The following is a 57,671-nucleotide window of genomic DNA, read 5'->3' on the forward strand; positions in this document are numbered from 1 at the left end:
GCCTATTGGGGATGATGTTTTTAAAGCATTATACGGGTTTGAGCGACGAGAAACTACTTGCTCGTTTTAATACGGATTGGGCGATGCAGCTTTTTTGCGGAATGCTGTTAACTGACAATGAATCAATTAAAGACAATTCATTCATTTCCAAAGTACGGTGCTACTTGGGACGTAATGTAGATATGATAGAGGTCCAAAAAGTCTTGATTAAAGCCTGGAAGAAGGAAATTCCTGATAAAAATGTGCTTTTGATGGATGCTACTTGTTATGAAGTTCATCTACGCTTTCCGACAGATGTCAAAATACTGTGGGAAAGCTGTGGGTGGATCTGGGAGAAGAAGATCTCTGAACTTTGTAAACTCAATAAGCTGCGCCTGCCTCGCTCAAAATACAAAGAGCAAAAAATCAAAACCACTACATATAGTAAAATCAGGAAAAAGACTCATCGAAAAACTAAGGCTAGAAAGAATGCTTTATTGAAGCTATTGGCGAAGGGTATTGAAATCTACCAGGACTTACTAAATCAAGTTCACGGCCGTGGACTAACGGAGATAGATTCAAAGACTTTCAAAACCATTAAACTGGTCTATCAGCAACAGAAACACCATTTTAATCACCCCAACGCAAAGATAAAGGATCGGATTGTTAGCATTTACAAGCCATATATTAGACCGATTGTTCGTGGTAAAGAAAATAAACCGGTCGAGTTTGGGCTAAAAGCTCACAAACTTCAAGTAGGTGGGATTAGCATTTTGGAGCATGTGAGCTACAAGGCTTTTAACGAGTGTAAAAGACTAAAAACTAGCATCTTAAAGCATAAGATCATATTTGGTCAATGTTCACATGTAGGGGCAGATGCCATTTACGCTACTAATGAAAATAGGAAATTCACCACCAAAGAAGCCATTATTACAAACTTCATTAGAAAAGGAAGGGGAAAGGATGATAAACCCACCAAACTAATCAAGACGGTTCTCAACAAAGAAAGGTCAACCCGTCTAGAACCGGGCGGCCGGAGCCGGGAGCTTCGGAAATGAAAAGGAGCACTATGGTCTCAAAAAAATCAAAGCTCGGAAATCCGAAACAGAGCTAGTCTGGCTGTATTTTGGGGTTTTGACAGCCAATTGCGTATTAATAGCAAAACGACGGCACGGCAAAAAACAGGAAGTTAAAATCGCCGCCTAAATCAATTATCTTAATACCTTTTACATTCTTTGAAAACACGAAGAGCAGGAAAGCTATCCCCTTTTTGCATACATTATACCACATAAATAAAAACAGCAAACACAAAACTGTATTATTCCAAGTTTGCGTCTGCTGTTTCAATAATTAGGTCGCCTAAATTCAGATCTTACTCTGATTAATTCTCACTTGAAAATGAATTTCCAAGGAAAGCCAGATTATTTTTCGAGGAAAGTTATTTCGGTGCGCTGCACCTTAGTAGATCGGTTTTACTTTTTCTTCCTACCGCGCGGCGGACCGCAATTATTTCTGTGCTACGCACCTTGAAGTCGGTGTCAATTTAAGGACGCATGGTGCAACGCACCTAAATAAATCATACGATACAATCCTTTTTCAAACCAATATAAAATACAAAACGACTGTCGTCAAAAAACTGACAATCCCTTGTAATCCTGTCAGAATGGTATGCGTTCGATAAGTATCTTTTGCCGAAATACCCGTGAATTGGGAAACCACCCAAAACCAGGCGTCATTTGTATGGGAAACAATCATCGCTCCACTTCCGGCTGCCATAACCAATAATGTAATCTGGATTGGCGTCACAAAACCCAGCGTGGCCAGTAATGGCGCAATAATACTGGTTGTCAGCACCATGGATGAGGTTGTGGATCCTTGTGCAGTTTTGAAAAAAGCAGCGATCAGAAAAGTAATGATCAGCAAAAACACGCCAGACATTTCATTTCTCGTCAGCCATTCACTGACCATTTCTTTGAGTGAAGTTTCCTTTAAAATAGCCCCAAAAGCACCCCCGGCACCCACTAAAACCAGAGTAGTACCGCAATGTTCGATACCGCTTTTAAAACAGGATATCATTTTCTCCGCTGACTTTTCAGGAAACAGTGAATAGCTAAAAAAAATCGCCAGTAAAAATGACACCAGCGGGCTGCCAAAAAAGCTTGTCCACCGCATGATATTATCCGGAAAATGTAAAATCCTGGCGAAGGATGCCAGCGTTATCAAAAGGATCGGAAGCAGTATGGGCATAAAGGCCTTCCAGGCCGGCGGAAGTGTCCGCTTGTGCATGGTATGCGTTTTCGCCGTTGGGTCTTCTATAATCGGAACATCTTTGGCATATCGCGCAGCAAACCAGGTCGACAGAAATAAACTTGGAATGGAAACGATCAAACCGATCAGAATAACAAGACCGACCGAATCTGCAATGCCCAGATTCCCCGCTGCGGAAAGCGGCCCGGGTGTAGGCGGAACCAACGTATGAGTAGCAAAAAGTCCGCCGGAAAGTGAAAGTGCCACCACTGCCAGAGGCTTATTGGTTCTCTCGGCCACAATCTGGTTCAGTTTGTGTAAAATGATATAACCGGAATCACAAAAAACAGGAATACCCACGATCGCGCCAATAACAGACATGGCAAATGCCGGCCGTTTTTCGCCGAACAGTTTCAGGATCACATCCGCCACTTTTATCGCCGCTCCCGACTGATCCAGAATTGCACCAATAACACAACCCAAAATGACCATCAAACCGATTTTGGACATTAACTCGCCAAAACCTTTTCCGATTGTTTCTGCCAGTTTATCAATTGGTAATCCGGCAAATATTCCAACACCCAAAGCCGCCAGCAAAAGGCCGGTTAGCGGGTGCATTTTTAAAACCGTTGAACTTAAAACAATGAAAACAATAGCCAGAAAAACAATCAGGATGATCATATAAATTCTTTTACAGAAACCGGAATGGTGCCAAAAATTATAACAGTTTTAAAACTGCCTCATCGCCCATCACCGCATTTGCAGGCCTTGGATGTTCAGCATTGAAGACGGCCAGATCTTTTTGTTCCAGCACTTTAGACGGCCCTTCGTCCACATTCCCCTGCGCATCCGAAACCTCCTTGATATCCAGATTCAGATGTTTTGCCATAAATGCATACATAGCTTTCCGCTTGCTCGGGCCGTAGTCATGTTTCTCATCCGGCAAATGCACATTTTCCACCAGACTTTGTTTTCCGTAAAGCGCATAAATTTTCTGTATAAACGGGAACTCCACTTTTGGCGTATTTTTCGTCCAGTCATCCCCATCGGAAGTTAAGAGCATAGGTCTTGGCGCGGTTAAGGCTGCAATTTCTACGTTATTGGTCTGATAATCCCCTTTTTTATGAATGGGCATACCGCTTTCACAAACGCATCCACCAAAAAAATGTGCGGAAACCATGACCGTTGGAGCCGTTACTTTTACGCGCTGATCCAAAGCCGCTACCAAAAAAGTCTGCGTTCCTCCACCTGACTCACCCGTTACCGCAATGCGCTGCGGATCAATACCTGGCAAAGAAAGCAGAAAATCGATTCCTCTGATCGCGTTGATTGTTTGAAGTTTTAACGCCTTTGAAAACTTATGTTCCGTTTGTTTTGAGTCACCTTGTCCGGCCATATCCAGAACAAAAACCACCGCTCCCATACGTGCCAGTGTGGCACAGCGCTTCTGGGTCTGTTCCCGGAAACGCCCGTGCGGGTTTTCTCCATGTCCATGCGGACACAATATTCCTGCGTAAGACTTTTGCTTTTTTATCGGGCGGTACAAATTCCCGGTCACGTAAATACCCGGTAAACTTTCAAAGGCCACGTTCTCGATCGTATAACCATCCATAACCCTTTTGCTGTGAATGATTGGCGCAGAATTCGGTCTGGCCGGCAATGTTTCCAGCTCCATACCTGCTCTGATTTGCGCCCTGATTTTCTGCGCGCGGGCTTCCCAGGCCGCTTTACTTGCCGGTACATGACTATCGAGAAAAGCCTTTCCTTCTGCTTCTGTGAAATATGCTCCCTGGCATAATTCCGGTTTTTGCGCGTAAGAATTTATTGCAAGCGTAATCGTAGATGCAAATAATATCGTTATTAAAGTTTTCATTTTCAGGATTTGTCTGATTGCCAATTAACCTGAAAAGGCAAGCCGACAGTTTGGACTACTGTTGGCTTGCCGCTAAATATCTATAAATCTAAAAATTCCGGATTTCAGGGAACAGCGATCCGCACAAACCCTTTCATTATCGAGGTATTCAGTTCTTTCACTTCGCCCTTGTATTCCCCATCTACCTGAAAATATACTTCCCTGTCCAGGCACTCTATTTTGGCGCTTTCAACCGATAATACTTCCATCACATCATGATTAAAATCGGCGTTTCCGGTTAGAAACTTCGCCGTTTCAATAAAATCGATCCTCTTGGCGATCACCAGTTCAAAAAGTCCGTCCGACATATCTCCGAAAGGATTGATACTGATGCCCGTACCGTATTTTTTTGCATTGGCAATAATCACAACCAGCGCCTCCGTTTCCAAAACAGTGCTTTCAGTGGTTATACGCACACGGAAATTCTGGTGTTCGTTAAGCGTTTTGAACATTTCCAGCGCATAACCCAGTTTTCCGCGCAAATCTCCGTTTTCATAGTTTTTTACCAGCAGTGCATTTAAACCAATATCACTGAGATGCAAACTTATTTCATCATTAATCCTGACCGCATCAATATGTATCGATTTTTCCCCGAAAGCTACTTCTATCGATTCGTCAATAGAAGACGGGAGCCCGAAATCGGCGGATAAACCATTGGCTGAGCCCGCCGGAATAATTCCGAAAATAATGTTGCTTCCCGTGATGGCTTCCGCTACCATGGAAATAGTGCCATCGCCTCCGGCAACCAGAACCCGGCTGGGGCACAGGTTTTTTACCAGTTTCCTTATCTCACCTAGATCATCAAAACCTGTTGTGGAAAATATACTTAATACATAATCATCCTCCTCAGCCTTTTCGGCCACTTTTACAAGAATTTCCTCTTTATCCCGGTTTCCGGATATAGGGTTTACAACTAACAAAACTTTTCGTTCTGAAAACATATTGTCTAATTTAGGCACTTCAAGTGCATAAGGTAAAGGTAAGAATATGAAACGATGCGACTTAAAACTATACAGGGGCTATGCAAATAAAAACGAATTAGTTGTTTTTGGACACATAGTTGAAAAATATCCTCTTGGAGACCACAAATATACCCGTAAAGGCTTTCGGTACGCACGGACAATTATTCAGCTGTTTTCAATAAAAACCATACCAAACTTAAGAGTTATTCTTCGGGTTGGTTCCGTGGTGGCCGAAACACATGCGGAAGAAGATGGATATTTCAGATTTCAAATCCCTTTTAATGAGCCGCTCGAAGGTGGCTGGCATCCTTACGAGGTCAGCGTAGATGATCAGACCGGAAAGCATAAATACCAGGTGACACGCCAGGAAGAATTTTTCCTGCCTTACGCAAGTTCCTACGGAATCATATCAGACATTGACGATACTTTTTTGATCTCTCACAGCCGACGGTCTTTCAAAAAGCTCTTTGTGCTGCTTGCCAAAAATGTGCAGGCCCGAAAACCTTTTGATGATGTGGTGAAACATTATCAGCTGCTTTCGCTCGCCAGCCGGACCAATCCGGTACATCCTGCCAACATTTTTTTCTATGTTTCAAGCAGTGAATGGAACCTGTACGATATGATTATCCGTTTCGCAGAGCTGAACGGATTACCCAAAGCGGTCTTGAAACTGAAAAAAATAAAGTCGGGCCTGGATGACTTTCTTATGACAGGTTCAGGTTCGCATGACCATAAACTTCGTAAAATCCAGAATATTGTCGAATTTTATCCCGAGTTACAATTTATCCTGCTGGGCGACGACTCTCAGAAGGATCCGGAAATCTATGAAGAAATTTGCGGAATGTTTGCAGCAAATATCAGAGCTGTTTACATTCGCCAAACCCGGACAAGGAGTAAATCCGCGACAACGCTGCTTTTAAAGAAAATTCAGGAACGAGGTATTGATACCTGCTACTTCTCACACAGTAACAAAGCCATTATCCATTCCCTAGAAACCGGTATTGTATTTCAACAACCAACTGAAAATAATTAAATTAAGTAAATGGACATTTCCTACATTCTGAACGAGCTTGGTGAAGACCGCAGTCAGTATTTTAACGCTGTTTCTCCACCCATCGTGCAGACTAGTAATTTTGCATTCAACACATTTGAAGAATTACGTAATGCTTTTGCCAACGAAGAATCTGCTTTTTTATACTCCCGTGGTAAAAATCCGACAGTAGATATCCTCAGTAAAAAACTGGCCGCGCTGGACGGCGCCGAAGATGCCCTGGTTTTCAACAGCGGTGCATCTGCCATTTATTGTTCGGTGATGGCCAATGTCAAATCCGGCGACCATATTATCTCCATCAAAAAACCATACAGCTGGGCAACGAGGCTTTTTGACAACGTGCTAATTCGTTTTGGCATCAAAACTACGTACATTGACGGTACAAAAATTGAAAACTTCGAGAACGCCCTGCGCCCCGAAACACGTATCATTTATTTGGAAACACCGAATACGCTGACGTACGAATTGCAGGATCTCAAGGCCGTTTCCGAGCTCGCAAAAAGCCGTGATATCATCACCATTGTCGATAACAGTTACTGCACGCCGATTTATCAGAAACCCCATGATTTTGGCATCGATCTCAGCATTCAATCCGGAACAAAATACCTTGGCGGACACAGCGACGTGCTTGCGGGCGTATTAACCGGAGAGCGGGAGATGCTGAAAAAAATATTCAATGAACAGTTATTAAATACAGGTTCGGGGATTTCTCCCTTTAACGCCTGGCTGATCCTGCGTGGTCTGAGAACATTGCCGATGCGGTTGGAACATATTTCCAAATCGACGGTAAAAGTGGTCGCATACCTGAAAAAACACCCAAAAATTGAGAAAGTAATATTTCCCTTCGATGAAGATTTCCCTCAGCTGGAATTGGCACGCAAACAAATGAAAGGCGCCTGCGGGTTGTTGACGGTTGTTTTAAAAACCGATTCTCTTGAACGGATCGAAAAATTTACCTATTCTTTAAAACATTTTCTGGTTGCAGTGTCGTGGGGCGGACATGAGTCGCTGATCCTGCCGCAAGCCGGCGGACTCGCACCGGAGGATTTTGATGTTTCTATCGAACGCCATCGTATGGCCCGTATTTATATCGGTCTCGAAGATCCTGATTATCTTATCACAGACCTCGAACAAGCCCTTGAAGTGTTGTAATAATCGTTATTCTTTACCGGAAAACCGTTATTACATGTAACTTACTGCAATTTTAAAGAAACGACCTGACCATACATGAAAACCATACTGATTGTCGAAGATGACAGGCGTATTGCGCAGAACATTTACCGTGGATTACATGCGGAAGATTTTGAAGCCGAAATCGCTTACGATGGCATTACGGGTAAAAATCTGGCATTAAGTAAAAAGTTTGATCTTGTTTTGCTGGATGTAAATCTTCCGGGCCTGAAAGGTTACGACGTTTGCCAGCAGATCCGGGTTTACAAGCCTTCCCTGCCGATCATCATGCTGACGGCCTATGGAGAGGTGGAAGATAAGGTGGAGGGATTGAATAAGGGCGCCAATGACTACATCGTGAAACCGTTTGATTTCCGAGAGTTAATGGCCCGGATCCATGCCGCTTTGCGCGTCTCGGAGCTCAACAATCCTGAAACTGAAAATAAAACGCTTCGTATTGCTGACCTGGAACTGAATGTGGGCACGAAGGAAGTAATCCGGGCGGGAAAATCCATTGAGCTTACTGCGAAGGAGTTTGCTTTGCTTGAATATTTCCTGCTTCACCGCGGGCGTGTGGTTTCAAAAATGGATCTGGCCGAACATGTGTGGCATCTGAATTTTGACCCTGGAACAAACGTCGTGGAGGTGTATATCAACTATTTACGAAAAAAAATAGACAAGGATTTTTCAACCAAATTAATCCACACCCGCCCCGGCCTCGGATACATTATGAAAGAAGAATAACGTTCTTCTTATTGAATTGAATTTTAAGAAATATCTTTTCCCGTGAAAATAAAAGACCGGATCGCTCTTCAGTTCACGCTGATGGTTGCTGTAATATTGCTGTTGTTCTCCATCGCAATTTACAGTGTATCAGCACGCTACCGTCAGGAGGAATTTTATGACCGGTTAAAAAGCAAAGCGCAGACGACCTGCCGCCTTCTGGTGAAGGTGAAGGGCATCGACAAAGACCTGCTCAGAACCATCGACATGAACACGCTCACGGAAATGTTTGATGAAAAAGTACTGATTTTCAACATGAAAGATGAGTTGGTTTATTCCAGTGTCGATGATAAACTGATCACCTATCACAAGGAGTTATTGGGGCAGGTCAGGCATAATAAGGAAATGGAATTTTTGCAGGACCAGAGTGAAACCATCGGCCTGCTTTACGAAGAAGGTGACGAACCTCTGGTGGTGCTGGCATCTGCTTTTGACAAATTTGGCAGAAGCAAATTGCAGAATCTCCTGCAAACGCTGGCCTGGGGATTTGTCGGCGGAATTGGTCTGACGGTCGCTTTGGGGGTATATTTCGCCAGTAATTCACTGAAACCGATCAGTGCTATCAACCATCAGGTTTCGCAGATCACCGCGCATAATCTCGAACAAAAACTGGATGAAGGAAACCGGAAAGACGAGATTGCCCAGCTCGCGATTAATTTCAATACCGTTCTTGACCGTTTGAACAAAGCTTTTGAGCAGCAAAAAAGTTTTGTCTCCCATGCTTCTCATGAACTCCGAACGCCGCTTGCAGCGCTAAAATCTGAGATACAGCTGGGGCAGCGTTTTGCCAAAAATAACCCTGATCTGGAAGAAGTTTTCGAAAACCTTTTTTCCGATACCGAGCGTTTGATCAGCATCACTAATAACCTGCTTTTCCTGGCCCGTTCCATTGAAAATATGGGCAATATGAAGTTCACGCCGGTACGCGTTGAAGACATTGCCTTTATGGCAAAAGAAGAAATCTTATCGTCATTTCCCAACTACACCATCTTCATCGATTATATCACCATCCCCGAAAATGAAAATGACACCATCATCGCGGGCAACGAAGAGTTACTGAAACGGGTATTACTAAACCTGATTGACAATGCCTGCAAATATTCGGAGAATCATACGGCGCGTGTTCTTTTCGAAACCAATGAAACCGATTGTGTGGTCAAAGTGATCGATGAAGGCATTGGTATCAGCCAGGAAGATCTCCCCTATCTTTTTGACCCGTTCTACCGATCGTCACACACGAGTGAAGTTCCCGGTTTCGGGATCGGGCTTTCCATTTGCCAGCGGATTGTTGATCTGCACCGTGGCAGCCTTTCTGTGCAAAGTGAGTTGGGTAAGGGAAGTGAGTTTCAGGTCAGATTAAGGCACATTTAGCATTCTAATTTTTTTCTAAGGTTATTCTAAGCCTCCTGTAATGCACGGTAACGAATATCGCATCTTTCTAACAATGCGTATATGCGAACCTACGTCACCGGCTTTTTACTGTTATTATCAGTTAGTTTACATGCCCAGGACACTCTGCGGCTTACCATCCGGCAAGCGGATAGTATTTTTTTACAACATAACCTGCAACTGTTAGCTGAGAAGTATCAGATCGACATTTCAAAATCACAGGAAATTCAGGACAAATTATGGGCTAATCCTACGCTCGGCGTAGAGATCAGTGCCTACAATCCATCACGCGGCGCTTTCGATGTGGGACGCCAGGGGCAAAAAGCCATCACCATTCAACAACTGATCACGCGCGCCGGCAAAAGGAATAAACGCGTTGCGCTGGACGTTGAATCGACCCGTAAGACCGAGTTCCAGTTTTACGACCTGATCAGAACGTTAAAGTTCGAATTGCGCGAAATTTTCTTCGAATCTTATTTCCTGAATCAGACGATCGCTTTATACGACACCCAGATCGCGACGCTTAATACAACCGTCACGGCTTTTGATAAGGAGTACAATCGTAAAAATATTTCGCTTAAAGAAGTTGTACGCTTAAAGGCGCTTCTTTTCCAGCTCACCAATGATCGCGCCGATATTCTTTTTGAATTAACGGAAAACCAGCGCGACCTGAAAACACTTCTGAATTCCGAAAATCCCGTTAAGTCTGTTGTTGACAGCACAGATATCAGCCGTTATCAACTCAAAAACTACAATCTGACCTTGTTGAGAGATCGTGCACTGCAAAGTCGTGCTGATTTGAAAGTCGCCCAGTCAGAGACCAAACAATCAGAATTAAACTATACCCTGCAAAAAGCGCTGGCTGTGCCGGATGTACAGATCGGAGGGATTTATGACCAGTCGAGTAATTACGTAAGCAATTATTTCGGTCTTAACCTCTCCATGGACCTGCCGATTTTTAACCGCAACCAGGGAAACATCAAAGCGGCCAAAAGTAGCATCAGCTATTACAAAACGGCTGAAACAGCAAAACAAGCAAGCATTAACAACGAAGTCGATGCCGCATTGCAGAAAGTTGTCGTTGCCGAGAAAGCGTACAAAAGCGTGGAAAATCATTTCACCGACCAGTTCGAGCTGTTAAGCAAAGGTTTCTATGAAAATTTTCAGAAACGGAATATCACACTTCTGGAATTCATCGATTTCATCGAGACCTATAACGAGAGCATCAAGGAGTTCAACCGGTTACAAGCCGACCGGATCAAGGTATATGAAGAGCTCAACTTTGTAGTTGGCGAGGAGCTTTTTAATTAATCAAAACGAAATTCAATTCTTACATACATCCGGATGAAAGCTGAAACAAAGCAATTCGATTTATCATTTTTTCGCAACGACGCAGGTGCTGGGAAAAACCTGTTATACCTGTGTTCACTGGCCATTGTGAGCCTGTGGCTGTCTTCCTGTACCAAAACAGAAGAAAAACAGGACGAAGCCAAGGCCTTTATGCTTTCGGATACCATGATGAACAGGATAACCCTGGATACGGTGAAAACCGAAACCGTTAAAAATGAACTGACACTGGTAGGAAAAGTGGTTCCTGATGAAAACCAGGTTATCAAAATTTTCCCGCTTGTGGGTGGAAATGTAGAGGATGTGGATGTGGAATTGGGGGATAATGTTCGGAAAGGGCAAAAACTGGCAACCATCCGTTCCGGCGAAGTGGCAGATTTTGAGCGTCAGTTAATCCAGGCTCAGTCTGATCTTTTGATTGCCCAGAAAAATCTTTCTTCGACCGAAGATCTTTACGAAAGTAAGCTGGTTCCGGAACGTGACGCGATCACGGCCAGACAAATGGTGGATAAAGCCAAAGCAGAAGTAAACCGGGTAAAGGAAATTTTCTCGATTTACGGTCTTGGAAAATCTACAAACTATACCGTTAAGTCGCCGATCAACGGTTTCATTATCGCCAAAAATGTCAACCGCGGGATGCAGCTTCGTTCAGATAATTCGGAAAGTTTATTTACTGTCGGGCAAATTGCCGATGTATGGGTAATGGCCAACGTCAACGAAAGCGATATCCCGAGAATTAAACTGGGTATGACTGCTAACGTACAGACCATCAGCTTCCCGGATGAAATATTTAAAGGAAAAGTTGATAAAATCTACAACGTCCTCGATCCTGAGTCCAAAGCGATGCAGATCCGTATCCAGTTGCAGAATGTGGGGATGAAGCTGAAACCGGAAATGCACGCGACGGTTAACCTCAATTTTGATGAAGGTGGCGAAATGCATGCCATCCCATCACAGTCAATCATTTTTGACCGGAGTAAAAACTGGGTGATGGTGTTTCACAGCCGCTCGCAAATTGAAACCCGCCCCGTTGAAGTGTACCGGACACTTGCCAACCGCGCCTACATCAAAAGCGGTTTGAAAGACGGAGAGAGAGTTATTTCAAAAAACCAGCTGCTTGTTTACGATGCGTTGAATGATTAATGATAGAATTCTGAATGAGCGAATGATAGAATAAACAACAAATTGCACAACGCCACATTCTATCATTCCGCCATTCTCTCACGCCATCATTCACTCATTCTACCATTCCAAACTCCACCATCAAAAGCACTTACCAATGAATAAATTTATCAGGGGAATTGTTGGTTTTTCCCTTAAAAACAGGTTCTTCATTTTCTTCATGACCGGGCTGCTTATCGTGGCCGGCGTGATGAGTTATAAGGAAACACCGCTGGAAGCATTCCCGGATGTTACCAATACCCAGATCATTATCGTAACCCAGTGGAACGGCCGGAGCGCCGAGGAAATCGAGCGGTTTGTGACCGTGCCCATAGAAGTGGCGATGAACTCGGTACAGCAAAAAACAAACGTCCGAAGCACAACCATGTTCGGGCTTAGTATCATTAAAATCATTTTTGATGATACAGTGGAAGACTTTTTTGCCCGGCAACAGGTCAATAACCTGCTTCGGAATATATCCCTGCCCGAGGGCGTGGAGCCAGACGTGCAGCCTCCTTATGGCCCAACCGGTGAAATCTTCCGTTTTACGCTGAAAAGTGCTGACCGTGACAGCCGCGAATTACTAACATTGCACAACTGGGTTATCGACAGGCAGCTGCGCAGTATTCCGGGTGTCGCTGATGTTGTCGCTTTTGGTGGCCGTCAGAAAATCTATGAGGTACAGGTTAACCCTACAAAACTTGTAAAGTACAATATCACACCACTGGAAGTTTACCAGGCCGTAACCAAAAGTAACGTCAACGTAGGTGGTGATGTCATTGAGAAAAACGGACAGGCTTATGTGGTCCGCGGAATTGGTCTACTGAATTCCATCCCCGACATTGAAAATATTATCGTAGAATATGTCAAGGATTATCCCGTTCTGGTTAAGGACGTGGCTGTGGTTAAAGAATCCGATATGCCACGTGTCGGACAGGTCGGTCTTGACGGCAATGACGATGTGATTGAGGGGATTGTCGTTCAGCGGAAAGGTGAAAATCCAAGTGAGGTATTGGCAAGAATCAAGGACAAAGTTGAAGAACTCAACACCAAAATCCTGCCGCCAGACGTAAAAATGGTCACATTTTATGACCGCGATAACCTGATCGAGTTTTGCGCACATACCGTAAAACACAACCTGATTGAAGGGATCGTCTTTGTTACCGTGATCGTTTTCCTTTTCATGGCCGACTGGCGTACCACCATCATCGTATCGATCATTATCCCGCTTGCCTTGTTGTTTGCCTTTATGTGTTTAAAGCTAAAAGGCATGTCAGCGAACCTTCTTTCCATGGGTGCGATTGACTTCGGGATTATTATTGACGGAGCCGTGGTGATGGTTGAAGGGATTTTCGTGGCGCTCGATCATCTCGCACATAAAAACGGGATGGACCGTTACAATAAACTATCCAAACTGGGTTTGATCAAGAAAACCGGTGGTGAGCTTGGAAAAGCCATTTTCTTTTCCAAGCTGATCATCATCACAGCATTGATCCCTATTTTCAGTTTCCAGAAAGTAGAAGGTAAAATGTTTACGCCGCTGGCTTACACATTGGGTTTTGCCTTATTGGGTGCTTTGCTTTACACGCTTACCCTGGTCCCGGTTTTATGTTCGTTCCTGCTAAATAAAAATGTTCGCGAAAAAAGTAATCCGATCGTGAGATTCTTTGACAGGATTGTCAGTGGTGGTTTTGAATGGTGTTATGCACGTAAAAAACTCAGCGTTATTTTTGCTTTCGCCTTTCTTTCCGTGAGCTTGTTTTCTGCCAAATTTTTAGGGACAGAATTCCTCCCTACATTAAACGAGGGCGCCTTATGGGTAGAAGCAAAACTACCGATGAGCAGCTCGCTGACAGAAACGATTAAAATGGTGCACACCCTGCGCGCAAAACTGAATGAATTTCCGGAGGTGAACGGGGTGTTATCCCAAACGGGACGTTCCAACGACGGAACCGATCCGTCAGGATTTTATTATGTTCAGATGCAGGTTAACCTAAAGCCAAAAGATGAATGGAAACGGAAAATCAGCCAGGACGATCTGATCGAAGAAATGGATGCCAAGCTGAAACAATTCCAGGGTATCAACTACAATTATTCCCAGCCGATTATCGATAACGTGGCCGAAGCGGTAGCAGGTATGAATGCCAGTAACGCGGTAAAAATATATGGTGACGATCTGGAAACACTGAACGCAAAAGCCAATCAGGTTTTGGAAGCGATTAAAGATGTTCCCGGAATTAAGGATGTTGGTATTTTGAGAAATATCGGACAACCGGAAATCAGCGTGATCCTGCACGACCACAAAATGGCGCAGTATGGCGTTAGCACGGCTGACGTACAGGCTGTAATTGAAATGGCTATTGGCGGGAAAACCGCCTCAATACTTTACGAAGGCGAACGGAAGTTTGATATACGTTTGCGTTATGAACAACAATACCGTCGCGACGTAACCGATATCCAGCAGCTCATGGTCCCTACGTTAACAGGTGGAAAAATACCGCTGAAAGAAATTTCGTCCATCCGGATGGTAACAGGCCCCGCCTTTGTGTACCGCGATAACAACAAACGTTTTATCGGTGTTAAGTTCTCGGTTCGTGAGCGTGACCTGGGAAGCACCATTGCTGATGCGCAAAACCGGGTAAAACCACTGTTGAAATCCCTTCCAAAAGGTTATTCTGTAAACTGGTCCGGTGAATTTGAAAACCAGGTTCGGGCCACTGCCCGTTTGGGACAAGTAGTGCCCATCAGTTTGATCGGGATTTTTATCTTGTTGTTCATCATGTTCAGCAATGCCAAGGACGCAGGACTGGTATTGGTGAATGTTCCCTTCGCATTGATCGGCGGAATTCTGGCCTTGCACGCGACCCATATGAATTTCGGAATTTCAGCCGGTGTAGGTTTTATCGCACTCTTCGGTTTATGCGTCCAAAATGGTGTAATCCTGATCTCAGTTTTTAATAAAAATCTTGCAGCCCATATGCCTCTTGACGACGCCATCCGCGAAGGTGTCAAGTCAAGGATCAGGCCGGTGGTCATGACCGCGCTCATGGCCGCCATTGGGCTGCTCCCGGCTGCAACATCAACCGGTATCGGATCCGAAACTCAAAAGCCGCTGGCGATTGTAGTAATCGGCGGACTGATTACGGCCACTGTATTAACATTACTGATCTTCCCGATCATCTACGGATTCTTTAACCGCAGGAAACGGATAGCCGCCTGACAAAACCAGAAATTCTCCTCTTCCCCGCTCCGGTTAATACGTAGCGGGGATTTTTGTTTAAATAGCTTCTTCGTTAAAATTTAGCTGATCGTCGATAAATTTAATCTCTCCATCGAATTTTTTCGTTATCCATTAAACATCCTTCGATTTCTCCTGTCATAGAATCACAAAAGCACGATAGGTGCAGGGATTTATAACTTTTAAACATCAGCAATCATGAAAAAGATAATTTTCGCAATATTGGTAGTTTTGGGCGTTTCAGCGGCACCAAAATCAGAGGCTCAGGTGAGCGTAAGTATCAATATCGGTAGCCAGCCAGCCTGGGGACCCACGGGATATAACCACGTAGATTTCTATTATCTGCCAGACATCAATGCATATTACGATGTAACAAGATCACAATATGTTTACCAAAACGGACCACGTTGGGTGTATGTTTCAGCACTGCCTGCACGTTACCGAAATTATGACGTTTACAATTCCTATAAAGTGGTGATCAACGAACCAAGACCGTTTATCCACAACAACGTTCATGTTTCGAAATATGCGCGGTACAAAGGAAACCATAGCCAGCAGATCATCCGCGACAGCCGCGACGACCGATATTCTCATAACAACGGAAACCGCCGTTATGAAAAACCTGGCAACAGCCCAAAATCCGGTTATGCAAAAAATAATAAAAAAGACAAAGACTGGAAACATGACAACAAGGGTCATGGCAAACACTAAATAAAAATCCCGGGGCAACATCCCGGGATTTTTTCATTCAGCCCAGCATTGCATGTATCGCAAAAGGCATAAAATTATTTGCAGCATGCAGCAATACCGCATAAAGGATTCCATATTTGAGCCGGATGTATCCAAACATAAAACCACCCGCAATTTGTGGCAACGTAAGCATGGGAGCCACAATAAAAGTCGCCGGATTAATCTCGAAATTTGTAACATGTATCAACCCGAAAGAGAGCACTGAAAGATAAAATATCAGCTTAAAATGCGAAGACCAAAATTTTGCAAGGTGATTGTCAAACACAGGCTTGCTTTGTAAAATGCTGTAAATGGTTGCGATAACAATTAATACCAAGGCAATACGCAGCGACAACGGGTTATCCTCTCCAAATATCCCCCTACCCTTTATCAGGATACCGGGGAAAATATAAAAACAAAAACCGGCGGTAACGGCAAAGTTCAGTTTTGAATAGCGGAGACAAACCCGGAACAACATTTCTTCAACAAACGGCGCTATCATGCAAATGACAACAAACTGATAAATCAATTTCTGATTTTCCAGAAGATGGCCCAGGATATTTACCGGACGCTCCATTTTAATCAAATTAAAAAAGGCGAATGATAAGCCAACACCCGTAATTCCAAGAAAAATAGTTAGGAAATAAATCCGCAAAAATCCAGCAAACCGTTCACGAAGACTGTACCGGTTTTTGATCAGTTTTCCTTTTACCAGAAGATATCCCAACTCAGCAATGATCAATTTCATTGTCGAACAACATTATAGCGTGTGCATTTCTGTTGTTTGACCAGACCAAGTGCTTTTGGTCACGAAAATGACAGGAAATAATTTCTGTAATGACTGACAATAAACTATTTACCGGAAAAACTCACGGTAAAAGTTGTTCCGGTACCCACTTCCGACTGTACGTCAATACGTCCATGGTGCATATGAAGAATATTAAGTGTAGTAGCGAGTCCTAAACCCATACCGTTTTTCTTCCCGGTAAAATAGGGTTCAAAAACTTTATCCATATTTTCCTCGCTGATTCCGGATCCGTTATCAGCGAAAATCACTTGCAGCGAATCCGATTGAAGCCGGGTTGTGATTCTGAGAATGCCCCTATCCTCTTCCATTGCCTCGATGGCATTGGTAATCAGGTTTAAAAATGCCATCTGGAGCGAAACCGAATCGAGAGGGATAACAAAATCTTCCTCAGCATAAGACTTCACAATTTGAATTCTTTTTAACTGCATCCGGTCAAGTGCGGTTGCAATAGCCTCATCCAGCACTCCGTGAATGGATGTTTCAAGCAGATTGACTTCGTTTGCACTGGACGGCTGCAATAACTGCGTGATCAGGTCATTGATACGGGTGCAGTTTCGCTTGATGATTTGTGTGTAAAATTTGAGGTCTTCATCTGCAAGCTCCATTTCGAGCTGTTCTGCCGATAAATTTACGTTGGTAAGCGGGTTGCGGACCTCATGGGCAAGCATGCGCACCAACCGGCTTGTAACAGCCAGTTTTTCTGAAAACAAACGCTCTCTTTCCGACTGTTTCCGGGCCGTGATATCATGCAAACGCCCCTGAACATAAGGATTATCCTCGTCCATTTCCATTGAAGCGGAAAAGACGCAATATTTTTTCTCTCCATCGGTGGTCACCAGTCTCACTTCAAAGTCCTGAATAGCTCTGTCCTGAATACCATTCCACACCAGGCCGAAAAGAGGATCATCCACCATTTCCAGGATATTTTTCCCTTTTAACTGTTTGGGTAAATAACCCGTTAAAGTGCAGGCAGATGTATTAAAATCGGTAATGATACCTTCCAGATCACTGATAAATAGAAAGTCGTTTGACTCCTCAAAAACCCTGCGATAACGCCTCTCGCTATGTCGTAATGCTTTTAAAACAGAAGTTCGTTCCAGTGCATAACGGATGGTGCGTTCTAGTTTTTCTGAATCCAGCTCATTTTTGATCAGATAGTCAACCGCTCCAAGCCGCAGCGCTTCTACGGCTATTTTGGTATCGCCTTTACCTGTAAGCAGGATCATCGGCTCCTCGCATTCCAGGGTACTGGCTTCCTCGATCAGGTCAATGCCGTTACGTTCGCCCAGCAGATAATCAAAAAAGTAAAGGTCAAATTTCTTATTCTGAATGGCGTGAATCGCTTCCCGATAGGTTGCGCACCAGGTAATATCAAATTTCCAGTTGATCAGATCGCCGAAATACTCCCTGGTCAGGAAATAGTCATCTTCATCATCATCAACCAAAAGCACGCTTATTACTTTGTTATTCATTATTATTCAGAATTGAAAATCCAAAACTCAGTTGAAAACGAGACTGGTAAAAAGATGATTATATATTAATTCTGGCTAACAGGAAGGATCATTTCGAAAGTAGCTCCTTCATCGGGTACGCCGAACGCTTCGATAATTCCCTGATGACCCTCTACCACTTTCTTACAAACGGAAAGCCCTATTCCTGCACCTTCGTATTCTGACCGGCCTCTGAGACGCTGGAAAATTGTGAAAATTTTGGCTGCATTTTCATTTGAAAATCCGATACCATTGTCTTTCACCGTAATTCTGATATAGCGCTTGTCGCCAATTAATTTCCTTCTCTGGACTTCAACAGCGGACACATCGGACAGTTTGAGAGAAATAACAGGGACTGTACCGGGACGCGTAAATTTCAACGAATTGGATATCAGGTTAATAAACAGCTGAGACATCTGTGTCGGATTTGCCTCGATAACCGGCAACTCGTCTACATCAACCACCGCTTTATTCTGCTGAATGGTAACTTCCAGATCGCTGAGTGTACTTTTCAGAACATCGTTGAGGTCCGTCGGTTCAAATACTTTGGATGAACTGGCAACCCTTGAAAATTCAAGCAGGTTATTGATCATTTTCTGCATCCGGCGCGTGGCACTCAGAATTCGGTTCAGATATTGCCCTTGTTCATCATTTAAAATATCCTTCGTTTTGGTTTCCAGACGTTCGCCGAAAGAAACAATTTTCCGTAATGGTTCCTGCAAATCATGCGATGCTATATACGCGAATTGTTCGAGCTCGGCATTGGAGGTATTAAGGTCACTCACTTTCTGTTCAAGCTCACGCTGGATTTCCCGCAGTGTTGACACGTTAAAGGCTGTCCCGATGGATATAACATGACCGGTTATTTCATCAATGGTGTTATGACCTCGTACATACAGATATTTTTCACGTCCTCCCTCAGCAATAATCCTGAATTCCAGAATGTAAGTATCCGTATACGACAACACATTTTTCAATTTCCCGGTGATCATTTCAAGGTCATCGGGATGAATATTTTTCTTAAATGTACTGCTGTCAAGTTTCGTTAAAGGCAGATCCTCCGGTTTATACCCCATCAAGCGGTACATTCCATCGGTCCATTCATAATCGGAATTATTAATATCCCAGATCCAGCTGCCAAACTCCATCGTTTCTTCCGCCTCCGTGGATAACTTCTGAAGGTGTGATAATCTGAATTCCGCCTGTTTTTCTGAGGTAATATCCGTAATGGTATAGAGACAATTGTTTTTATCGATGTCAGACTTTATAATTCTGCACCACAAACCGGTCTTATCAGACTGGTATTCTATGGTTCCAAGAGATTCTAACGTCTCGCAATTAAACTGTTCTCCATACACTGATAACCAAGAAAGTCCCGAAGGATCAGCTATTCCGGTAATTTTTTGCGCGGCGGCATTGGCATAAACGCAGGTCTTTCCACCAGCATCCGCACTGATGTCACCTGAACTGCAAATGATGAATCCGCTTGCCGATGCATTTAATACCTCTTCAAATGAAAAAAGACATAACTGATTTTCCAATCTCTTAAATATCAAATTGTTTCATTTTGTTGTATAAAGTTTTGCGATCGATATTCAATAAACGCGCTGCTTTGCTTTTATTAAAATTGACATCCCGCAAAACCTGCATAATCATATCATATTCGGCTTCATTGGCAACGGTCTTCAAACTGGGTTTGGAATCCTCACTGTCCATGGGTTCCTGCACAGCCACGGTTGCCGCAACAGGAATGGAAACTTCATCATCCAGATCTTTCAATTTGCTGTAATTAACGATCTCAAACGGAAGCGATTTCTCTTCAATCAGATCACCATCAGACAACAACGTGGCACGCTTGATAACGTTTTTGAGTTCGCGCAAATTTCCCGGCCATGAATAATTGACAAAATCCTTCATCACTTCGTCCGAAAACCCTTTCACATCCTTGTTCAGCTCTCCGTTGGTAGTTTCCAGGAAAGTATTCGCAAAAAGCAAAAGATCATCCTTTCTGTTTCGTAGCGCAGGAACCTCGATGGTAAACTCATTGAAACGGTAATAAAGATCTTCGCGGAACTTGCCATTTCTGGCCGAATCCAATAACCTTTCGTTACTCGCTACAATAATCCGGACGTCAAGCTCTATTTCTTTTGATCCACCAATCCTACGCATTTTACGTTCCTGCACCACACGCAGCAAAGCAACCTGTATTTCATATGATAGATTTGAGACCTCATCCAGGAACAAAGTACCGCCATTAGCCATTTCAAAATGACCAATTTTGGTTTGCAGCGCACCTGTAAACGAACCTTTTTCATGGCCAAAAAGCTCACTTCCCGCAAGTTCTTTCGAAATGGCGCCACAGTCCATGGCTACAAACGGCATGTCTTTTCTCCGCGACCGGTTATGAATTTCATGTGCGATCGCTTCTTTTCCGGAACCGCTTTCGCCATAAATAATTACGCTGAAATTAGTAGGTGCAACCAGGTCCACCTGACGGAAAAGATTATCCGCCACTTCACTTTGACCCATCACATAACCCGCCTTCATCTTATGCGACACTTTTCGGCCTGGCTTAGCAGTGGTAGTTTCAGCGACGCCCGAAACAAATTCAGTTTCGCCGGATTTATCAGATTCCGCGTCAGCCAAAGCTTTTTTGACCGTAACTAATATTTCATCCGGGAAAAGAGGTTTTGTAATGTAGTCATAGGCTCCAAGTTTCATCACATTCACTGCGACCTTAATATCGGAATAACCTGTAATGATCAAAACCGGCACGTGCGGACGTTTGGCTTTAATAGCATTCAGCAACTCAGTACCCGTGATATCACCCAGGCGAAAATCCGTCATCACCAGGTCTGGCTCGAAAGACTCTATCAATGCCAACCCTTCTTTTCCGGTCTGGGCCGTTTCTACTATGAATTCATTCTTCGACAAAAATCTTTTCAACAGGAAGCAAATATCCGCTTCATCATCAACCACTACTATTTTTTTCATGAGGAATAAAGTGCTTTCTTAATTAAATGGTAACCCGTAATCGTGCGGTCGGGATATTTAACTGCTCCCTGTATTTTGCAACAGTCCGGCGCGCCACAGAATACCCTTTTTCCGACAACAGATCTGTAATCTGCTGGTCATTGAAAGGATGCCGCTTATCTTCCGCTGCTGTTATTTCTCTTATGGCTTCCTGAATCTCACGGTTAGAAACTTCCGTGCCATCCTCATTCGTTACGCCTTCGGTAAACAGATCCTTTAATAAAACAATACCAAAAGGCGTCTGTACATATTTGTTGGTGGTCACACGTGACACCGTTGAGATGTCCATATCGATAATTTCCGCCACATCTTTTAGAATCATCGGGCGCAATTTCTTGATATCACCCGTTTGGAAATAATCATATTGAAGCTTCACAATGGCCCTCAACGTGCTCAGCATCGTATTTTCACGCTGTTTGATCGCATCGATAAACCATTTGGCAGAATTCATTTTATTCTTTAAAAACTGATTCGTTGCCTTATCAATTTTCTGCTCGGCCATTTGTGTAAACAGCTTATTCAGCCTCAAAGCAGGGCTGTTACCCCATGTCAGCTGAACCTCAATTTCGCTGTCGTCAATGTAACGCAGCATAAAATCAGGCTTAATGCTTTCATTAACCAGGCTATCGTTTCTGAGTCCGGAAGCTGGTTTCGGATTAAGGGTGGTGATCAAATGAATGGCCTTTTTCAGACATTCCTCATCGATACCCAACACCCGCATAATCTTGTCATAATTACGCGAACCTAACTCATCAAACGTATCGGATACTATCTTGTAAGCCCATCCCCAACATTCATCCTGATTTTCAATTCGTTGCAATTGTATAAGCAAACATTCTCTCAAATCTTTCGCCGCAATTCCCGGTGGGTCAAGCTGCTGAATGACACGAAGCATCAATTCCACTTCTTCCGTATCGATGAACATGGAGTTGGCAAAAGAGATATCATCGGCTATGACTTCACTTTCCCTTCTTAAAAATCCGTCTTCGTCCAGAGAATCGAGAATAAAATCAGCGACAAGCTGCTGCCTTTCATCAAGTCTTAAAAAGTGAACCTGCTGCTTTAGGTCGTCACGAAAAGACATCGTCTCCACCATCGGACGCGTATACAATTCATTGTCAGCAGATTGATTATTCGCATATGTTTTATAATCAGGAATATCGTCGTCTCTGAACTCGTCCCAGTCATAATAATCCTGAACCGACGGCGTATCATCTTCTCCTGTACCCACTGTATCGTCTGCATCCTGAAATTCCTCCGGCTGGTCCTCGGATGCAGTCTCCTCCTTACCCTCTTCTAACACAGGGTTTTCCTCCAACTCTTCTTTAATTCTTTGTTCAAGCTCCATCGTCGTCAAATGCAGCAAATTGAGCATCTGAATCTGAAGGGGAGAATATTTAAGGGTTTGTCGTTGCGTCTGCGTTTGTCTTTGCATATAGCAATTAATTGTAATATTAAAAGTTCTCTTTAATGATATCGTTTGAAACTGAAACCTGTATATTTCGGATAATACCGAAATGTAACATCAAAAGGGCCCCTCTCGTTGACTTATTACGTACATCATTTAAATTTACTATACTTTATCCTAACTTACTTACCCCTGCTCCCTCAAAATGTAAATATTGCGTACATATTTCCACATACTGAGTATATTAATTCGGAATGTAGATTTTTCACACAACAACTCATTTATGAAACTATCTACCTTTAATTTGTTAAACAGGACACTCAGCGAACAACAATTATCTCTGATAACAAGGTTTCTTTTAGGTACATCATTAATTCTAATCATTGCACTCTCATATAGTTACAACGAAATAAATCAGGAACTGATTAATTATTCTGAAAAGGTCAATCAGACTCAGCGTGTGATCAGCAGCCTTAACGAAGTATCCTCAGCGCTTTATGAAAGTACCTATCATGCGAATACCTATTTATTTCTAAAAGATACCGCATATATAAACAAAACTCTTGCCGCAGCTAAAACGATTCCCGCTCTCACGCAAAAAATCGATTCACTCGTGGTAGGAAACGAATCACAGCAAAAAAGACTCGAAGCACTGAAAGTACACGTAGGTGAATTTTCAACATACACCGAACGCCTTGCCAAATCGGCAACTCTGGTGAACCCGGCTATCGTATATGCACTTTACAAAAAGAAAAATCTGGAAGTTGATTCGATCACCAAATTGATTTCTGAAATGAACAACGTGGAAGGGCAGCTTATGCACATGCGTGTGAGAAGCCGTGATAATTACAGACTTCAGGTTTTCAGATATAACTGGATCATCATGCTCGTTGCGATTGTTTTTCTGTCGTCTGCGTTTGTACTTCTGGATCGTGAGCTGAAGAGAAATCAGTTTTACCGGATTGATCTTGAAAATAAGATTGAAAACCTGAATCGCTCCAACAGCGAGCTGGAACAATTCGCCTATGTTGCTTCACACGATTTACAGGAGCCGTTGCGCAAGATAAGGTCGTTTTCCGACCGGCTGGTATCGAAGTATCAGGAGGAGATTTCAGACGAAATTTTTCAGATGCTGAATAAAATTGACGGCTCTGCACAGCGTATGCAGCTTTTGATCAACGACCTGCTGTCTTTTTCAAGAATTGTTAAAACCGGCTCCGACGCGCGGCTTATCAATCTCAACACGTCTCTTGCTGACGCAAAATCGAATTTATCGGAAATGATCATGGAAAACAAAGCCGTTATTCACAGCGAGCTTTTACCCTCGGTCGAAGGTTATGGTTCACAGATGGTACAGCTATTTCAAAACCTGCTTTCCAACTCAATCAAATACCATAAGGAAGATCAGCGACCGATAATCCGCATTACGCACAGACTTGTAAACGGCGAAATTATTCCCGGTGTTAAACCGTCACATCAGGAGATACAGTTCCACCAGATCAAGATCAGTGATAACGGAATTGGTTTTAAAAAGGAGTTTTCCGAAAAGATCTTCATTATTTTCAAACGACTTCACGGAAGAAATGAGTTTGCCGGTACGGGTATCGGCCTCGCAATTTGTAAAAGAGTCGTTTCAAATCACAATGGTTATATTTTCGCGGAAAGCACCGAAGGAGAAGGCGCTAATTTTTACATATATTTGCCCTCAGAATCCTTGTTAAGCTGAAAGATCATTAGAACTTCCGGTACCATAAAATATAAATAACAGGGCGCGCATGACGACCCGGACTATATGAGTGACAAACCCATTTTAATGGCGGATGATGATGCCGATGACCGTTTTCTGGTCCAGGCTGCTTTTGAAGACAACAACCTTTCTCACTCAATTGTGTTTTTTGAAGATGGAGAACAATTGCTGAACTATCTGATTCCGGAAGAGGACAATTCAGCACCAAATCTCATCCTGCTTGACCTCAACATGCCTAAACGGGATGGAAGAGAAGTTTTGAAGATTATCAGAACCAATGATAAATGGAATGATATTCCCATTATTATTTTTAGTACATCCAATGCCCCGGACGACATTGTAACTGCTTACCAGCTGGGCGCGAACTGTTACATCATAAAACCTTCCAGTTATGAAGAGTTGAAAGATGTCATGTTAAGCGTTCATAAATTCTGGCTTTGATCTTCTCGGCCACAAGCTGCTCACTGTACTTTTTTACAGGGTTGCAATGTGTGCACTTTCATCATCGGCGTCATCCGTTGCCGCTTTAACCCATCTCAGCCCTTTCAGCAGTACTTCCCGGCCTTCTTCCACGCCATGTTTTAAAATCACTTTTTCAATGATGATGGGCGCGAGAAAGTTGAACGGTACGGGCAGTCTTTTAAGTACTGTTTTTGCTAAAACAGCACCTACGCCAAGTTCAATCCCCTTGCCAGCCACGCCACCGGGAGCTGAAGCCATCAACAGATCTTTGACATAGTCTGTGGCTGTGTGTAATGTGTGTCCTATCGATTCTTTATCCTGACTTTTCATAATCCAGAAGAATAACTCATTTGAAATTTTAAGATCCAGGTAACAAATCAGCGATCTGTTACCTGGTTTTCTCATTAATTATATTTGCTGACTTCGTCCGCAGCGTCATCTGCAAGCTCTTCGGCCTTATCATTGAAGTCATTTTTATATTTCTGCCCTTTTTCTTTCAGATCTTCTGCTGATTTTACAGCCTTGTCTTTGCTTCTTTCCAGCGCGTCTATCAACTCACTGGCAAGGCTGTTGGTTTTCTTTTTGATTTTCTTGCGCGTTTGTGTTCCTTCCTCAGGAGCGAAAAGCATTCCTATAACAGCACCTGCCGCAGCCGCGGTCACAATTCCCCAAAATACTTTACCGTTGATCATGACAATTAATTTTAAATGATTGTAAATTTTTAATTTGTTACAGATTTCCGTTAAAAACCTGTACCCAAAAGTTTTGAACGTTAAGAAATCGACTTTAAACAACTACAAAACAATGACTTATAAATAAAAACAATTTAACCGCACAACTGAATTTTTCAACGCCCCCGAAAAAACAAAATTATTACTACACAATTTTGGAACAGGATTCTACAAGATGGGGAACCATGAAGCGATGCTTGTTTTAAGACCTGTTTTAAATGCACCCTGAGAATGCCGAATGGCAAGGTTATTGTTTATTTTACCACATGACTTTGTCTAATGAATAATATATAAATCAGTTTCGTAGAATTAGTTTTATTTCTGATTTATTCAAATTTACCGACTATATATTTTTTAGCGTACCTGACCATGAAAATTGTAATAATAGAGGATGAAAAGGACCTTGGAATTTTGATGCGCAATTTTTTGGTTAAACAACTCAATGTAAAGACACCTGATACGGTCAGAATAGCAACGACGCTTACAGAGGGTATCGCGTTTATTAATCAATTAAATCCTGAGTGGGTTTTTATTGATAACAATTTACCGGATGGTAAAGGCATCAATGAAATTGAAAACATCAAAACTACCGGCCGGTTTCACAATACCAAGGTAGTCATGATGAGTGCCATGACAAATCTGCGTGAGGAAGCGCTTAGAAAAGGAGCGGATTATTTTTTAGACAAGCCCATAAGCTTTGTAGAAGTAAGAAACCTGTTTGGAAACTTATAACAATCAGGTTAAGACAGAAATTTTCCACATATTTCAACCAGAAATTCCCAAGGTGAGTATTCAAATCACACCCGTGTAGATATTTTTACTCAACATTTTCTAATATTTAGTAAACAACCGGGTACCTTTAGGTAAAAACCGGACATCGCGTACCACTTCTCCCCTTCTTACCCGGCATCCTCACTTTCTGTGATTTGTAACTTGGCGTTTTTACCTTCGGCGGGTCTTTCTTTTTTGGATAGGCAATAAACTTGAAGTCGTATTCCGGAATAAAATAATCTTCTCTGTACTCAGCCACCGGCAAAGGCATATAATGTCTGCCTTTAAAGGCCAGCGTGTCATACTCGTAATCGTACAGATAAATGGTCACAAAACCATCTCTGCTGTATTTGATCCCTATATCTGAATAAGGACCGTCATCACCGGCCGAAGCGACCAGTTTCATCATTTCCTGCTGCTTCCCTTTGACGAGAATATTCATATTGTACTGAAAAACCCGGTGCAAAGAGTCAATCTGAATTGCCACACCGAGATAGTATTTGGCATCCTTCATTTTTTCCTGTCCCGCATACATCACGGCTGTGTTGTTCAGCGCACTTTTATCCTGATAACTCTGATAACTCAGCGAAGCCTGATCATATTGCTGCCAGTAGCGGTACACATTTCCCTGGTTTACATTATAAAACTTGCGTGTCGGCGCCACTTCCATTGCTTTTTTAAAGTCTGAAAATGATCCTTCGTAGCGCACATTGGCATCGTCGATCTGCCGGCGCTGCTCATGCCTGTTTCCCAGGTAAGCCTGTACAATGCCGTGGTTATTATGCAAATAAGGCAACTGAGGATTTTCTTTTACCAGACTGTCAAAAAGCACCATGGATTTATCAAGCTGGTCATTTTCAAGCAGTACCACACCCCATCCGTTTTGAGCCTTTATATTTTGTTTGTTCAGTGCAATGGCTTTCTTAAACACATTATAGGCCTTTTTGAACATATCAAAATGCAGAAGCAAATTCCCGTAATTACTCCACATGCGGTCATAATTCTGCTCGTAGTTCAGTGCCTTACTTAAAAACTGCCCTGCCTCAGAATATCGCTTCTGATCGATCATGATGCTGCTCATACCAGCCAGTGCCTCATAACGGGTACCATCCAGCCGAATCGCCGTGGTAAAATCATCCTGCGCACCTTTTGAATTTTTCAGGTAATAGCGGGCAAATCCTCGGGTTACAAACAAATCCGCAAAGAACTTATTATCAGGATCCATGATGGATTCCGCTTTTTTAAAATCCTGCAACGACAGTTCAAATTTTTTCAAACCATATTGCGCCACGGCCCTCCCAAGATAAGCCGGCAGATAAGAAGTGTCCTTTTTTAACGCCCGATCAAAGGAATTGTAAGCAAACTGATATTCATGATTTGATAAATGAATGTTGCCAATCCCGGAAAGCAGCGACGGAGTTTCGCGTTTCATCGTAGACGCCAGCCGATAATATCGCTGAGCCTCGGCAATCTGATTCAGCCCATAATAGGAATGCCCCATACCCACGTACGCGTCCCCACGGAAGGTTTTATCCTCACTTTCAAGATACTTTTGAAAAACCGACAGCGCGTTGGCAAACTGGTTCAGCGAAAGCAAAGCGTTTGCATAACGTATCTGCGCTTTGGCGTGCCGGCGCGCTACTTTCTCAAAATCCTTTACCGCTTTCTTTTGATTCCCCGTGCGCATGTAAAGATCACCACGCTGCAAACGATAAGCCATGATGTCATCTTTCTGTTTGATGGCAGACGACAGCTCGTCAATAGCCTCGGGAAAAAGTCCGTTAAATTTATGGATCAGCCCAAGATTGTAACTGAATTTACCAGCAGAATTTTTCGGCTCGTTGCCTTGTGCAAAAGACAATCCTTCGGCAAACTTCTTTTGTTTTCCAAAAGAGACCAGCGAATTGACTGCGCTGTAAGAATGACTCGGCGCACTGGAAAAGTCGTTACGAGCCGAATCATATTTTTTGTTAAGCAAGTTAAACAGCCCACGATTATACCTGACCTGCGCGTCATCCTCGGAAAGTTCCAGGCTTTCCATGATGTGGAGTGCCTTATGATAACTTCCGGATAAAGCCAGAAGAATTGCCTCGTTGTTCAGACGCTGAACAGAATCCGAGGACATGTAGGACAGTTTGTGATATTTGAAATACTCCGCCTGAAGCTCGCGAAGCTGACGCTGATAATCAGGATTTTTCAGTAATGCAGGGTCATTTTCTTCAAATGACTGATTGAACGTGATCAGAAGGTCTTTTAGATTTTTTTGGCAAACACTAAAATCCTGCGCTGATGTTTGCAGGTGAAAACCCGTCAAAAACATCATCGTTAGCACTACCATCAACCTCCACCTGACAACTTCCTGTACCATGATTTATTAGACAGCGAGGTCACTAACCTACTATAAATCAACAACATTGTCAATAATTACTTATCTACCGTTTGATAATATTGGTTTAGTTTTATTTTTTCTTGCTATAAACAAATTGAAAATATTTATAACCGAAGAAGTTTTACATTGCGATACCAAACAGTACTACCCCAATCCTGCAAACCAATTCTACCCGCCAAAATCCCTTTAGAAATCGGGGCATCCTTTAAACCACTTTTTGAAATTCTCTGCTTCCAGTCTGTGCCCGAGAGATCATGTTCCTGCACCATAAAACCATTTTGATACACAGTAAGTTTGTTCTTTTTCACTATGAAATGAATCTGGTTCCATTCTCCTTCCGGATTTCCTTCTCTTAACCGCGCATTGGCCACACCGAAGAAATCACTTGCCCGGTGCGTATTTTCTTTTGCGCCTTCGTAAATCTTATCATCGATCACCTGGAGTTCCAGGCCGGTGTCATGCATATTTTTATACTGCGGCGCTTCTTTCACAAAAAAGAAAATACCGCTATTGGCAAATTTACTGACTTTCCACTCCGCCTTAAATTCAAAATCACCATTCACTAGCTCATCTATAACGATATCGCCACCGTTTTTCGCCTTGTTTCCGGCGCGTTCCGGAACATTTAATTTGATAGCTCCCTGATCAACCACCCATGCAGCACCAACTTCCTTGCCGCCATAAGCATGCCATCCTTTGAGATTTTTACCATCAAAAAGCAGTTTCCAGCCTTCCTTTTTCTCCTTAGGCGTTAGCGTATTCAGACTCTGTGCATTTGCCTGAAAAAGAACAAAACTTAAAAAAAGTGCAGTGATTGAAAATTTAAACATAGAAGAGGTTAGTTATTGATCCGGAATATCAGAAGCACTCCGGATCAATAAAATACTGTTTTATGCCGACAAAATTATTTTTGCGCGATCGTGTTAGCCGCCACGAAAAGCCTTTCATCGTTAACAAAAATGGTCAGTTCCTGATCGGATGTATTCTCAACCGTAACTCCTTCCTGGGTCACCTCTATCTTCAACCAGGACCCGCGGAACCCGATCCTGAACGAATACGAAGTCCATTGCTGGGGGATATACGGATTTAGAGTCAGGAAGCCATCTTTTACGCGCTGTCCGGCAAAACCTTTAACAACGCTCATCCAGGTGCCCGCCATCGAAGTGATATGCAGGCCGTCCTCCGTGTCATTATTGTAATCGTCCAGATCAAGCCTTGCTGTCCGGACATACATTTCATAAGCCTTGTCTTTCAACCCGATTTTCGCAGCAAGAATCGAGTGCACACAAGGAGAAAGTGACGATTCATGCACCGTCATCGGCTCATAAAACTCAAAATTTCTTTTGATATCGTCAATGGCAAAATCATCTTCAAAAAGATATAATCCCTGAAGAACATCGGCCTGTTTGATAAAACATGATCTCAATATTCTGTCCCATGACCAGTTCTGATTAATCGGCCGCTGATCGGCAATGTCCGCAACCGATAAGATCTCCTTGTCCAGAAAACCTTGCTGCTGCAAATAAACCCTTCTGGCAGGATCATATGGAAAATGCATGAACTCGATAATGTGTTTCCAATCGGCCATTTCACCATTCAGGTCAAAATGCGTCAGGAAAATAATCTCATTCAGCCTTTGTGTATTGGTTTCCCAAAGTTTGCTGATTACTTCCAGCGTATAACGCAGTGTCCAGCATGCGATGTAATTGGTATACCAGTTGTTATTAACGTTGTTTTCGTACTCATTAGGCCCAGTCACGCCAAGCATCACATATTGCCCCTTCTCCGCCGACCAGGTGATCCGCTGCTTCCAGAACCGTGAGATACCAATCAGCACTTCAAGGCCATATTGGGCCAGATACGTTTCGTCGCCGGTGTATCTTGTGTAATCGTAAATCGCAAAAGCAATGGCTCCGTTCCGGTGAATTTCTTCAAAAGTAATTTCCCACTCATTGTGGCATTCCTCGCCATTCATCGTAACCATCGGATAAAGCGCCGCTCCGTCTTTGAAACCTAGCTTTTCCGCGTTCTCTATCGCTTTTTGCAAATGTTTATGCCGGTAAACCAACAGATTCCTGGCCACTTTTTCTTCCGAAGTCGACAGATAAAACGGTATACAATAAGCTTCAGTATCCCAGTACGTGCTTCCTCCGTATTTTTCCCCGGTAAATCCTTTCGGACCGATATTCAGGCGCTCATCCTCTCCGGTATAAGTTTGTCCCAAATGAAATATATTAAAACGGATTCCCTGCTGGGCAGCAATATCTCCTTCAATGGAAATATCGTTTTTCTCCCATTTTTCAGCCCAGGCCTGCACGTGTTCTGCATAAAGCTGCGTAAATCCTTTCTCGCTGATACGCGCTACATAAGCTTTGGCTTCCGTCAAAAGCTGGTCCGCAGCATAGTTGGTGGAAGACAGGTTAACGGCGTATTTAAAAATCGTCAGCTCATCGCCCTCCTTCACTTCAATATGAACGACACCGGCAACATATTTTTCATGACGCGCTGGTAACGACTGATAATCCGTTTTCAGTCCGTTTATTTTTATATCGAAAGCCATTCCGGTTGCAACCTGAAACTGCTCAACGCCATAAGGATTCTCTTTTGTTTCCAGAATCAGATACCCTTCCGAAAAACTGGTTTCCTTATAGATCTCATTCCAGAAAGTTTCGTCGTAATTCGAATCACGGTTACTGATATTCCCGTCCAGATAAGGCGTCACCGTGATAACATCTGTAAAATCAAGCGGCGTAATCGAATAACGGATCGCTCCCGACTCGTCATCCACCATATTACAAAAGCGTTTCGACTGGATTTTCAACCGCCTGCCGCTTGCCAGTTTTACCACAGCGACACGGTCCAGAACGCCTTCCTTCATGTTCAGTTCCCGGCGGAATTCTTCGACCAGACAGGTATTCAAATCCAGCGTTTCCTCTCCTACCTTGATATCAATACCTGCCCAGTTGCAGGCATTCAACACTTTGGCAAAATAGTTGGGATAACCATTTTTCCACCAGCCTACACGGGTTTTATCAGGAAAATACACCCCTGCAACATAATTCCCGAGCAAGGTTTTACCCGAATAACGCTCTTCAAAGTTTCCTCTTTGCCCCATACGGCCATTGCCGAGGCTCATCAGACTTTCTGTAATTTCATTGTGAGCTGCGTGGAAACCTTCTTCCACAATACTCCATTCGTCGTGTGTTATGTAGTTTTTCATTTTATATGGGCTATCGGCAGTAAGCTATTAGCAAACAGCGAAGGTTATTCTGAATGATTATTACGTTAATTTTTCAAAAAGGTCATCCACTGACACCCCATCAAAACCTTTGATCACGATATCCGCTTCATTTAAAACAGATTGCTCGCCGATACCAATGGTCAACATGCCGGCTGCATTTCCCGATTGAATACCAGCAACGGCATCCTCAAAAACGATGCAATGCTCCGGGGCGACGGACAAATCCTCTGCGCCCATTAAAAAAACCTGCGGATCAGGTTTTCCTTTTGTAACCCGGTTTCCATCAACAATGGTATCGAAATAGGTCAGCATATCGAGGTTTGTAAGAATTGTCCGGGCATTTTTACTGGCTGACCCCAATCCGACCTTGATCGCATCTGCTCGTAGTTCATCCAGAAATCCACGCACACCTGGCAAGGCGTCGTCGGGTGTGATTTGTTTGCACAATTCCAGATATCGGACATTTTTTTCGGCGGCTAGTTTGGATTTTTCCTCTTCATCGAGCTGCACTCCCCCAATCCCCAGTACAATATCCAGCGATTCCATCCGGCTGATTCCCTTTAATAACTCGTTCTGCTCCAAAGTCAGATCAAACCCAAGTTGGTTGGCAAGCTGTCGCCATGCGAGGTAATGGTATTTGGCAGTATCTACGATCACTCCATCAAGATCAAAAAGGCAGGCTTGAACAGTCGGCATATCATTTTTAAATTTAATATCTTGCAAAATAGTAAAAAGACGGTTTTAGCTCATGCAGTCAAACGATATTTCAAAAAAGTAATTCCTTAATCGTTGATTTATCGGAGATTCCGCGCTTAATTTATCTTTTGCAAGTCCATTACATTTCATCGGCGCAGTATGTTTGTATTGCGCTCATCAATAACCCAAAAGCAGAATATGCCTGTTATCAACCGCGATAAACTTATTATTTATCAGATTTTTACCAGATTATTTGGTAATCAAAATACTACAAACAAAGTATACGGAACGATTGAAGAAAACGGTTCCGGAAAATTTAACGACATCACGGACACCGCCCTTGAATCAATAAAAAACTTCGGGATTACCCATGTGTGGTACACCGGCATTATCGAACATGCCACGCTGACGGATTATTCCGGGTATGGCATAGCGGTTGATCATCCGCTGATTGTCAAAGGAATGGCAGGTTCGCCGTATGCCGTTAAGGATTATTATGATGTCGATCCGGACCTGGCCGTGGATGTTTCAAAACGGATGCAGGAATTTGAAGCTTTGTTGACCCGTACGCGGAACCAGGGCTTAAAATCCATCATCGATTTTATCCCAAACCATGTTTCCAGACAATATCATTCGGATGCGCGTGCTTTTGGGATCAAAGACTTTGGCGAAGACGACGACAAAACGGTAACTTTTGCGCCAGACAATAACTTTTATTATATCCCCAATCAGGATTTCATTGTCCCGGAAGGCCACAAACCGCCCATTCATGTGACCGGCCCTTATCAGGAAAGACCTGCAAAGGCAACCGGAAACGACGTTTTTCAGGCACAGCCCAGCCAGTACGACTGGTATGAAACGATAAAACTGAATTATGGTGTCGATTACCTGAATGGTCGCGCAACGCATTTTGACCCGATCCCTTCAACATGGTTGAAAATGCGGGATATCCTGCGTTTCTGGACTGAAAAAGGCGTTGATGGATTCCGCTGTGACATGGCAGAAATGGTCCCCGTGGAATTCTGGGGCTGGGTGATACCTGAAATAAAAAAAGTAAATCCGGACATTATTTTCATCGCCGAAATTTATAATCCACACGAGTATCATAACTATATCAAAAAAGGTCAGTTTACGTACTTGTATGATAAAGTAGGTTTATATAACTCCCTTCGTCACCTGATAGAAGGTGGTGGCAGCGTGGAAGATATCACGCGGATCTGGCAGCGGGAATCCGGAGATATTTCTGAAAACATGTTGCGTTTCCTTGAAAATCATGACGAGCAGCGGATCGCGTCCCGGTATTTTGCCGGCGATGCATGGGCGGCAGTTCCGGCTATGACGTTAAGCGCAACACTACACACAGGGCCAATGATGATTTATTTCGGGCAGGAACTGGGTGTTGATCCCAATGTCTCGGAAGGTTTTCAGGGCGAAGATGGCCGGACGACTATTTTTGATTACTGGGGCGTTACTGAATTTCAGCAATATGTCAATGGCGGTAAATTTGACGGAGGTGCATTGACGAATGATCAGAAAAAGCTGCGTGCCTTTTACGAAAATCTGAACAAATTTGTGACAGATAATGAGGCCGTGTACGCTGGTAATTTTTACGATCTGCAATATGTGAATGTGGACGGCCAAAGCCCCGATTACGATAAAACCAGAATTTATAGTTACCTGCGTTATACCGATAAGCAAAAGCTTCTTTTCATTTACAATTTTGATAAGGAAAGGACCTATCATACCAATGTCAGAATTCCGCAGGGAGCATGGCAGGATACGCTAAAACTGAATGCGACCGTTTCATACACTTTAAAACAGGTTTTCCCGCTGCTTATTCTTACCCCGAATATTAAACCGTCGGAAATAACCTCAACGGGTATTGCCCTGACATTGCCGCCAAACTCGGTTTATGTTTATGAAATTTTAGAGAATAAATAAATTCAGAGTTAAGGATCAGGAAAAGAGAGCCGGGAGCGCATTGTCTTGCGTAATCTCGGCTCTCTTTTTGATTTAATACCAATTTTAAAATTGGACTATACAACCCCATCATTGCACAAATGGGTCAAAAGTCCGGTTCCTTCCGAAAGAATTGTTAAATTTACTTTAAGGGCAATTACTAATCAGGTAGGCGGGCCCATCACCAAAGTGGCAATTATTGGAATCAACAAAAGAATATTCAGGACGAATACAGCCGAAACATAATCCGGTTAAAGAAACTCTCTCCGACAGTAAACGCTTAAATAGTGATATCTTATGAACAGTGTTTCAACACAAAGCCGTCTCAACTATGTCGGAAAATTCATAGAGATTATCCGGAGCTCCTACAAAGCAAAAGTGAATCAGGAAAAACCCTTTTCTGATATCCTGACCAATATTCTGATGGATCGCCGGGAAAAGGATCTCCTGGCTGAACAGATTTATTCTATTCTGCTTTCAACGAAATTTGTTTCCTTGCTGACAGAATCCGAAATCGGTTCAAACAAAGGCTTTTTTTCAGATGCCTCAACCAGATTAAGTTATAAATTTCTTCCACCTGTGCACGAACCGGACGAACTCCGGACCCAATTCGACAACTTTTTTGATAACAAAACGGATTACCACTGGGTACAGGCTATTCCCGATGAAAACTGGTGTAATTTCTTCTCGGATATTTTCAGGGATACCACACCGGCATTATCACAGTATATTGAAAAAGAGATACTCAACTCCATTCTCGTACTTGCACAACGTGCGGCAAACCTCGGGATAGAACCGGAAGTTGTTTCCAAAATTCCGCGTGTGGATGATCTGGATTCACCATTCCTTGGGCTTAACAGGGAAGTGATGCTGTATGTGGAGAAAACGCTGAATTCCTACGACTATCAGACCGAAGACCGGGCCAACGATTACAAGCATATTCTGGTAATGATCAGCCAGTGTAATACGCAGGTCAGTTACATTTACAAGCATAAAGATCTTTTCGGGATCAGTTTACAGCTGACTTACATGATGCGTCAGCTTGAACAATATCTCAAACGATTGACCCAGCTCCTCGATTTATTGCAGTCGGATGAAAAGGACAAACAATGGCTGATCATCACACATTTGCTGAAAGAATTTGTTTACGCCGAAAATACGCGGTACAGTCTGCGAAAACATTTTTCGATAAACCTGCAATTGCTGACATTCAAGGTCATTGAAAATACATCCAAAACCGGCGAGCATTACATTGCTTCCGATAAATCGGCTTACTGGAAACTTTTCAGACGTGCCCTGGGCGGCGGCGTAATTGTCGGATTGCTTTGCTGCAACAAGACCAGGTTGTATTTTCAGCATCTTCCGATTTTCTGGGAGGCATTTTTTTACAGCCTGAATTACTCCATCGGCTTCATGCTGATCCATATTCTGGGTTATACCATCGCAACCAAACAACCGGCGATGACGGCTTCAACGATCGCCGCCAATCTGAGTAATAATGGTCAAAATCCGAACTGGCTGGAAAGTACCACGCAGCTGCTGATCAAACTGATCCGCAGTCAGTTTATATCGCTGGTAGGTAATGCGTCCATCGCCTTTCCGGTCGCCTATGGGCTTGACTGGCTTTATTTCTATTTCAACGGCTTTCATATCGCAGATCCCGCCAAAGCCCACAAACTGATCGCTGAACTGAATGCCTGGGAAAGCCTGGCCATTCCGCATGCGGCCATTGCGGGTTTTTATCTGATGGTATCCGGGCTTATTTCCGGGTATTATGAAAACAAATGGATCTATAACAAATACTCGCTGCGATTGATGCACCACCCGGGCCTGATCCGTTTGCTAGGACAGGAGCGGCTTAATCGGGCGGCGCATTATTTTGAACACAATTTCGGTGCGCTGGCCGGGAATTTCTCTCTCGGCGTTTTCCTTGGGTCAACCAGTGCCATCGGTTTTACCTTTGGTTTACCACTGGACATCCGGCACATTACCTTTGCTTCGGGAAATTTCGGTATTGCGTTTGCCGGACTGAACAGCCACATTTCCGCAGACTTATGGATTAATTCCATTATCGGGATCACCTGCATCGGTATTATGAACGTGCTGGTAAGTTTTGGACTTTCCATTGCTTTTGCTTTAAAATCGAGAAATGCCCGGTTTAGCGAGGTGAAGAGTTTACTCGGCAACCTTTCATGGCAATTTTTCCATCATGGTGCAGCATTCTTTTTCCCTATTAAAGAACGCATTTCGGATGATGATGAATTGCCGGAGGTATTCGTAAACAAGCAGGGGTGATTTAATAACACAGCCTTATAAATGGGTAGAAAATCTGAGAACCAAACTTAAAAATGCTTACATTTTCCACATCCTTGTAAATAAGTCAGTATATTTCTAAAATGTGAATAAATTTGTTCCTGAAACGTTATAGCAGCATTTCCGCCTTGCAAGCCGAGGGATGGCACACATTTTAGTACATTGTTTTTAATTCATTCTATTATAAAGATTATCACGTTATGAACAGCGGTAAATCATTACCTGCCATGAAACCAAATTTCGCCTTATTGTCATTTCTGGCGTTTTCATTTATAATCTTTTGGTCAATAGATACTACGGCGCAGTCGGCTACACAAAGGATATTTTCACAAAAAATGGATCTTCCGGGCAACGGAGATCTTGGAACTCAGGTTTTACGCATGGCCGAATCTTTTTTAGGAACGCCTTATGTGGCCAGCACGCTCGAAGGAAATCCGACTGAAAAACTGATCTGCAAATTTGACGGCCTCGATTGCACAACGCTGGTTGAAAGCTCCATAGCCCTGGCGATTTCAAAAAACGAAAACCTGAACTACGAGGGATATAAAACTGAACTGACCAAAATACGATACCGTGATGGTGTTATAGATGGTTATCCATCTCGCCTGCACTATGTGCTCGACTGGATGTATGAAAACGAAAAACGTGGCAGGCTTGAAGATATCACCTCAAAAGTTGGCGGCATTCCTTTCAAAAAAGAGATCAATTTTATGAGTACCCATGCCAATTTTTATCCGGCACTGGATAACACCGAGGTTTGGGAAAAAGTAAAAGAGCAGGAAAATATTATCAATAGCCGCGAACATTCCTACATCCCAAAAGCGGCGCTGCAAAAGGCTGAACCCATGCTCCGGGATGGTGATATTGTCGCTTTCACGTCTTCGGTTGAGGGCCTTGACTGTAATCACATGGGCATTATTACCAAAATCGGCAGCCGTGCCTACTTACTACATGCTTCTCTTGCAGGGAAAAAGGTTATTTTATCTACCTTGCCACTTGCTGAATATGTTGCGTCCGTTCCAAAACACACCGGAATGATCGTGGCTCGTATGACAGAACAATAAACGATGAATAGTTTTCTCGAAGCGCTGGATTATAAAAATTCTCCTTGGCTGATCATCCTGCTTGCAGGTGTTATTGGCTTGTTGCTGAGTGCAGTCATTATCAAAATAATTACGGTTACCGCTCAAAAAAAAGACTGGCTGATTGTAAGGGCTATTCACCAAAACCTTACCAGTGTTCTTTACTTTTTTGTTCCGCTGTTGATGACGACATCCATAACCAGAGTTTATACCCAGTCGCATCCGGAATATGAATTTACCCATGCCATCAGTAAAATACTGCTGATTGCTGTCACGACCTGGCTTCTGGCGAGGATCGTGATTATTGTGGAAAAAATCCTGATCGACAAGCTGGATTTCGACTCGCCGGATAATAATCAGGCAAGAAGACTCTTCACAAAAATCAAGTTTATCAAGAGAATCGTCATCATTGTTATTGTCCTTTTTGGCGTTTCGATATTGCTTTTGAGTTTCGATAGCGTCAGACAATATGGTGTCGGAATACTTACTTCGGCTGGTATTGCCAGTGTTATTATTGGTTTTGCCGCTCAGAAATCGCTTGCCAATTTGCTTGCGGGTATCCAGATCGCTTTTACTCAGCCGATAAAAATAGACGACGTGGTGATTGTGGAAGGTGAATGGGGACGCATTGAAGAAATTAACCTGACGTACGTTGTTGTCAACATATGGGACTTGCGCCGGTTGGTTTTACCTATCACCTATTTTATCGAAACGCCTTTTCAAAACTGGACACGTAACGAAAGCAGTCTGATCGGAAGTGCTTTTTTCAATCTGAACTACCAGACGCCGGTTGAAAAGCTACGTGAAAAACTGGAAGAGATTTTACTTAATACGCCTCTCTGGGATGGAAAATCCTGGGCTTTGCAGGTGACGGATACACAGACACATTTCATGGTTGTGAGAGCAATTATGTCGGCGCGGAACTCATCACAGGCGTTTGATCTGCGCTGTCTGGTCCGGGAAAAACTTATTGAATTTATCCGGGAAGAATATCCTGAATCGCTACCTGGGATATTGATTGACGAAAAGAAATAAATCTTTTGAATTTCGTTTTCTAAAAATTATAAATTTCCAGGAAATGAATTCCCTGGCTACGAAATCGGATTTGGCTGCGCCAGTGGGCTTAATAAAAAAATGGCCTCTGAAACTCAGAAGCCACTTTTTGTCTTACTACTCACCTCTCAATTTAACTTATTACAGTTAAGCGTTGATTCTTACGGGCTGCTAACGGGTGATCCGATAACTTCTGGTAGCTTTCAAAACCGACCAGTTCCATTTTCCCGCCCGCTTTTTCATAATCATTTTTAAAGCGGGTAATATTTTCCATTACCGTATGGTCAACATAAGGCGCTTCCGAGAAGTCTACCTTTACATTTTTTCCTTGCGGCAAAGTTTCAAGTTTTCTATTAAGGGCCAGATAATTGGTAAAAACAGCTGCCCTTGTGACGTTCACAAAATAGATGTCGTTCTCAACATCGATCTCAATTTTAGGAGCGAAAATATCCGACAGTTTAACGCCGTAAGACAATTGAATGATAAATTTGGTCAGAATACCTATTCCGATACCGATAAGTAAATCCGTCGTTAAGGTCACGGCAATCGTAACCAAAAATATGATAAGCTGCTCTTTACCGATATGGTATATATGTTTGAACTCTTCCGGAGAGGCCAGACGGAAACCTACAAAAATCAGCATCGTCGCCAAAGCCGCTACCGGAACCATTTTGATCACAGGCGTCAGAGCCACTACGAAGATCAAAAGGAAAATACCGTGAAATAAATTAGCCCACCGTGTTTTTCCCCCATTATTGATATTGGCAGAACTGCGCACCACTTCCGAAATCATTGGCAAACCACCAAGCAAACCTGCCACCACGTTCCCTGTCCCCACCGCCACAACATCACGGCTCAAATCAGCTCTGCGTTTGAAGGGATCCAAAAGGTCTACCGCTTTAACTGTGAGCAGCGATTCCAGACTGCCAACCAGCAAAAACATAACAACATACTTAATAAATACCGGTATCAGATCGCCACTGAGTCCCGCAAAACTTGCATTGTAGGATAAGGTAAATTCTCCCGGGGTGATCAAGGGTTTTATGTCCCGATAGGTTGGTTCAAACAGGTGAAAAAACTGCCCAAGTACAATCGAAACGACCAAAACAACCAGTGCCGGCGGTATTTTTTTAAAGAACGAAAATGAAAGATATCGCCATCCGAACATAATCATCAATCCGACCAAACCAATAATTGCAATATGATACTCCATATTCAACAAACTGTGAGGAACCATTTCAATGAGTTCCAAAGGCCCTTTTCCTTTCAGTTCTGACGGAGCAACACCCACCGCAAGATGAATTTGCTTCGACATAATGATAATCCCGATAGCAGCCAGCATGCCGTGTACGACCGAAAGCGGGAAAAAATCAGCAAATTTTGGCAATTTCAGAAAACCCATCACAATTTGAAGGGCACCTGCCACCACAATCGAGCCCAATGTCAGATGCCATCCTAAAACAGCATCTCCCCGACCAAGCTCATCCACTGCACCTGCAACAATGACAATAAGTCCTGCGGCCGGACCCTTTATTGTCAACTCTGAATTTGTAAAAAATGATACTACGATACCTCCAACTATTGCCGTCAGCACCCCCATCATCGGAGGAAAATTACTTGCTCCCGCAATCCCCAGACTCAATGGCAATGCAATCAACGAAACCAAAAACCCAGACAGCACATCTTCTTTCCAATTTTCCTTTAATCCTTTAAAACCTGTTGCAGGCCTCCATGACGCTGAATTCATAATCATTAACTTGATTGAAAGCCAACACTATCCCTGCTGACAAACAGAGGAAAATGAAAAACTTAGGCGCAACACAAAATCATCCATAGCATAAAAATCCTTTTGAGCGATTTTATGATACAAATGACCTCAGACGTTGTTAAAGTCAGATTAATGCAAAATTAAAAACGAATTAAAAAGAATGGAGCCGATCAGAACGGAGGAAATTTAAGGATAAAAGTACTGCCCAGGCCTACTTTGGATTCTACATCAATGCTGGCGCCCTGCATGGTAATAATCCGTTTGGTCAGCGCAAGACCAATGCCGTAACCTGCTTTGCTCATGGTTGTAGCGCTGCGGTAAAATGTGTCGAAAACATAGGGTAACTCCGAAGCTGCAATCCCTATCCCGACATCCTTAAAAGATATCTTGATCAAATCTTTATGTATTTCCAGAAATACCTCCACCGACTGGTTATCCGAGTATTTACAGGCGTTATCCATCAGGTTCACGAAGGCAGTTTTCAGAAGACTTTCATCTCCGTAACGCAACAATAACTCTTCATTATCCGGGATCTGATCGTAGTGAATATGAACCTGATATCCCGGATTTTTTTGCTGCACAAATGCCTGTGCCTGCCACAAAACCTCATCAATCCGTATTTTAGAAAATGTTACCCTGAAAGCATGTTCCTCTGTCCGGGCCAGTTCGAGTAAGCGGTTGACAAGCTCGTTCATTTCCTTGACTTCATCCAGGATACCTTTCAGCGCTTCCTCATAATATTCACCCGACCGGGCTTTCATAAGCGTCACTTCCACTTCACTCATAATGAGGGCCAGCGGTGTTCGTAGTTCATGAGAGGCGTGAGAAACAAAATTTTTCTGTGCTACAAAAGCAATTTCAAGCCGGTTCAGCATGAGATTGAAGGTTTGAGCCAGCAAGGCAAGTTCGTCCTTTTCCCGGCCTACCGTCACCTTGTCGTGCAGGTTGCCGGCAGAAATATTATTTACCTGTGCAATAATATCCGAAACTGGTTTAATAGCATCCGTAGAAAACTGCCAGCCGGCAACACTTACCAGTACCAAAGACAAAAGCCACCCAATCACAAGAATTTCACGAAGTCTTTGCAGCTGGTTTGTGCCCAGGTGGTCGTTGGCTATGGCCACAACAACCCAGGGTCTTCGGTGATCCTGCAAGATATGTCTGATTATTATAACCTCTTTTTTCGCATGTTTGGTATGTATTTCTTTGCCATTCCTGGCATCGGCAATCATCTGGTGGGTTAAGCCAAAATCATAACTTCCACTGCTGAAAATCACCGAGTCGGCACCATTGTAAATGGTAATTTCCTCATCCAGCAGCACCGTGTTATTCTCCTTTTCAATTTTTGCGATATCCGCCTTACTTATGCCATTACTTGCCTCGACCAACTGTGCGATGGTCTGCCCTCTCTCATTCAGAAAAGAATAAAACTGCTTTTCCCGGTACTGATCGTAAAAATAGTAGATGGACAAACAGAAAAGCGCCATGATGGAACCAACCAACATGGTAAAAAGCAAAGTAAGCCGGGTTTTGATGTTCATTCCTCCTTGAAAATATAGCCCATTCCTACAACGGTATGGATCAATTTTGTATCGTAATCTTTATCAACTTTTTTACGTAAAAAGTTAATGTAAACATCAATAACATTGGTACCGGTATCAAAACGTATGTCCCAAACCTGCTCAGCAATATCCACCCGTGAAACAACCCTTCCTCTGTTGCGCATCAAATATTCCAGCAGCGCAAATTCTTTGGCCGTCAGATCGATCCGGTTTCCGGCTCTTCTGGCCACTTTTTCATCCAGGTTCAGTTCCAGATCCGCAAGTTTTAATATCTGGCTGGACTGTTCGCGGTTGCTGTTCCGTTGGGATAACACTTTAATACGGGCGATCAATTCCCGGAATTCAAATGGTTTCACCAGGTAGTCATCACCGCCGGCCTCAAATCCGTCAAGTTTGTCATCGATCGTTCCAAGTGCCGTCAAAAACAGGATGGGTGTGGTCAGTCCATCGTTTCTTAATTGTTTCGCTAAATCATATCCATTGAGAATGGGCAGGTTTACATCCAGAATAATGACATCAAAACGATAATTCGACGCCATTTTTTTTCCTACCTGGCCATCATAGGCCAACTCAACTTCCCAGGATTGTTCTTCAAGACCACGTTTTAAGAAACCGGCCAGTTTTGGCTCATCTTCAACAATTAATATTTTCATATACCAAGGTTATTCTGAATAATCCACCAAATGTGGCATAGATTTCAGACATTTCATAAAAAAAGCCACTCGATGAACCGAATGGCCTTTTGACATATATCCACACCATTAAAGAGATTGTATCCAATGAATACTACCTTTAATTATTATGCAAAATATAACTTTTTCTTAGTATTTGATATAAAATTTATAAGAAATACAAAATATTATCTAAGTCAGATCAGTAATAATCATTATCATTACCATAATTGGCACGGTCATCGAAAGCACCGAAATCATCTTCTTCTTCAAGCTGCATTCCTTTCAAAGCCTTCTTGATCAGACCTATCTGACCTGCATGATATACGTCGTGCTGGATCACACCATGGATCATGGTATAGTAAGAATAATCACGGCCGGGCACAAATTCTTCAAGGAAACTGTCGTCCTCGATTTTTTCCAGTTCGGAAATTAATTCTTCCTGCGAAAGGCTTAACTCCATTTGAATGGCTTCCCACTCAAATTCATCCACGACCGGGAATTTCTTCCAGTCCTTATCCTGTGTTTTGATATCAAACTCCTCATCACCCTGAATTTTTCGCACAGCAAAAATGCGCCAGGTCGTCATGTGATATACAATTTCCGCGATAGAATGTGTGTTGGCGCTCAATCGCAGCTCAGCCATTTTAGGTGTTACATCACGCAGAGCCTCAACCACAGAAGGACCATACCAGGCCTCTTCGCTTTCATAAGTATCGTTGAGTACATCTATGATCCTTAATACTTCTTCTTTTGTTTCCATATATAATTTTGTCTTCTGGGGCGTGCGAATAAATCCCGGTATTTAAGATTTTTTAATATTACTAAAATAAAGCAACGAACAGGACAAAGTCAAATAAAGTTCGGGCTCAATAATTTCTATTTTTCAAAGCCTTCACTCCAACCTGTTTTTAGGCCATTTCATAGTCTAAATTATTTTACTGTTTACAACCAAATTTCATTCCGGATAGTCTTCTATTATGTAGCCGGCATTGCAATTTTAAAAAAATAGTATGCTAAATACAGAAAAATAAAATGATTCAATTTTAAAATTCGTTAAACAGATAACTAAAACGCAAAGTACCGCTATGTTAAAAAAAGCTTCATTTCTAATAATTTCTGCCACTTTTTGGCTGACCTCCTGTACCAAAGATCCGGTAAATGACTTATCTGACCTTGAATCCCAAGTATATATTACAAACCACGATAAAACAGCTGACTTCAAAACATTTAAAACTTTCAGTATTTCGGATTCAGTCACTGTCGTGCAGGACAATCGTACGGGAACAGCACTTACCAGCCTTGATAAAGACTTGTTGACCCGCATCATTACCAACATGCAAAATCTGGGTTATACCTATGTGGCTGCTGATAAAAAGCCGGATGTCGGGCTCAGCGCTGCCAGGGTAACCAATACTTATGTGAACGTCGCATCGACACCTTACTCTTCTTATTGGGGCGGATATTATGGAGGTTACGGATATGGTTATCCAAGTTATTATGCCTACGAAACCAGTGAAAGTTACTGGTCGATTTCGATGCTTGACCTGAAAAACGCCGATGTGGTTAACAAAAAACTGAATGTGATCTGGGACGCGCAGATACGTGGTTCAGGGCTTGGCAACACGGGTTATATCGACCAAATGGTTGATTCCATTTTCGGGCAGTCCACTTATCTTAAAATCAAATAATATATGCAATAGCCGGGAGTTGAAGAAAAAATCCTGTCAGCATCACCATTGAACAACTTATTTTCACGGTTCTCCGTGTCTTCTTAATTGACATTTTCAAATGAAAAAATTCATCATAGCAGCTCTCCTTCTTGCAGGAATTATTCCCGCCTACGCACAGGAACAGGCTCCTAAATTATATACATTGCCTTCTCCTTTCGAACGTTACACCCATTATCACGTAACTGCCAGGTATACAGGCGCTATCCCGCTCGGATCTTTTTCAAGTAATTATATCGATAAAGCATCTTTTGAAAATTACTCCATTGCTTTGGAATGGGTACTTCAAAATTCATTTTCCATTGGCGGAGAACTGGGTTATTCTTTTTTCAACAAACGCATTCCGAGGGCAATTTACCCAACAACAGACGGAAGTGATATTTCCGCGATACAAACCAGAACCTTGACGCAATACCCGATCCAGGTTTTCGGTAATTATCGTTTCTTGGGAAATAACTCGGCAATTCAGCCTTATGTCCAGGTTAGCGCAGGTGCAAGTATTTTGGACTACACCTTATATTATGGAGGTCTGGCTGATCAGAAACAGAAAGTTCGCCCGACCTATGGTATCGGCGTAGGGTCTAAATTTTTGTTCAAAAAAGATGGTAATTTTGGCGCAGACGTCCGTGTCAAATACGAGGCTACTCCCTTCGACTATGAGTATGTTGATAAAGGAGTATCTTCATTAAATGCTTCAATAGGTTTGTTTTACCGCTGGTGGTAAGCTATATTGAGTGATTCACACACCCGGTTTTAATTTTCAGTTTTGAGTAAAAAAAAGATTTTGTCGAAATCAACGATCATTTGGATAAGTACAGTGCTGGCCGCCTTCACAGGAACTGGTATCTGGGCGTGGAACAGGTATGGCCCGACGCAGGGAAAAGATTTCCCCGAGCAGCTTTCAGCATTACCCATTGCAATCACCATAGACTCCGCTTCGCATGCCTGTGATCTTACCGTCCGCCGTTACCGGCAGATTGGGAAGGAAATGCAGTTTGAACTGGCTGCCAATGCCGGAGGTCTTGCGCCTTACAATGTTGAAATTACGCAAAACGGGAAAGTACAGAAATTTGAAAATGTGCCACACCGTGTATCCATCTGGCTTACGTTGTCGAATGTTAATCTCAATGCGGGAAAATCTTCTATAAAAGTTAGCAGTCTCGGACAGCCGGGCTGCGAAACAACGGCCGAATTTGAGTATGACGGTGCCAAAAAGAATGAAATCCTTGAAGACGCCAAGTGGATCAGGCAGGGAAGCAAGGATAACTGGCTAGATATTCGGCCGGTTGTAAAAGGCGGCAAAGTTTATTTAAAGGATTTCGCCAATTTTCAGGATGGCCGCACGCGTGTGATCATGATTGATAACATTGCCGTTACCGGATTGGAAAATGGAATTGAAGTGCAGCCGGGATATTTGTATTCTGTCACAGCCAAATGGATTGATGCTCCTTATAACGACTGGTGGAACTCGCTGAGGAACCGGAGTGTCCGTCAGCAAAATATATGGATAAGCAAGCTGGGAGAACAAAAAGAAAAATCGGCATTGACCCGTGTGGAGCTTCCCGCCTGGTTTTCTCCTTCCAGAGATATCAATGTCCATTTTGATACACAGTTTCCCGAGTTTCAACCGATCCAGGGAAAGCTGGTTATGCACTACCGGCTGAATAACTGGGTTCCTGCACAGAATTATTACAATCGCGGGATCACACATCTATCGGCATTTGAGCATGATGCTCCGTTCAATAAATTGCACTGGACGGTTCCTCCCAGCTTCTTTCAGGATAAGGATCAGGCCTGGTTTGGAAAACTGACGAAGGAAGAAATAGAAACTTCTGCCAATACCATACCGGGATACGGTGTTTATGCATTTGATTTTGAATTCTGGAATCAGGTTTATTCTCCCGAAGTCAAACAGCGACTGATATGGTTTGCACAACGGATCAAAAAAAATCACCCGGAAATGAATCTGTTTGATTACTGGGGCGGCAGCGCTTACACCAATCAGCATTTTAATACGATGAGTGATAAAAAACCTGGTGATTTTGTCAAAGATTATGACGATCCGAAACCGAGCCATTCCAACTTTGATCCGCTTCCAAATGGCGACAGTTTTCAGGGACTTTATTCTGTTTCTCCAACGGATGTTTATCCAAGGCCTAGTTTTGCGATGGACGAGCAGGGAAATACCCCAAATAATTTCACGCTCCTTTCTGCCATTCACGCTTTGCGCATCAATGAGCTCATTCCTTTTCAGAAAAAAAACAAATCTGTTTTTTACGCCTGGAACAGATATATGCCGCTTTACAAAGACCCGGTTGTTCCCTGGTTTATCGAAACTTCAAATCCAAAGGGAGATCTTATTTTAGGGCAACTTGAAATGATGCCGGCAAGTCAGGCATTAAGTATGTCACTTTTTTCCCTTGTACTTTTTGACGGTTACTATTTATGGCACGACAGCCAGCCTCACGGCAAAGCAGAAAATGGGTATAGAATCACACCGGAATCGGCCGACTGGGGAAAAGAATGGAATCCGGCCGATGGGAAAACCAGTATTGCTGCGTTTAACAGGGAAGTTCCTAACGGGGAAGCTCCTCGATTCTGGGACTATCCCACTGAATTTTATGAGCTGGGCAACTGGATGGCTAAACAGGTCGAAGACGTGATCGTAGGTGGAAAAAAACAGGATCTAGCTTTTGAAATAAATGGTACATGGCGCGAACCCAAAAAAGCACAGGCCGCACTTGCAGCGGATAAAAAGGAACCATTTATTTCCGCAGTTGTGAAAGGAAATAAAATTGTGGTATTAGGGGTCGATTCATTTCAGTCGCCCACAGCCACGCGAAAGCTAAACATCAAATTACCGGATGGCTCTGTAACTACCATTCAGCTATACGGAAACTGGCCGGCGCTGTATCGCGGTACGATAAAGAACTAAAAGAACAGGGCCGGATATTTCAAATACCCGGCCCTGTTCTTTTCCATGTTATTAAGAAACCCGAACGTAACTTCCGAGCCATTTGATATGACTGCTGCCATATTTATGCATAATCTCCTGCACTTGCGTATCGTTGATATGCCCCAGAAATTCCACCAGAAACCAGAAACGGAACGCTGATTCCCCACGGAGCGGACGGCTTTCTATTTTTGTCAGGTTGATTCCTCTGTCATTAAATTCTTTCAGAAACTCGTATAAAACCCCTGGACGATTCGTATTTGGGAGGTTAACGATAAGTGTCGTCTTGTCATCATCACTTTTTTGATTGACCACCCCTTTCGACAAAATCAGGAAGCGGGTCCTGTTCTGGTCATTGTCTTCGATGTTATCAAACAAGATCGGTACACCAAACAAACGGGCCGAGATCGACGAGCAGATCGCTGCGGCATCAGCTTCCTCGGAAGCCATTTTCGCTGCCTTAGATGTTGATTCAACCGGAATAAGCTCAATACCCAATCCTTCCAGATATTCACCAATAAACTTCCCGCATTGACGGAAAGCGATATCTTTCGAATAAATCCGCTTGATGTCTTTCAGCGAATCCGACTGCGATGCAAAAGTGAAATGAATAGGAAGAAGCACTTCGGCCACAATGGTCAGCTCTTTTTCCCGTAAAAAATCAGCAGTTTCAACAACAATACCTTCCTGGTTATTCTCAATCGGAACGACACCAAATCTTGCACGGCCTGTCTCCACACTTTCAAAAACAGAATGAATCGTAGGCAAAACCAGATATTCGCTCATGCCACCAAAACGGCTTTCAGCTGCCTGGTGTGTAAAACTTCCTTCCGGTCCCAGATAAGAAATTCTCTCGGGCAATTCCAGATTTCTTGAAACCGCAAAGATTTCAAAGAAGATAGCATCAATTGCCTGGCGGGTCAAAAGACCATTATTCCTTTTTTCAAGACGGTCAAGAATTTGCTTTTCGCGTTCCGGACGATAAATAATCGATTTTGAAGAGCGTTTCAAATCACCTACGCACTTAACCAGTTCCATCCTTTCATTTAATATGGTCAGGAGCTGATCATCCAGCGCATCGATCCTTTCTCTTAATTGTTGTAAATCCACAAATAATCTAATTTTTTGTAATCGGTATTGTTAGTATTCCAGGTTGTTTTCTCGGTATTTATATCGCGATTGCCAGCTCTTCGATGTTGTTTTCTATTTTCAGATTGTCGATAATAAAACGCTGACGTTCCGGTGTATTTTTTCCCATATAATAAGTCAGCAATTTCTGAATCGAAGTCTCCTTTTGAAGGATAATTGGTTCCAGGTGCATGTCCTCCCCAATGAACTTTCCGAATTCTTCCGGAGATATCTCACCTAATCCCTTAAATCGGGTAATCTCCGGTTTACTGCCAAGCTTCGCAATAGCCGCCTGTTTTTCTTCGTCGTTGTAACAATAATGCGTCTCCTTTTTATTTCTAACCCTGAAAAGCGGGGTTTCCAACACGTAAAGGTGCCCATTTCGAACCAGATCAGGAAAGAACTGAAGGAAAAATGTCATCAGCAGCAAACGGATGTGCATACCGTCAACATCGGCATCGGTCGCGATCACGATTCTGTTGAACCTTAAATTCTCAACGCCGTTTTCAATATCGAGTGCGTGCTGAAGTAGGTTAAACTCTTCATTTTCGTAAACGATTTTTTTATTCAGCCCAAAACAGTTCAAAGGCTTACCACGCAAACTAAATACTGCCTGCGTCTGAATATTTCTTGACTTTGTGATCGAACCGCTCGCAGAATCTCCCTCGGTGATAAATAAAGTACTTTCGTGACGTAATTCATTTTTCAAATCCGTAAAATGCAGGCGGCAGTCACGCAGCTTTTTGTTGTGCAGGTTTGCTTTTTTGGCCCGGTCATTTGCCAGTTTTTTAATACCGGCCAATTCCTTACGCTCTCTTTCCGACTGCTCGATCCGCTTTTTCATGGCATCACGTGCTTCGGGATTCATGTGCAGATAGTTATCCAGTCTTTCTTTGACAAAATCATTAACGAAAGTCCGGATCGTTGTACTGTTCGGGTCGGGCGTGATGGTATTCGAGCCCAGTTTGGTTTTCGTTTGTGATTCAAACACCGGTTCCTGAACACGGATCGCTACCGCCGCAATGATTGATGAACGAATATCCTCAGGCGCATAGTCCTTTCCAAAATGCTCCCGTACAGCCTTAACAACAGCTTCCCGGAAGGCGGCAAGGTGTGTTCCGCCCTGCGTTGTATACTGACCGTTTACAAAAGAATAATATTCTTCTCCATATTGGTTGCCATGCGTCATGGCAAACTCGATATCTTCTCCTTTCAGATGGATAATCGGATAACGAATGGCTTCCGCATCAGATTTACTAACCAGCAAATCCAGCAAACCATTTTGAGAAATATATTTCTGACCATTGAAATTAATCGTCAGCCCGGCATTCAGGTAGCAATAGTTCCAGATCATATTGTCCAGATACTGTGGGATATACCTGAAATTTTTGAAAATAATCCCATCCGGCTCAAATGCAATGTGCGTGCCATTACGCTGGGACGTAGCAATTTCTCCCGATTCGTTGATTAATTCCCCTTGCTTAAACTCAGCATTTTTTGACTTTCCTTCCCTGAAAGACTGTACTTTAAAATAATGTGAAAGCGCATTAACCGCTTTTGTACCTACCCCGTTCAACCCTACGGATTTTTGGAAAGCACCCGAATCGTACTTACCTCCGGTATTGATTTTCGAAACGCAGTCGACCACTTTCCCCAACGGAATACCCCGGCCATAATCCCGGACTTCCACGCGGTGCTCTGAAATTTTTATTTCAATATTTTTACCATTTCCCATCATGTGTTCATCGATAGAATTATCGACAATCTCTTTAACGAGAACATATATACCGTCATCAATGGAGGAACCGTCACCCAACTTCCCAATGTACATCCCTGGCCTCAGACGGATGTGTTCTTTCCAATCCAGTGACTTTATGCTATCCTCGTCGTATTGTATGCTGACAGTATTTTCCATAATCTATGAATACTCTAGTTTGGATAATTATGATTTTAATGTTGTATTTTAATATTTTGGGTCATATATCGTTACCCTATTGTACCTTTGCTCTTGTCTTAGTTTGAAGCCGAATAATAGAAATTCTTTAAAAATAAGAAAAATCTAATTTACTTTGCCTTAAACTAGGAAATCTAATATTCCATTTGGGCTCGATTTTAGTGCAAAAATAATAGCTCAAATACATTTTCTAAATGAACCGGTCGCATTTCATAGTACAATAAACTTCATATGAACACATTCAAGTTGGCTAAAAATTGCAAATTTATCTTACCTTATTTACTAAGTCTGATTATTTCTTTACCAGGCCTTGCTCAGGTGGCGACACCACAATCAGCACCCACTAGCGCACCTACATCTACTGGAACAAATCAAAGTGGCACTCAGGGAAGTCCCCGTTCGCAATCCGGCGCGCAGGGAAATCAGGGTACTCCGCAGGGAACACAACAAGGAAACCAACCGGCAAATTCAAATCAGCAATCGAATACGCCGAAATCAAACGATCCGCAATCTAACGAAAAAGGCAAGGCTGGTGCTAACACCGATCCAAATGCGCCAAAAGAAGGTGCTGATCAGACAAAAATAAATACTTCAACAACCGGCACATTGAGCCCGGCTGATCAGGAGAAACTTGCGCTTCGCCAGAAAATCTACGGATATTCTATTTTTGCGGACAAGCAATTCAATCCAATCCCTGATTTGCAGATCGCTACACCAACTAACTACGTTGTAGGTCCTGGTGACGAACTGAATATTTTCATCTACAACTACGCTGAGGCTTCTTATAAAACAAAGGTTAGCCGGGATGGTTTCATCACCATTGAACGTCTTGGAAATATTTTCGTGAGCGGAAGAACAATTGAAGAAGTAAGAAAGATATTAATTGATAAGTTTTCGAAGTTTACACCGGGCCTTATTGGTGCGAACGGAGAAACAGCCAGAACCAAACTGATGGTTACATTGGGTGAAATCAGAAACGTTAAAGTTTTTGTTACAGGTGAAGTTATCAACCCCGGAACTTACGAAATCACTTCCCTTGCTTCGGCATTTAACGCGCTTTATCAGGCAGGCGGACCTAACGAAATCGGTTCATTCCGTGATGTACGGGTGGTACGTGCCGGAAAAGTGGTGTCACATATGGATATCTACGATTATCTGGTAAACGGAAAAATCGATGGCGATATCCGCGTGCAGGACAATGACAATATCGTAGTAGGTTATTACCAGAAACGTGTTGAAATCACCGGTATGGTTAAAAGACCGGGTATTTATGAATTGAAACCGGAAGAAAAATTAAGCGATGTAATCAAATATGCGGGTGGATTTAACGACAACGCTTATAAGGCTCGCGTAAAAATTGAAAGGATCACTTCAAAAGAAAGAAAAATTGTAGACGTTCCGGAAGATAATTATTCAAGCGCTGAGGTTGTTACAGGTGACCTTATCAATGTTGAGACTATTCTTGACCGCGTTGAAAACATTGTTACCATTGAAGGTGCTGTTATGCGTCAGGGGAATTACTCCCTTGATAACAGCGGAACGTTGAAAAAACTGATTGAAAACGCACAAGGTTTAAGAGAAGATGCTTTTACCGGCCGTATTTCGGTTTTGAGAACGAGAACAGACTTAACCATCGAAAGTATCCAGCTTAACCTGGGAGATGTTTTGAATAACACGGTTCCTGACCTTGTGTTAACCCGTCTTGACCAGGTCGTGATTCCTTCGAAGTTTGACATGGCGCAATCAGCGATCGTGACGGTGGAAGGTGAAGTGAACAATCCTAAATTTGGTGAAAATGATGGCAAATATCCTTATGTTGCCAACATGACACTGGAAGACGTGCTTGTAAAAGCCGGCGGTTTTAAAGAATCGGCTTTCACTACCGAGGTGGAGGTAATCAGAAGAAAGAGAAACAGCATCCCTGGTGCGGCAAACGCTCAGATCGCCGAGACTTTCAAATTCAATGTTAACCGTGACCTTTCCATCGGAAACTCTGAAAGCAATTTTGTTCTTCTTCCTTTTGACCAGGTTATCGTAAGAAAATCTCCAAACTACGTAGAACAGCAGTCTGTTTTCCTTGAAGGTGAAATTCTTGTACCGGGCTCTTACACGATCATCAACAAAAATGACAAGATCAGTGATATCATCAAAAGATCAGGCGGCCTGACTGAGCTTGCTTACCCTGAAGGTGCTACTTTGCTGAGAAGAACTTTTGTTAAAAACATTGCTGCTCCAACCGACTTCCTGGAAGAAGAAGCAACGCAGGAAAGTATTAAAGAAGGCAAAATCACGGGTGATCTTCCTAATGTAAAAGAAGAATCGATCGGTATTAAACTGATAAGCATTTTGAAAAACCCGGGTTCTTTCGAAGATCTTGTGGTGCAGGAAGGTGATATCATCCGTATTCCAAAAAGACTTGAAACAGTTCAGGTAACAGGTGAAGTACTTTACCCTACGACAGTAAAATACGGTAAGGGATTATCCTTCGTAGATTACATCTCACATTCAGGCGGTTTTACAACCAAATCTCTTCGTAAGAGCTCATACATCAAATATCCGAACGGATCAGTAGACCGGACAAGAAAATTCATGTTCTTTAATGTGTACCCAAAAGTTGAGCCAGGATCAGAGATTTTTGTCCCTGTAAGAGGCACGCCTACATTGACGCCACAGCAAGCGATCCAAACCACAATCGGCGTGTTGAGCTCTGTGATGACACTTATTGTAACTGTTCTTGCCTTCCGTACTTTAAAATAATTATATAATGTCGAATACGACTAATCAAGCAGCTGAGGAACAAATAACCCCGAGGGAAGTTATTTTAAAGGTGATTGAGGCAAAGAATGCGCTCGTCAAAAGCTGGAAAGCCATTCTACTGTTCATCGTTTTGGGAGTAGGGATTGGTTACGCAATGGACCTTTACCTGATTAAACCCAATTCCTACGAAGCGACCATCGTTTTCAACATGGGAGGCGGTACTTCCGGTAACGATATGGGTAACATGGCCGCACTATTCGGTATGGGTGGTGGTGCAACGGATGCGAACATATTTACAGGAGAAAACTTCTTCTATTTCGTAAAATCAAGACCGGTACTGGAAAGAGCTTTGATGAAGGAAATCGACGTGAGAGGCAAAAAAATCCTGATGGCAAACTTCTTTATTGATTCCAGCGGGATAAAGGACGAAGAATGGGAAGGACGCCCGGATGTTCAGGGTTTTCATTTTACTGAAAAAAATCCTGACTCACTGAAAGCACAGTCACGTGTGGTTCTAAATGAGCTGGTGCTTAAAGCAAAGGGATTGACTGAGATCGGAACACTGGAACGCAAGTCTTCATTTATCTCATTGACAACCACAGTCCAGAACGAATCACTGGCTGCACTGTGGGCTAAAACATTGTTGAAAACTGTTGAAGAGGTTTACACGGAAAAACAAACACGTAAATCACTTACCACTTTAAAATTGCTTGAACGCCGCGCGGACTCACTTGCCTTTATTCTGGGTAAAAGTGAACACAGACTTGCCAAAGAAATGGATTACAGCACACAGCTGATCGTTCCGGAAGCAAAGATTTCGGTTAATAAACTTGAAAGAAACAATACCTTTCTTCAACAGCTTTACTACGAAGCCATTGGGAATGCTGAAAAAATGCGCGTATCACTTGTTAAAGAAGCTCCTCTTTTCACTTTAATTGAAGATGTAAAAATACCTTTGGACCTGAAATCTGAAAGTAAAAAAAGAGCAAAAATTGGTGCTTTGGTAGGTTTGATGCTTGCACTGATCTATGTATATATTAAGAGCATTTACAGAGCCATTCTGGACGACACAAAACAATTGCCTACTAAAGCATAAATAATGCAGCACTCTATTACTATTAAGGCCGGAGGATCAGAAAAAGATTACTGGAAGGATCTGTGGAGAAATAAACAACTGCTTTGGATACTTTCCAAAAGAGATATATCAGTACGTTACAAACAAACACTTTTGGGCGTGGCCTGGAGTGTATTACGCCCCATTATGACAATGACCGTGATGGTTTTTGTTTTCAGTTATGTGGCAAAACTTAAAGGTGATCCGGGGGTGCCTTATCCGCTGATGGTTTTGAGCGGTATCACGATCTGGACTTTCTTTGCAAATACTTTTTCGCAGATCAGCAATAGTATTCTTATCAATTCCAACCTGGTTTCGAAAGTATACTTCCCAAGGCTTTTAATGCCGCTGAGTTCGGTGGCTGTTGGGTTGGTCGATTTTTTGATCACATTGGGGATCTTTATTGTTTTTACAATTTTCTTTAACCATCCGCTTAGCTGGAATATCATTTATCTGCCGGCATTTCTGCTTCTTACTTTTATCGCATCCATGGGATTCGGGTTGTTCTTTGCAGTTTTAAATGTTAGATTCAGAGATATCGGCCAGCTTATACCGTTTATTGTTCAGGTTGGATTTTACGTTTGCCCGATCGCCTATAGCAGCAGTCTTGCAAAAGGTACCTGGTACGAAAAGTTTTATAACCTTAACCCAATGGTGGGAATTATCGACGGTTTTCGCTGGTGTTTGTTGGGAGACAAAGCTTACTTTAATCCCGACAGTATCTATTCCACTGCAATAATCTCCGTCATTATTTTGATATTTTCCTTAATTTACTTCCGTAAAAAGGAAAATACCTTCGTAGATCATATTTAGAAACTGTTACTTTTGGCCATGTCTGTAATCACAGCTGAAAATATCAGCAAGAAATATATTATTGACCACAAGCATAAGGCGGGTGGTCCGTCAACTTTTCGCGACGTTGTAAGCGATTCGATTGGCAAAATCTTTTCTCGTAAACCCGGCCATTCCGAGTATACCGAAAAGGAAGAATTCTGGGCACTTAAAGATGTAAACTTTACCATAGATCAGGGAGACCGTATCGGGATCGTTGGCCACAATGGTGCAGGAAAATCTACTTTGCTGAAAATTTTGAGCCGTATTACGGAGCCGAGTACCGGCCAGATCAAAATTGACGGTCGTGTTGCCAGTTTACTTGAAGTAGGAACAGGTTTCCATCCTGAATTAACAGGACGTGAAAACATATACCTCAACGGAGCTATTCTTGGAATGAACAAAAGTGAAATCAAGCAATCCTTTGATGCGATTGTAGATTTCGCCGGCGTTGAAAAATTCCTTGATACACCTGTTAAACGTTATTCTTCGGGTATGTATGTACGTCTTGGCTTCGCTATTGCCGCACATTTAAATCCTGAGATCTTAATCGTTGATGAAGTACTGGCGGTTGGTGATACCGAATTTCAGAAAAAGTGTTTGGGTAAGATGCGTGACGTGTCTGAAAGCGGCAGAACGCTTTTATTCGTAAGCCATAACCTTACCGCAATCCAGGCACTCTGCAACAAGTCATTTTATTTTGAAAAGGGACAACTTATTGATCAGGGCGAAACGACGCATATCGTAACCAACTATCTGAGCAAGGTATCGCATAAGAGAATGGAGCGCCACTGGGACGATATCGATCAGGCACCGGGTAATGATCAGGTCCGGATCAAGAGTTTCAGACTGCTTGCCGAGTATCAGGACAACCTTGTTCACATCGACGTTCGTACGCCGATGAACTTCCAATTTGAATTTTGGAACATGGAAGAGGGTGCTAATCTGAATTTAAGTATGCACCTTTACACCTTTACGGGTGAATGTATATTTAACGTAGGCACCGAATCACAGCAATTTGGGAAAGGTCTTGTGACAGGAGTTTGTGAAATTCCGGGTCATTTCCTGAATGACGGTTCTTATGTTGTTTCCATGATGATTGTAAAAGATACCAGTACGGTGGTTTACAACATGGAAGAGGCACTTGTTTTTGACATCGAGGATTATCGTGAAAACGTGACCTGGTATGGCAAATGGCCTGGCTACATTCGTCCTAAACTTAATTTTTCTATTCGTCAAACTGAACACCTGGTGAATGATTAACGTCACTAAAGCATATTTACCCGACCAGGAACAATACATTAAATACGTTCGTGAGATTTGGGATCGTGGGTACCTGACCAACAATGGTCCATTGGTACAGGAACTTGAAGCCAAATTGAAGGAATATCTCAACGTAGATTATCTTTACTTTTGTGGTAATGGTACGATCGTACTTCAGATCGCCATGAAGGCGCTTCAGATTAAAGGAGAAGTGATCACAACACCTTTTTCTTACTGCGCTACGTCCAATGTAATTTTGTGGGAAAACTGTACCCCCGCATTTGTTGACATAGATCCTGAAACTTTTAATATCAATGCGGATCTGATTGAGGCTGCGATCACACCGGAAACGTCTGCTATATTGGCAACGCACGTGTACGGAAATCCATGCGATGTTGAGAAAATTGAAGCCATTGCCAAAAAGCATAACCTGAAAGTGATTTATGACGGAGCACATGCTTTCGGCGTAACTTACAAAGGGCGTTCACTTTTTTCCTATGGTGATTTAAGCACATGCAGCTTCCACGCAACCAAAGTATTTCATACCATTGAGGGCGGGGCGCTGATTTCAAATCATCCGGAACTTGACAAAGAATTACATCTGCTCCGTGCTTTCGGACACAAAGGCGATGAAGAATATTACTTTGCAGGGATCAACGGAAAAAATTCAGAATTCCATGCTGCAATGGGTCTTGTCAATTTACCTAACGTACCGGATATCATTGCCGCACGAAAGGAAATTTTTGACTGGTATGACAGTTTCCTGAACTGGGATATCCTTTCAAAACC

General features: G+C 42.8%; 44 protein-coding genes (2 of these 44 running past the window's edge). 24 read left to right on the top strand and 20 right to left on the bottom strand.

Annotated features, from left to right (window positions below):
* Window positions 1-1,037, top strand: partial view of a transposase gene (locus tag M1L62_RS03725; RefSeq protein ID WP_254411660.1) — the 3' portion only. 169 nt of this gene lie to the left of the window's left edge; the window shows 1,037 of its 1,206 coding nt (coding positions 170-1,206); the start codon falls outside the window, past its left edge; the stop codon is at window positions 1,035-1,037.
* Window positions 1,038-1,575: 538 nt separating this feature from the next.
* Here M1L62_RS03725 and M1L62_RS03730 read toward each other — a convergent pair.
* The 3 genes from M1L62_RS03730 to M1L62_RS03740 all read right to left on the bottom strand — a co-directional run bounded on the left by M1L62_RS03730 (window position 1,576) and on the right by M1L62_RS03740 (window position 5,079).
* Window positions 1,576-2,907 (bottom strand): GntP family permease, encoded by a 1,332-nt coding sequence (locus M1L62_RS03730; protein ID WP_254411661.1) that lies wholly within the window; start codon window positions 2,905-2,907, stop codon window positions 1,576-1,578.
* Between the two features lie 37 nt (window positions 2,908-2,944).
* On the bottom strand, window positions 2,945-4,099 hold the full coding sequence (locus tag M1L62_RS03735; RefSeq protein ID WP_254411662.1) for an alpha/beta hydrolase family protein: 1,155 nt from the start codon (window positions 4,097-4,099) through the stop codon (window positions 2,945-2,947).
* A gap of 104 nt (window positions 4,100-4,203) precedes the next feature.
* Window positions 4,204-5,079, bottom strand: a complete 876-nt coding sequence (locus tag M1L62_RS03740; protein WP_254411663.1) for a diacylglycerol/lipid kinase family protein — start codon at window positions 5,077-5,079, stop codon at window positions 4,204-4,206.
* 244 nt (window positions 5,080-5,323) lie between these two features.
* Between M1L62_RS03740 and M1L62_RS03745 the strand changes: the two genes are divergently transcribed.
* The 8 genes from M1L62_RS03745 (at window position 5,324) to M1L62_RS03780 (ending at window position 15,950) form a co-directional block, all read left to right on the top strand.
* On the top strand, window positions 5,324-6,133 hold the full coding sequence (locus M1L62_RS03745; protein ID WP_254411664.1) for an App1 family protein phosphatidate phosphatase: 810 nt from the start codon (window positions 5,324-5,326) through the stop codon (window positions 6,131-6,133).
* Between the two features lie 9 nt (window positions 6,134-6,142).
* Window positions 6,143-7,303 carry a trans-sulfuration enzyme family protein gene (locus M1L62_RS03750; protein WP_254411665.1) on the top strand — a complete coding sequence of 387 codons (1,161 nt, stop codon included), beginning with the start codon at window positions 6,143-6,145 and terminating at the stop codon, window positions 7,301-7,303.
* A 75-nt stretch (window positions 7,304-7,378) separates the two neighbouring features.
* Entirely contained in the window at window positions 7,379-8,065 is a 687-nt protein-coding gene (locus tag M1L62_RS03755; protein ID WP_254411666.1) for a response regulator transcription factor, read from the top strand.
* Window positions 8,066-8,107: 42 nt separating this feature from the next.
* Entirely contained in the window at window positions 8,108-9,475 is a 1,368-nt protein-coding gene (locus M1L62_RS03760; protein WP_254411667.1) for a sensor histidine kinase, read from the top strand.
* Window positions 9,476-9,556: 81 nt separating this feature from the next.
* Window positions 9,557-10,804, top strand: coding sequence for a TolC family protein (locus tag M1L62_RS03765; RefSeq protein ID WP_254411668.1), 1,248 nt, complete (start codon window positions 9,557-9,559; stop codon window positions 10,802-10,804).
* A gap of 33 nt (window positions 10,805-10,837) precedes the next feature.
* Complete coding sequence (locus M1L62_RS03770; RefSeq protein ID WP_254411669.1) at window positions 10,838-11,983, top strand: efflux RND transporter periplasmic adaptor subunit; 1,146 nt, start codon at window positions 10,838-10,840, stop codon at window positions 11,981-11,983.
* A gap of 136 nt (window positions 11,984-12,119) precedes the next feature.
* Window positions 12,120-15,221, top strand: a complete 3,102-nt coding sequence (locus M1L62_RS03775) for an efflux RND transporter permease subunit (protein ID WP_254411670.1) — start codon at window positions 12,120-12,122, stop codon at window positions 15,219-15,221.
* Window positions 15,222-15,437: 216 nt separating this feature from the next.
* Window positions 15,438-15,950, top strand: coding sequence for a hypothetical protein (locus M1L62_RS03780; RefSeq protein WP_254411671.1), 513 nt, complete (start codon window positions 15,438-15,440; stop codon window positions 15,948-15,950).
* Window positions 15,951-15,987: 37 nt separating this feature from the next.
* Here the strand turns inward: M1L62_RS03780 and M1L62_RS03785 are convergent, their stop codons facing one another.
* From M1L62_RS03785 to rpoN, 5 genes are all read right to left on the bottom strand, one after another.
* Window positions 15,988-16,716 (bottom strand): CPBP family glutamic-type intramembrane protease, encoded by a 729-nt coding sequence (locus tag M1L62_RS03785; RefSeq protein ID WP_254411672.1) that lies wholly within the window; start codon window positions 16,714-16,716, stop codon window positions 15,988-15,990.
* Window positions 16,717-16,820: 104 nt separating this feature from the next.
* Window positions 16,821-18,248 carry a hybrid sensor histidine kinase/response regulator gene (locus M1L62_RS03790; protein WP_254411673.1) on the bottom strand — a complete coding sequence of 476 codons (1,428 nt, stop codon included), beginning with the start codon at window positions 18,246-18,248 and terminating at the stop codon, window positions 16,821-16,823.
* A 65-nt stretch (window positions 18,249-18,313) separates the two neighbouring features.
* On the bottom strand, window positions 18,314-19,807 hold the full coding sequence (locus M1L62_RS03795) for a sensor histidine kinase (RefSeq protein ID WP_254411674.1): 1,494 nt from the start codon (window positions 19,805-19,807) through the stop codon (window positions 18,314-18,316).
* A gap of 4 nt (window positions 19,808-19,811) precedes the next feature.
* Complete coding sequence (locus M1L62_RS03800) at window positions 19,812-21,260, bottom strand: sigma-54-dependent transcriptional regulator (RefSeq protein WP_254411675.1); 1,449 nt, start codon at window positions 21,258-21,260, stop codon at window positions 19,812-19,814.
* 22 nt (window positions 21,261-21,282) lie between these two features.
* A complete protein-coding gene (gene rpoN / locus M1L62_RS03805; RefSeq protein ID WP_254411676.1) occupies window positions 21,283-22,734 on the bottom strand; it encodes an RNA polymerase factor sigma-54 in 1,452 nt (483 codons plus the stop codon).
* A 256-nt stretch (window positions 22,735-22,990) separates the two neighbouring features.
* Between rpoN and M1L62_RS03810 the strand changes: the two genes are divergently transcribed.
* The gene (locus M1L62_RS03810; RefSeq protein ID WP_254411677.1) at window positions 22,991-24,433 is read left to right on the top strand and encodes a CHASE3 domain-containing sensor histidine kinase; all 1,443 of its coding nucleotides are present in this window, start codon (window positions 22,991-22,993) and stop codon (window positions 24,431-24,433) included.
* A gap of 66 nt (window positions 24,434-24,499) precedes the next feature.
* On the top strand, window positions 24,500-24,895 hold the full coding sequence (locus M1L62_RS03815; RefSeq protein ID WP_254411678.1) for a response regulator: 396 nt from the start codon (window positions 24,500-24,502) through the stop codon (window positions 24,893-24,895).
* 33 nt (window positions 24,896-24,928) lie between these two features.
* On the opposite strand, the gene M1L62_RS03820 is transcribed toward M1L62_RS03815, so the two are convergent.
* Window positions 24,929-25,246, bottom strand: a complete 318-nt coding sequence (locus tag M1L62_RS03820) for a hypothetical protein (RefSeq protein ID WP_254411679.1) — start codon at window positions 25,244-25,246, stop codon at window positions 24,929-24,931.
* A 74-nt stretch (window positions 25,247-25,320) separates the two neighbouring features.
* Window positions 25,321-25,608 (bottom strand): YtxH domain-containing protein, encoded by a 288-nt coding sequence (locus tag M1L62_RS03825; RefSeq protein ID WP_254411680.1) that lies wholly within the window; start codon window positions 25,606-25,608, stop codon window positions 25,321-25,323.
* A 408-nt stretch (window positions 25,609-26,016) separates the two neighbouring features.
* On the opposite strand from M1L62_RS03825, the gene M1L62_RS03830 reads away from it, so the two are divergent.
* Complete coding sequence (locus M1L62_RS03830) at window positions 26,017-26,379, top strand: response regulator (RefSeq protein WP_254411681.1); 363 nt, start codon at window positions 26,017-26,019, stop codon at window positions 26,377-26,379.
* Between the two features lie 127 nt (window positions 26,380-26,506).
* Here the strand turns inward: M1L62_RS03830 and M1L62_RS03835 are convergent, their stop codons facing one another.
* From M1L62_RS03835 to pgmB, 4 genes are all read right to left on the bottom strand, one after another.
* Window positions 26,507-28,786, bottom strand: a complete 2,280-nt coding sequence (locus M1L62_RS03835) for a tetratricopeptide repeat protein (RefSeq protein WP_254411682.1) — start codon at window positions 28,784-28,786, stop codon at window positions 26,507-26,509.
* A 125-nt stretch (window positions 28,787-28,911) separates the two neighbouring features.
* Window positions 28,912-29,637 carry a 3-keto-disaccharide hydrolase gene (locus M1L62_RS03840; protein WP_254411683.1) on the bottom strand — a complete coding sequence of 242 codons (726 nt, stop codon included), beginning with the start codon at window positions 29,635-29,637 and terminating at the stop codon, window positions 28,912-28,914.
* 74 nt (window positions 29,638-29,711) lie between these two features.
* Window positions 29,712-32,027, bottom strand: a complete 2,316-nt coding sequence (locus M1L62_RS03845; protein ID WP_254411684.1) for a glycoside hydrolase family 65 protein — start codon at window positions 32,025-32,027, stop codon at window positions 29,712-29,714.
* 60 nt (window positions 32,028-32,087) lie between these two features.
* Window positions 32,088-32,744, bottom strand: a complete 657-nt coding sequence (gene pgmB / locus M1L62_RS03850) for a beta-phosphoglucomutase (RefSeq protein WP_254411685.1) — start codon at window positions 32,742-32,744, stop codon at window positions 32,088-32,090.
* Between the two features lie 159 nt (window positions 32,745-32,903).
* Between pgmB and M1L62_RS03855 the strand changes: the two genes are divergently transcribed.
* The 4 genes from M1L62_RS03855 to M1L62_RS03870 all read left to right on the top strand — a co-directional run bounded on the left by M1L62_RS03855 (window position 32,904) and on the right by M1L62_RS03870 (window position 39,133).
* Window positions 32,904-34,685, top strand: a complete 1,782-nt coding sequence (locus M1L62_RS03855; protein WP_254411686.1) for an alpha-amylase family protein — start codon at window positions 32,904-32,906, stop codon at window positions 34,683-34,685.
* 315 nt (window positions 34,686-35,000) lie between these two features.
* The gene (locus M1L62_RS03860) at window positions 35,001-36,998 is read left to right on the top strand and encodes a site-specific recombinase (RefSeq protein WP_254411687.1); all 1,998 of its coding nucleotides are present in this window, start codon (window positions 35,001-35,003) and stop codon (window positions 36,996-36,998) included.
* A gap of 245 nt (window positions 36,999-37,243) precedes the next feature.
* Window positions 37,244-38,080, top strand: coding sequence for an N-acetylmuramoyl-L-alanine amidase-like domain-containing protein (locus M1L62_RS03865; RefSeq protein ID WP_254411688.1), 837 nt, complete (start codon window positions 37,244-37,246; stop codon window positions 38,078-38,080).
* A 3-nt stretch (window positions 38,081-38,083) separates the two neighbouring features.
* Complete coding sequence (locus M1L62_RS03870; RefSeq protein WP_254411689.1) at window positions 38,084-39,133, top strand: mechanosensitive ion channel family protein; 1,050 nt, start codon at window positions 38,084-38,086, stop codon at window positions 39,131-39,133.
* A gap of 151 nt (window positions 39,134-39,284) precedes the next feature.
* Here M1L62_RS03870 and M1L62_RS03875 read toward each other — a convergent pair whose 3' ends face one another.
* From M1L62_RS03875 to M1L62_RS03890, 4 genes are all read right to left on the bottom strand, one after another.
* The gene (locus tag M1L62_RS03875; protein ID WP_254411690.1) at window positions 39,285-40,898 is read right to left on the bottom strand and encodes a SulP family inorganic anion transporter; all 1,614 of its coding nucleotides are present in this window, start codon (window positions 40,896-40,898) and stop codon (window positions 39,285-39,287) included.
* A gap of 191 nt (window positions 40,899-41,089) precedes the next feature.
* Window positions 41,090-42,460: a sensor histidine kinase gene (locus tag M1L62_RS03880; protein ID WP_254411691.1), complete on the bottom strand. Its 1,371-nt coding sequence runs from the start codon at window positions 42,458-42,460 to the stop codon at window positions 41,090-41,092.
* Entirely contained in the window at window positions 42,457-43,134 is a 678-nt protein-coding gene (locus tag M1L62_RS03885; protein ID WP_254411692.1) for a response regulator, read from the bottom strand. Before M1L62_RS03885 ends, M1L62_RS03880 begins: the two co-directional genes overlap by 4 nt.
* A gap of 220 nt (window positions 43,135-43,354) precedes the next feature.
* Window positions 43,355-43,915 carry a DinB family protein gene (locus M1L62_RS03890; RefSeq protein ID WP_254411693.1) on the bottom strand — a complete coding sequence of 187 codons (561 nt, stop codon included), beginning with the start codon at window positions 43,913-43,915 and terminating at the stop codon, window positions 43,355-43,357.
* A gap of 325 nt (window positions 43,916-44,240) precedes the next feature.
* On the opposite strand from M1L62_RS03890, the gene M1L62_RS03895 reads away from it, so the two are divergent.
* The 3 genes from M1L62_RS03895 (at window position 44,241) to M1L62_RS03905 (ending at window position 47,817) form a co-directional block, all read left to right on the top strand.
* Window positions 44,241-44,843 (top strand): DUF4136 domain-containing protein, encoded by a 603-nt coding sequence (locus tag M1L62_RS03895; RefSeq protein ID WP_254411694.1) that lies wholly within the window; start codon window positions 44,241-44,243, stop codon window positions 44,841-44,843.
* Between the two features lie 100 nt (window positions 44,844-44,943).
* On the top strand, window positions 44,944-45,606 hold the full coding sequence (locus M1L62_RS03900; protein WP_254411695.1) for a hypothetical protein: 663 nt from the start codon (window positions 44,944-44,946) through the stop codon (window positions 45,604-45,606).
* A 42-nt stretch (window positions 45,607-45,648) separates the two neighbouring features.
* Window positions 45,649-47,817, top strand: a complete 2,169-nt coding sequence (locus M1L62_RS03905; RefSeq protein ID WP_254411696.1) for a hypothetical protein — start codon at window positions 45,649-45,651, stop codon at window positions 47,815-47,817.
* Window positions 47,818-47,868: 51 nt separating this feature from the next.
* Here M1L62_RS03905 and pheA read toward each other — a convergent pair whose 3' ends face one another.
* Together pheA and M1L62_RS03915 are read right to left on the bottom strand one after the other, a co-directional pair.
* Complete coding sequence (gene pheA, locus M1L62_RS03910; protein WP_254411697.1) at window positions 47,869-48,945, bottom strand: prephenate dehydratase; 1,077 nt, start codon at window positions 48,943-48,945, stop codon at window positions 47,869-47,871.
* Between the two features lie 58 nt (window positions 48,946-49,003).
* A complete protein-coding gene (locus M1L62_RS03915) occupies window positions 49,004-50,878 on the bottom strand; it encodes a DNA topoisomerase IV subunit B (protein WP_254411698.1) in 1,875 nt (624 codons plus the stop codon).
* A 270-nt stretch (window positions 50,879-51,148) separates the two neighbouring features.
* On the opposite strand from M1L62_RS03915, the gene M1L62_RS03920 reads away from it, so the two are divergent.
* The 5 genes in view from M1L62_RS03920 to M1L62_RS03940 are tightly spaced (at most 18 nt apart) and all read left to right on the top strand, a layout consistent with a single transcriptional unit that may run on beyond the window.
* Window positions 51,149-53,674 (top strand): SLBB domain-containing protein, encoded by a 2,526-nt coding sequence (locus tag M1L62_RS03920; RefSeq protein WP_254411699.1) that lies wholly within the window; start codon window positions 51,149-51,151, stop codon window positions 53,672-53,674.
* Window positions 53,675-53,681: 7 nt separating this feature from the next.
* Window positions 53,682-54,770, top strand: a complete 1,089-nt coding sequence (locus tag M1L62_RS03925; protein WP_254411700.1) for a hypothetical protein — start codon at window positions 53,682-53,684, stop codon at window positions 54,768-54,770.
* A 3-nt stretch (window positions 54,771-54,773) separates the two neighbouring features.
* Complete coding sequence (locus tag M1L62_RS03930) at window positions 54,774-55,601, top strand: ABC transporter permease (protein WP_254411701.1); 828 nt, start codon at window positions 54,774-54,776, stop codon at window positions 55,599-55,601.
* A gap of 18 nt (window positions 55,602-55,619) precedes the next feature.
* Window positions 55,620-56,882 carry an ABC transporter ATP-binding protein gene (locus M1L62_RS03935; RefSeq protein ID WP_254411702.1) on the top strand — a complete coding sequence of 421 codons (1,263 nt, stop codon included), beginning with the start codon at window positions 55,620-55,622 and terminating at the stop codon, window positions 56,880-56,882.
* On the top strand, window positions 56,875-57,671 hold the 5' portion of the coding sequence (locus M1L62_RS03940; RefSeq protein WP_254411703.1) for a DegT/DnrJ/EryC1/StrS family aminotransferase. It continues 286 nt past the right edge of the window; 797 of the gene's 1,083 nt are visible here — the first part of the coding sequence; it begins with the start codon at window positions 56,875-56,877; the stop codon falls past the right edge of the window. The genes M1L62_RS03935 and M1L62_RS03940 overlap by 8 nt, the downstream gene beginning before the upstream one ends.

It is taken from the genome of Dyadobacter diqingensis, assembly GCF_024220585.1.
Classification (GTDB): Bacteria; Bacteroidota; Bacteroidia; order Cytophagales; family Spirosomataceae; genus Dyadobacter; species Dyadobacter diqingensis.

Coding starts and splice junctions, on each gene's coding strand:
- M1L62_RS03765 (WP_254411668.1), top strand. CDS start 9,557: ATGCGAACCTACGTCACCGGCTTTTTACTGTTATTATCAGTTAGTTTA.
- M1L62_RS03900 (WP_254411695.1), top strand. CDS start 44,944: ATGAAAAAATTCATCATAGCAGCTCTCCTTCTTGCAGGAATTATTCCC.
- M1L62_RS03800 (WP_254411675.1), bottom strand. CDS start 21,260: ATGAAAAAAATAGTAGTGGTTGATGATGAAGCGGATATTTGCTTCCTG.
- M1L62_RS03920 (WP_254411699.1), top strand. CDS start 51,149: ATGAACACATTCAAGTTGGCTAAAAATTGCAAATTTATCTTACCTTAT.
- M1L62_RS03880 (WP_254411691.1), bottom strand. CDS start 42,460: ATGAACATCAAAACCCGGCTTACTTTGCTTTTTACCATGTTGGTTGGT.
- M1L62_RS03855 (WP_254411686.1), top strand. CDS start 32,904: ATGTTTGTATTGCGCTCATCAATAACCCAAAAGCAGAATATGCCTGTT.
- M1L62_RS03870 (WP_254411689.1), top strand. CDS start 38,084: ATGAATAGTTTTCTCGAAGCGCTGGATTATAAAAATTCTCCTTGGCTG.
- M1L62_RS03820 (WP_254411679.1), bottom strand. CDS start 25,246: ATGAAAAGTCAGGATAAAGAATCGATAGGACACACATTACACACAGCC.
- M1L62_RS03775 (WP_254411670.1), top strand. CDS start 12,120: ATGAATAAATTTATCAGGGGAATTGTTGGTTTTTCCCTTAAAAACAGG.
- M1L62_RS03860 (WP_254411687.1), top strand. CDS start 35,001: ATGAACAGTGTTTCAACACAAAGCCGTCTCAACTATGTCGGAAAATTC.
- M1L62_RS03810 (WP_254411677.1), top strand. CDS start 22,991: ATGAAACTATCTACCTTTAATTTGTTAAACAGGACACTCAGCGAACAA.
- rpoN (WP_254411676.1), bottom strand. CDS start 22,734: ATGCAAAGACAAACGCAGACGCAACGACAAACCCTTAAATATTCTCCC.
- M1L62_RS03815 (WP_254411678.1), top strand. CDS start 24,500: ATGAGTGACAAACCCATTTTAATGGCGGATGATGATGCCGATGACCGT.
- M1L62_RS03845 (WP_254411684.1), bottom strand. CDS start 32,027: ATGAAAAACTACATAACACACGACGAATGGAGTATTGTGGAAGAAGGT.
- M1L62_RS03785 (WP_254411672.1), bottom strand. CDS start 16,716: ATGAAATTGATCATTGCTGAGTTGGGATATCTTCTGGTAAAAGGAAAA.
- M1L62_RS03885 (WP_254411692.1), bottom strand. CDS start 43,134: ATGAAAATATTAATTGTTGAAGATGAGCCAAAACTGGCCGGTTTCTTA.
- M1L62_RS03930 (WP_254411701.1), top strand. CDS start 54,774: ATGCAGCACTCTATTACTATTAAGGCCGGAGGATCAGAAAAAGATTAC.
- M1L62_RS03740 (WP_254411663.1), bottom strand. CDS start 5,079: ATGTTTTCAGAACGAAAAGTTTTGTTAGTTGTAAACCCTATATCCGGA.
- M1L62_RS03935 (WP_254411702.1), top strand. CDS start 55,620: ATGTCTGTAATCACAGCTGAAAATATCAGCAAGAAATATATTATTGAC.
- M1L62_RS03895 (WP_254411694.1), top strand. CDS start 44,241: ATGTTAAAAAAAGCTTCATTTCTAATAATTTCTGCCACTTTTTGGCTG.
- M1L62_RS03780 (WP_254411671.1), top strand. CDS start 15,438: ATGAAAAAGATAATTTTCGCAATATTGGTAGTTTTGGGCGTTTCAGCG.
- M1L62_RS03875 (WP_254411690.1), bottom strand. CDS start 40,898: ATGAATTCAGCGTCATGGAGGCCTGCAACAGGTTTTAAAGGATTAAAG.
- M1L62_RS03730 (WP_254411661.1), bottom strand. CDS start 2,907: ATGATCATCCTGATTGTTTTTCTGGCTATTGTTTTCATTGTTTTAAGT.
- M1L62_RS03840 (WP_254411683.1), bottom strand. CDS start 29,637: ATGTTTAAATTTTCAATCACTGCACTTTTTTTAAGTTTTGTTCTTTTT.
- M1L62_RS03770 (WP_254411669.1), top strand. CDS start 10,838: ATGAAAGCTGAAACAAAGCAATTCGATTTATCATTTTTTCGCAACGAC.
- M1L62_RS03865 (WP_254411688.1), top strand. CDS start 37,244: ATGAAACCAAATTTCGCCTTATTGTCATTTCTGGCGTTTTCATTTATA.
- M1L62_RS03750 (WP_254411665.1), top strand. CDS start 6,143: ATGGACATTTCCTACATTCTGAACGAGCTTGGTGAAGACCGCAGTCAG.
- M1L62_RS03790 (WP_254411673.1), bottom strand. CDS start 18,248: ATGAATAACAAAGTAATAAGCGTGCTTTTGGTTGATGATGATGAAGAT.
- M1L62_RS03835 (WP_254411682.1), bottom strand. CDS start 28,786: ATGGTACAGGAAGTTGTCAGGTGGAGGTTGATGGTAGTGCTAACGATG.
- M1L62_RS03925 (WP_254411700.1), top strand. CDS start 53,682: ATGTCGAATACGACTAATCAAGCAGCTGAGGAACAAATAACCCCGAGG.
- M1L62_RS03735 (WP_254411662.1), bottom strand. CDS start 4,099: ATGAAAACTTTAATAACGATATTATTTGCATCTACGATTACGCTTGCA.
- M1L62_RS03825 (WP_254411680.1), bottom strand. CDS start 25,608: ATGATCAACGGTAAAGTATTTTGGGGAATTGTGACCGCGGCTGCGGCA.
- M1L62_RS03915 (WP_254411698.1), bottom strand. CDS start 50,878: ATGGAAAATACTGTCAGCATACAATACGACGAGGATAGCATAAAGTCA.
- M1L62_RS03830 (WP_254411681.1), top strand. CDS start 26,017: ATGAAAATTGTAATAATAGAGGATGAAAAGGACCTTGGAATTTTGATG.
- pgmB (WP_254411685.1), bottom strand. CDS start 32,744: ATGCCGACTGTTCAAGCCTGCCTTTTTGATCTTGATGGAGTGATCGTA.
- M1L62_RS03755 (WP_254411666.1), top strand. CDS start 7,379: ATGAAAACCATACTGATTGTCGAAGATGACAGGCGTATTGCGCAGAAC.
- M1L62_RS03890 (WP_254411693.1), bottom strand. CDS start 43,915: ATGGAAACAAAAGAAGAAGTATTAAGGATCATAGATGTACTCAACGAT.